This window comes from Streptomyces sp. NPDC107550, assembly GCF_055639095.1.
On sequence record NZ_JBVKBC010000007.1, the window covers coordinates 283,737 to 326,009 of the forward strand.

The window sequence follows — 42,273 nt, forward strand, 5'->3', positions numbered from 1 at the left end:
CACGTGCTCACCCTAAGGTCTTCCGCTGTTCCACAGGGGGCCGCCCGGACGATCCCCGCCCCTCGTAGACGTCGATCGCCGGGCCCTGGTTGCCCGGCGCGGGTCCGCCGTCCGGTTTGCGCGATGATGGACGAGGTGTCGCACCTCGTACGACCCCTGTTCACCGCGTACCCCCCGATCCCCCTGGAAGGTCCCGCTCATGGCACCGCGCATCCTGTTGGCCCGGCACGGGCAGACGGAATGGTCCCGACTCGGCCGCCACACCGGCCGTACGGACATCCCGCTCCTGGAGGAGGGCCGGCGCGGCGCGAAGCTGCTCGGCGAGCGGTTGCTTCGGGAGCCGTTCGACGGGCTGCCCGAGGCCGAGGTGCGGACCTCGCCGCTGGTGCGGGCCAGTGAGACGTGCGCGCTCGCCGGGTTCGGGGAGCGGGCGCGGGAGTGGGACGCGCTCATGGAGTGGGACTACGGCGACTACGAGGGGCTCACGCCGGCGCAGATCCAGGAGCTGCGGCCCGGGTGGCTCATCTGGCGCGACGGGGTTCCCGGCGGGGAGTCGCCGGCGGAGGTCACGGCTCGGGCGGACGAGGTCGTGGCGTGGGCGCGGGGCGCTGACCGCGATGTGCTGGTGTTCGCGCACGGGCACATTCTCCGGTCCATCGGGGCGCGGTGGCTCGGGTTGCCGCTCGATTTCGCCGCGCGGGTGCGGCTCAGTCCTACGTCGTTGTCTGTGCTGGGGTGGGCGTATGGGGAGCCGGTGATCGAGTCGTGGAACGAAACGGCCCACTTGCTCTGACCGCCAACTCACCCACGGGGGCCCCCGCACCCCCTGGGTGGGTGGGGCTGCCCGCAGTTCGTCGTCTACCGGCCGGTGGGGCTTCTCGCGCAGTTCCCCGCGCCCCTGAAGCATGCACTTCGTGCAGCTTCCCCTGAGGGAAGCGGGGCTTCGCCCCAGCTCCCCAGGGGAGGAGGGTGCGACGCAGTCGCCCCTCCAGGGGCGCGGGGAACTGCGCGATCAGCCACGACGAATGTTGAGGAAACCCGCCGGGCGGGACCGCCCACTCACCTAGGGGCGCGGGGAACTGCGCGATCAGCCACGACGAAAGTCGAGGAAGCCCACCGGCAGAGCCACCCACTGGAGAATTTTCGTTACGCCCGTTGGGTCAGGAACGTGGAGACCGGGGCTGAACGCTGGTGCGGAAGCAATACCCGCGCTGTCGCCGACAGCATGTTCTGGATGCGGGAGGAGCGGACCTCCCGTAGGAGCGCGACCGCCCGCACCCCCGCCGCCGCAGCCTCATCCGGCACCCCCGCCCGCGCGAGGTCATCCGCCAACTCCGCCGTGTACAAAGCCCGGTTCCGCGTGAAGTGCGGGTCCTGGAGGGCGACAGCCCGCCGCGCATGCCGCGCCGCCCGCCCCCACTCGCCGAGCGCCGACCAGCACTGCGCCTCAAGCCCCTCCAGCTCCCCCTCCCCGTAGAACGTCATCCACTCCGGATCCGCGTCACACGCGCCCCGCGCGAACAACGCCTGCGCCCGCGCCAGCGCCCGCTCGCACGCCCGCCGGTCACCGAGCCCCGCCCACCCGCCGGCCTCCCGCAGCGCCAGCAGCGACAGCAGCCGCGCCGAGCCGAGCGACGCGGCGACCCGGGACGCGGCCTGCGCCGCCCGTACCGCCTCCCGGGGGCGGCCCGCGTCGCGCGCGAGGAACGCCGTGTTGCAGAAGGCGTGCGCCTCAAGCGCCGCGTCCCCCGCCACCCGCGCCGTCGCCAGCGCCTCCGCGTAGTGTGAGCGGGCGTCCTCGAAACGTCCGGAGTCGTGCGCCAGCCAGCCCACCGAGATGGCCAGTTCCCCGGCGCCCGCCTGGAGCCGCGCGGTGTCGGAGCGGGCGGCGCCCCCCGCGTCGAGGAGTTCGAACGCCGACCGCAGCGGCCCCGCCGCCCGCCGGTACAGGCCGTCGGCGCCGTGCCGGTCGTCGAGGACGCGGATGCGCCGGATCGCCTCCTCGACCGCGCCGATCCCGGCCCGCGCCGGATGGCGGTCGAGCCCGGGGGCGGCGGCGCCGGGCACGCCGAAGGGGGTCAGGGTGGCGACGGCCACCGTGGCCGTCGAACCGGTCACGCCGGTCATGAACGCGCGACGCCGCACGTCGCTCTCCTCGTGGTGCGTGTACTCGTGGTGCGGGTACTCACTGGCAGGTACGGGTGGGGCGGGGCTCGGGCGCCCGCCCCGGCCGCGCACGGCGGACCGGGGCGTGAACCCGAGGTCGGTCAGGGTCCGGCCGGGGAACATGTGCAGGAACACGCGCTCGTACGCGTAGTTGGGGCAGCGGATCTCGCCGGCCTCGACCCGCCCGACGTAGCGCGCGTCGCAGCTCACGCGCTCGCCGATGTCCCGCGCGGCCCGCCGCACCAGCGCGGCGAACTCGCTCGGTGAGCGCGCCCCGCGCAGCGCGCGGAACGCGGTGTTGGGGCGCGCGGCGGGCTGACCCGCCGGGGCGCCCGGATGGTACGGAGACGACGTCATACGAGGGGCCTCCCGTGCGAACCGTGCCGCGGGCAGGGGCGGTTCGGCTCCGGCGCTCGCGGCGAGGCTCGAACGTACCGGCTGTGACGAGCCCGACACGCAGTGTTTGGCTACAAACCGGATATCTCACCCACGATCTGCCATGAACTGCCATCCTTTGCGGCGGCGTGCCGCCGTTGCCGTTGACGCCGCCGGGCGTTGAACCGTATGGCGAAACCCCATACGCGAGGAGGGGCCGACGTGAGGGACCCGGCACAGCCCATGGCGTCGACGGAGCGGCAGCGCCCGGCGCCGGAGCCCGGCGCCTGCGATCTGGTGACCGTGCCCGCCCGGCAGGGCCTGGAGGCGGTCGACATCCTGCGCCGGGGCCGCGCCGAGCCCGTCGGCCCGGTGCTGCACGACGGCGGCGCCACCCTCGGCTTCCTCGTCCCGCCCGGCACCGCCGACGGCTGGGACGTCCCCGGCAGCGCCTGTACGCACACGCGGACCGGCCGGGGCCCCTCCCCGGCACCGCCCGGCGAGGGCACCGGCTGGCTGCTGCCGCCCGACCCGGCGGGCGGCAGGGGTGCGGGCGGCCCGGTCACCGACCCGGTGGTGCTGCGGGCCGCGCTCGACGAGGCCGCGCGGCTCATCGCCGCCGCCGACAGCTGCCGCTGAGCCGTCCGGGTCCGCGGGCCCGATAATGGGCGAATGGCGAGGTCACGCGGGAGTCAGGGGCGCAAGGGCGGCGGCGCGGGGCGGGGGGCGCGGGAGCCGGTCGTCGAGAGCGTCGACGGGGGGCTCGCCGAGCTGATACCCGACCGGGAGCGGCCCGCGGGCTGGACGTTGCTCATCGACGGCGCCCCGCAGTCGTACGTCGACCTCGACGACCCCGCGCGGCTGGCCTTCGAGTACCAGCGCCGCATCGGGCACGTCCTCGACCTCGCCGCCGAACCCGGGCGGCCGGTGCACGCCGTGCACCTCGGCGGGGGCGCGTTCACCCTCGCGCGGTACGTCGCCGCCACCCGGCCGCGCTCCACCCAGCAGGTCGTCGAGAGGGACGGGGCGCTGGTCCAACTGGTGCGGCGGGAGCTTCCCCTGGACCCCGGGGCGCGGATCCGGGTGCGGACCGGGGACGCGCGGGAGACGCTGGCGAAGATGCCGGACGACTGGGCGGACGTCGTCGTCGCGGACGTGTTCAGCGGGGCGCGGACGCCGGCGCATCTGACCAGTACGGAGTTCTTGGGCGAGGTGCGGCGGGTGTTGCGGGCGGGCGGCACGTATGTCGCCAACCTCGCGGACGGGCCTCCGCTGGCCTATCTGCGGGGGCAGATCGCCACCGCGGGGGTCGTCTTTCCCGAGCTTGCGCTTGTGGCTGACGCGGCGGTTCTTCGGGGGAAGCGGTTCGGGAACGCGGTGCTTGTCGCTTCCGCGGGGGTGTTGGCTGTGCCGGAGTTGACGCGGCGGGCCGCCAGTGATCCTCATCCGGGGCGGGTGGAGCACGGGCGGGCCCTACGGGACTTCACAGCGGGCGCGCCCCCCACAACGGACCCCACGTCCAAACCCTCCCCACCCCCACCCCCTTCGGTCTTCCATTGACCCAACTCCCCTTACGGGGATGTCAGCGCCGGGTGCGTGATCGTTGTGCTTCGGGTGCAGCCCCGGTGGGGCTTCTCGCGCAGTTCCCCGCGCCCCTGACGGGGCTGATCTCAGCGCCCACTTCCGGCCTCCGGCCATGGGCGTTGGCCTCAGCCCCAAATTCCCAGCCCCTCCGGCGATTGAGGAGCGGGGCCTGGGGCAGCGCCCCAGAGTGCCGGGTGCGTCGTGGCTGAGCGCGCAGTTCCCCGCGCCCCCTCGCGGCGAGCTAGTAGCTGCCTACTTCTACCAGTGGGGGATGGTCGTGCCAGGAGCAGAAGACTGAGACCTTGTCCGCGCCGGAGGTGAACTCCACCCGGATCCAGGACGCCTGCTTCCACACCTGCACCGACCACCCCGCCTCCGGAGTGGCGGACACCAGCGTCGCTGAAGACGTCCCGATGTCGAACACCGCCTGCCCGCCCCGCGTGGAGTAGCTCTTGACCGACCCGGACCCGGACCCGGCCCCGGACCCGGCCCCGGACCCCGAAGAGGGACCCCGCGCCGAAGACCCCGGCGTGCTCGAAGGGGACCGGGAAGGCGGTGCCGTAGAGGCGGGCGGCGCCGGAGCGGAACGTACGGCCCGGGGCGGAGCCGACGACGCCGAGGGCGACGGCGACGGTTCGGGCCGGTGCGTGGAGGAGGCCTGCGGCGCCACGGCCTCGGCCCGCTCCCCGGTCACGGGCAACGCCTGCGGAGGGTCGTACGCCGTACCGGTCATCACCGTATGGACGCCCCACCAGGACAGCGTCACGGACGCCCCCGTCGCCAGCAGCCACGCCACCGCGTGCACGACACCGCGCCGCACGGGACGCACGGGGCGCGCGGGGGGCTGGGGTGACGACGGTGACGTAGGAGGCATCGCGGGCCATACTGCACCACGAGGCTCGCTGTTGTCCCACGGGACCAACGTCACCCGGCGAGGGGACCGGCTTCGCCCGGATGGCGTACGGTGCCGCCCATGGCAAGTGTGCTCGTGGTCGAGGACGACCAGTTCGTGCGCTCCGCCCTCATCCGGCACCTGACCGACGCGGCCCACACGGTCCGCAGCGTCGGCACGGCACTGGAGGCGTTGCGCGAGGTCGCCCATTTCCGGTTCGACGTAGTGATCCTGGACCTCGGTCTGCCCGATCTGGACGGGGCGGAGGCGCTCAAGATGCTGCGGGGCATCACCGATGTCCCCGTGATCATCGCGACGGCGCGGGACGACGAGTCGGAGATCGTACGGCTGCTGAACGACGGCGCCGACGACTACCTCACCAAGCCGTTCTCGCCCGAGCACCTGTCGGCCCGGATGGCGGCCGTGCTGCGCCGCTCGCGCGGCAGCGTCGCCGCCGAACCGCCCTCGCGCGTCATCCGCGTCGGCGGCCTGTCCGTGGACCCGCTGCGCCGCCAGGCCGAACTCGACGGCAGGCGCCTGGACCTGACGCGCCGCGAGTTCGACCTGCTCGCGTTCCTCGCCGGGCGGCCCGGCGTCGTCGTCGCCCGCAAGGAGCTGCTCGCCGAGGTGTGGCAGCAGTCGTACGGCGACGACCAGACCATCGACGTGCATCTGTCGTGGCTGCGCCGCAAGCTGGGCGAGACCGCCGCCCGCCCGCGCTATCTGCACACCCTGCGCGGCGTCGGCGTGAAGCTGGAGCCGCCCGTCGCCGAGACCCCGCAGGGCCCGCCGCGTCCGGAGGCCGCGCCGTGAGATGGGCGCTCGTGCGGGTGTGCCTGGCCGTGACGACGATGGTCGTGGTCGCCTTCGCCGTCCCGCTCGGGCTGGTCATCAAGGAGATGGCCCGCGACCGCGCGTTCTCCAACGCCGAGCGGACCGCCGCCGCGATCGGGCCGACCCTGTCCATCACCAGCGACCGCGACCAGTTGGCCCGCGCCCTCGCCACCGCCCAGCCCGGCGGCGAGGACCGGCTCTCCGTCCGCGTCCCGGCCGCCGGCGGCAACCCGGAGATCCGGCTCGGGCGGCAGCGCGTCGACGACGAGGACCTGCGCATCTCGCGGGCCACGGTCGTGGACGTGCCCGGCGGTTCCGTCTGGCTCCAGCCGATCGCGGTGAGCAGCGGCAAGATCGCCGTCGTCGAGGTGTACGTGCCCCAGGCCGAGGTCACCAACGGCGTGCGGACCGCCTGGCTGGTCCTCGCGGGCGTCGGCATCGCCCTCGTCATCGGCTCGGTGGCGGTCGCGGACCGGCTCGGCGTACGGATGGTGCAGCCCGCCCAGCGCCTGGTCGGCGCCGCCCACGAGCTGGGGGAGGGGCGGCTCGGGGCGCGGGTGCCCGAGGACGGGCCGACCGAACTGCGGCTCGCGGCCATCGCGTTCAACTCCATGGCCGACCAGGTCGTCCAGCTCCTCGCCAACGAGCGGGAGCTGGCCGCCGACCTCTCGCACCGGCTGCGCACCCCGCTGACCGTGCTGCGCCTGAACGCGGCCTCGCTCGGCGAGGGTCCCGCCGCCGAGCAGACCCGGGCGGCCGTCGCCCAGTTGGAGCGCGAGGTCGACACCATCATCAGGACCGCCCGCGAGGCCAAGCCGCAGACGGCGGCGGCCGGGCCCGGCACCGGCTGCGACGCCGCCGAGGTGATCCGCGAGCGCATGGACTTCTGGTCGGCGCTGGCCGAGGACGAGGGCCGCAAGGTGCGCGTCGCCGGGGTCGACAGGCCCGTACGGATTCCCGTGGCGCGCGGCGATCTCGTCGCCGCGCTCGACGCGCTCCTCGGCAACGTCTTCCGGCACACCTCCGAGGGCACGGCGTTCGCGGTGGACGTGCACAGCGCCGAGGACGCGGTGATCGTGCTGGTGTCCGACGCGGGCCCCGGCATCCGCGACCCCGAGGCGGCGATGGCGCGCGGCCGGGGCTCGGGCAGCGACGGTTCGACGGGCCTCGGCCTGGACATCGTGCGCCGCCTCGCCGAGTCGACGGGCGGTGACGTACGCATCGGGTCGTCCGTGCTGGGCGGCACCGAGGTGCGGATCTGGATCCAGCTCGACGGCCGTTCGGCGGCGCGCACCCGGCACGGACGCGGCCACCGGGGCAGGGACCGCAGATCACTGCTGCGCCCCCTGAACCGCACCCGTTCCTGAGAGCGGACCCGGCCCTTAATCGCTCCCGATGCCTTCCTTAAGCGCGTCCTAAGATCCTCAACGCCCTTCCGGCTTGCCCGAATTGACGGCCCTGTCCCCGCTAGCGTCTGCGTCGCCCCTCGGACCTGACCCCCCCGAGGGGCAACTCGCCCTTTCCCCCCAGGCAGACGTAAGGCAGGCACGCGATGAGCAGGACGCACCGGCGCAGGATCAGCGGCAGGAACAAGGCGATCGGCGCGGTCCTCGCGGCGGCCGTCGTGGGTGGCGGCGCGGTCCTGTTCGCGTCCAACGCGTCGGCGGCCTCGGTCGGCGCCGCCTACACCCGTACGAGCGGGTGGTCCGGCGGGTACACCGGCCAGTACGTCGTCACCAACTCCACCGGTACGGACCGCGCCGGCTGGAAGCTGGAGTTCGACCTGCCCGCCGGGAGCAGCCTCGGCTCGCTGTGGAACGCCGAGTCGAAGGTGTCCGGCTCGCACGTCACCGTCACGCCCGCCGCGTGGGACAAGGGCGGTCTGGCGGCGGGCCGTTCGGTCACCGTCGGCTTCGTCGTCACCGGCGCGGGTGACCCCACGGGCTGCCGCATCGACGGCGCCGCCTGCTCCGTGGACGCGGGCGCGACCCCGACGCCCTCGGGCCGCCCCAGCCGGACGGCGACCCCGGCGCCGAAGCCCACGGCGACGGCGACCGCCACGGCCAAGCCGACGGCGACCGCGAAGCCCTCGGCGACCGCGACCCCCACCGCCGCGCCGGGCACCGGGACGGCGGCGGGCGCCCGCTTCTCCCCGTACGTGGACACGTCCCTGTACCCGAAGTTCGACCTGGTCGCCGCCGCGAAGGCGACCGGCGTCAAGGAGTACACCCTCGCGTTCGTCACCTCCGGCGGGTCCTGCACGCCGAAGTGGGGCGGTGTCACGGACCTCGGCAGCGATGAAGTCGCCGCGCAGATCGGCGCGTTGCGGGCGGCGGGCGGTGATGTGCGGGTCTCCTTCGGCGGCGCGTCCGGCACGGAACTCGCGCAGTCCTGCTCCTCGGCGGCGTCGCTGGCGGCCGCGTACCAGAAGGCCGTCGACGCGTTCAAGCTGACGAAGGTCGACTTCGACGTCGAGGGCGGGGCGCTGCCCGACACCGCCGCCAACACCCGGCGGGCGCAGGCCATCGCCGTGCTGCGCAAGGACAACCCGAAGCTGAACGTGTCGTTCACGCTGCCCGTCATGCCCGAGGGGCTGACCTCGGACGGCGTCAACTTCCTCAAGAACGCCAAGGCCAACGGTGTCACCGCCGACCTCGTCAACATCATGGCGATGGACTACGGCGCGTCCTACGGCGGTGACATGGGCGACTACGCCGAGCAGGCGGCCACCGCGACGCAGGCCCAGTTGAAGGCGGCGCTGGGGCTGTCCGACGCGGCGGCGTGGAAGGCGGTGGGCATCACGCCGATGATCGGGGTCAACGACGTGTCCACGGAGACGTTCTCGGTGGCCGATGCGGCGCAGCTCGTGTCTTTTGCCAAGGCCAAGGGGGTCGGCGGGTTGTCGATGTGGTCGGCGAGCCGTGACCGGGCGTGCCCTGGGGGTGCGGGGGGCTCCGCGCAGCCGACGTGCAGCTCAGTCGCCCAGGCGCCGGCTGCCTTCCAAAAGGCGTTCGCCACGCTCAACTGACCGGACCATTTCCTGCGGGGGCTGGGGGCTGCGGGAGTTGGCCTCGCCGCCAACTCCCGGCCCCTCCGGCGGCCTCCGGCCCTGGGGCCCTGGGGGCTGGCCTCAGCCCCAACTCCCAGCCCCTCCGGCGATTGAGGAGCGGGGCCTGGGGCAGCGCCCCAGAGTGCCGGGTTCGTCGTGGCCGCTCGCGCAGTTCCCCGCGCCCCTTACGGGGCTGATCTCAGCGTCCCTTCTCAGCGGCAGCGTGCCCGCGCCCCTCAGGGAGTTGGCCTCAGCGCATACTCCCAGCCCCTCCGGCGATTGAGGAGCGGGGGGAGTTGGACTCAGGGTGTTTCAGGACTTGGCGGTGCGCCATTCTTCGGCGTAGTCGTTGAAGATGGCTCGGAGGTGGTGGCCGATCTTCAGGTAGTCGAGGTCGTCGAGGTTGGCGAGGGAGACCCGGACCGACCACTGAGGCCCCTCGAAACCCCCGCCGTTGAGCAGCACGACCCCCGTCTGCCGGGCAAGCCGGAACAGCGGGTCGATGGGCTCGTAGTTCTTCTCCAGGAACGCCGCGAACTCGTCCCCGTGCTCCAACTGCGCCTGCGCCATCAGATCCAGCTCGATGTAGTACGCGGCCCGCCGAGGATCATCCGCGATCTTCATCTGGGCGCCCTCAAGCAGCAGTTCGAGGCGCTGCCGCACGATCGCGCGGATGCGACGCTTGTACTCCTGGCCCTCCTCCAGCATGTCGAAGAGGGAGAACAGGGCGAGCATGACCTGCTGCGGCAGCGAGAGCCCGGCCGTGTGGTTGAGGGCGACCTGCCGCGAGTCGGCGACCATCCGGTCGATGAAGCGGATCTTCTCCGGCTCCAGCGTCAGCGTCCCGTACCGCTTGTTGAGCCGTTCCGTCTCGGCGGCCGGCAGCTTGGCGATCATCTCGTCGATGACGTTGTCGTCGTGCAGCCCGATCACGCCGAGCCGCCAGCCCGTGCAGCCGTAGTGCTTGGAGTACGAGTACACGAGCAGCGTGTTGCGGGGCAGGTCGGCGGCGATGGAGCGGAAGCCCTCGACGAACGTGCCGTACACGTCGTCGGTGACGACGATCAGGTTCGGGTTCTTCGTGGCCACGATGTCCTTGATCTGGTTCGTGACCCGCTGACTGAGCGCGAGGGAGGGCGGGTTGGAGGGGTTGACCAGGCAGACGAGCTTGATCTCGGGGTCCGCGAGCTTGGCCACCTCCTCCTCCGGGTAGCGCCACTCGCGCACGCCCGCCTCGGCGAACATGTTGGCCTCGACGTACGTGACGTCGAACTCGTACGTGTCCAGCTCGGGGATCTCGATGTACGGCGTGAACACCGGGACCATGAGGGCGATCTTGTCGCCCTTGTGCAGGATGCCGTTCTTCATCAGCGAGTCGAAGATGTAGCACATCGCGGCGGTGCCGCCCTCGGTGGCGAAGTACGAGAAGTCGCCGGCGGGCGCGTTCCCGGCGAACATCTCGTCGGCGATGTAGCCGCGCACGATCTCCTGCGTGTGGTGCAGGATGCGGTCCGGCATCGGGTAGTTGTCGCCGATCGAGCTGTCGGTCAGTTCGTGGACGAACGCGTCCTTGTCGAACCCGAACCGCTGGATGCCCTTCTGTACGCACTGCGCGAGCAGCTCGACGCCGGGCAGGTCCGGGTGGCGGCGCACGAACGTGTCGAAGCGCTCGTAGGCGCCCTTCACCTCGGGCATCCCGCCGAGGTTGTCGGCGGTCCACACGCGGCCCGACTCCTCGAGGGCGAAGTAGCCGAGCGCGTAGAACGCCTCGCGCGGGCCGGTCGCCACCCAGTTCGGGTTGCCGCGGCCCGCGTTGAGCATCTGGACGCTCGACTTCTCCTTCTGGCCGGGCTGGTCGGCCTGCGCCTCCTCGGCGAGCTTGATGAAGACGTTCTTCAGCTCGAACGGGGAGAGCTGGGCGTACTGCTTGATCTCTTCGCGGGACAGCGTGGACTTCGGCATGCTTCTTCCTTACGTACGGGCGGGGTTGCTCAGTGGTGGAGGAGGACGATCACGGCGCCCCAGATGGTCAGCAGCACGTTCCCGACGGCGTAGGGGATGGTGTAGCCGAGCGTGGGCACCTGGGAGCGGGACGACTCGTTGATCGCGCCGATGGCGGCCGTGGTGGTCTGGCCGCCCGCGAGGACGCCCATCAGGATCGGGAAGCGGATCTTCTGGATGTGGTGGCCGACGAGGAAGCCGACGATCAGCGGGATCACGGTGGCGACCGCGCCGAACACGAGCAGCCCCCAGCCGGCCGTGGACAGGCCCGAGGTGAAGCTCGGCCCGGCGTTGATGCCGACGACCGCGACGAACAGGCACAGCCCGAGGGTGTCCATGAACCACTGGGCGCCGGGCGGCACGTTCCCGTACGTCGGGTGCTTGCCGCGGATCCAGCCGAAGACCAGGCCCATGATCAGCGCGCCGCCCGACGTGGACAGCGAGATCGGCACACCGCCCGCGGTGAGCGCCGGGATGCCGATGCAGCCGCCGAGGAAGATGCCGAGCCCGACCCAGATCATGTCCGTGGCGAACGAGGTCGGCACCGGCTTGCCGAGCGCGGCGCCCGCCGGGTCCACGAGCCGCTTGGGCCCGGCGAGGACGAGGGTGTCGCCGCGCTCGACCTTGGTGGAGAGCCGGTAGGGGAACTCCGAGCCGGAGCGGTACACCTTGTCGACGTACACGCCGACCATGAACGGCTCGCGCCGCAGCTCGGAGATGGTCTGCCCCAGGTGGGCCTTCTCGGAGACGACGACGTGCAGCGTCTCGTTCTCGTACGCGAGCAGTTCCACGTCGTCGGACTCGGGGCCGATGTGGGCGCGGGCGTCGTAGTCGACGAGGGAGCCGCGCAGCGCGCTGACGGCGACCGTGTCGCCCTCGCGCAGCACGGTCTGCTGGTCGTGGTCGAGGATCTGCCCGTCGCGCCGCACCCGCGTGATGTAGATGCGGTTGCCGATCTCCTTCTGCTGGTTCTCGAAGTCGTCGATCGTGCGGCCGACGAGGTCGGGCCGCTGGATCGTGTAGGCCCGCAGCACGATCTCGTAGTAGGCGTCGCGCAGGTCGGGGTTGTCCTCGGGGGCGTCCAGCTCCTTGGCGAGCGCGGCGGACTCGGCGGCGAGGTCCTTGCGGTAGAGCTTGGGCAGGATGTTGGCGAGCAGCATCGCGCACAGGATCGTGCCGAGCGGATACGTGACCGCGTAGCCGATCGCCACGAGGTTGCCCTCGCTCTTGACCTGCGCCGAGGACAGGCCGGGCAGGTTGCCGATGGCGTCCTGCGCGACACCGATGACGGCGGACTGGGTGAGCGCCCCGCCCAGCAGCCCCGCCGACAGGCCGGGCCCGTAACCGAGCAGCGCGGCGAAGCCCCAGCACACGAGCAGGCCGGTGACGCAGACGACGATGGCGTTGACGACCTGCGGCAGCCCGTCCTTCTTCAGTCCGCGGAAGAACTGCGGGCCGACCTTGTAGCCGAGGGCGAAGAGGAACATCGTGAAGAAGAGGTTCTTCACGGTCCCGTCGATGGTGACCTTGAACTGCGCGCCGAGCAGCAGCCCCGCGACCAGGCAGCCGGTGACCGCGCCGAGCGCGATGGCCTTGTAGCGCAGCTTCCCGAAGAGGAAGCCGAGCGCCACGGTGATGAAGACCAGCAGCTCGGGGTGGGGCTGGAAGATGTTCCGGTTGAGGAAGTCGATCACGGCTGTCCTCTCAGTGTCCGAGCACGCCTACGAGCACCGGGCCCGTCAGCGGCAGCAGGAAATTCGACAGGGCGTACGTGATCGTGTAACCCAGCATCGGTACGGAGGACTGGGCCACCTGGGTGACGGCGGTGATCGCCGGCGTCGAACACTGCTGTCCCGCGATGGCGCCGATGAGCAGCGGCGGCTCGATCTTCAGCAGCCTGCGGCCGATCAGGAGCGAGATCGTCGCGGGGATCAGCACCATGGCGATCCCGGCGAACGGCAGCAGGGCCCCGTACTGCTTGAGCAGCGGCCACGCCTGCGGGCCCGAGATCAGGCCGGTGCAGGCGATGAAGACCGCGAGGCCCATGTCCTTGATGGTGTTCGCGGCCTGCGGCGGGAACGCGCCGAAGGTCTGTGACCGGGAGCGGAACCAGCCGAACAGCAGGCCCGAGATCAGGCAGCCGCCGCCGGTGCCCAGCGACATCGGCACGTCCCCGAACTTGACGACGACCTGCCCGAGCAGCGAGCCGGCGGCGATGCCGAGGCCCAGGTAGATGAAGTCGGTGGCGTCGTTCTTGACGGTCGAGCCGAGCTTGGCGACGAGCCGGTTCAGGCCCGCGCGGGCGCCGACCAGGGTCAGGACGTCACCGCGGTGCACGACCGTGTCACCGCTCGCGGGGAGGTCCTGGTCCGCGCGGGTGACGTCGGTGACGTAGACCCCGTCGGTCAGGAACTCGGGGTTCTCCCGCTGGATCTGGTCGATGGTCTTGCCGTCGTTGGCCCGGTCGGTGACGGCGACCTGGCGGGTGGCGAGCGGCGAGTCCATGCCCGGCACCCCGGCCGTCTCCGGGCCGATGAGACGGCCCGCGGTGATGGTCTCGGCCCGGCGCCCCACGACGAGCACGAGGTCGGAGAGGGTCAGCCGCAGGTCGGGCGCGGGGGTGAGGAATTTGCTGCCCCGCTTGACCGACTCGATCGTCACCCGTTCGCCCAGCTCCTGCTCCAGGTCGCCGACCGTGCGTCCGTCGGCCGTGGTCACGAGGTAGGTGCGGCCGACCATGGGGGGCAGCGAGGGCAGCTCGTCGGACTCCAGGCTGCCGCTGCTGCGCGTGCGCTCCCACAGGGCGCGGGCGGAGTCGCGCAGATTGATCCGCATCATCATCGGCATGATCTGGCTCGTGTAGAGCACGATCGTGATCAGGCCGAAGAGATAGCAGACGGTGTACGCGGTGGCCACGTTGCCCTGGTACTCGCTGATCTGGTGCGAGGTCAGACCGCTCAGCTTGCCGATGGACTCGGTGGCGGTGCCGACGACGGCGGACTCGGTGGCGGCCCCGGCGAGGATGCCGGAGGCGGTGCCGACGTCCAGGTCGAACCACTTGGCGAGGCCGAAGGCGATCCCCAGCACACACACCAGTTCGATGCCGCACAGGACGAAGAAGCGCAGCGACTTCTTGTTGAGGTTGCGGAAGAACTGCGGCCCGGCCATGTAGCCGAGCGCGAAGATGAACAGGGCGAAGAACACCGTCTTCACGTCCCCGTCGATCTCGGCCTTCGTCCAGGCGCCGAGCAGCAGGGAGACGATCAGGGTGCCGCAGATTCCGCCCAGGGTCAGCGGTCCCACGCGCAGCTTCCCGACGAGGTAGCCGAGCGCGAGACTGGCGAACAGGACGAGTTCGGGGTGGTCCTTGAGTACGCCCATGGCGGCTCAGTCGGTCTCAACAAAAGGCAATTCAGGCATATGCGCAAAATAAGGGCCGATGCGTCACCCCGCCAGACGAACGCACCGACCCCCGGACACCCCCCGGGCAGGCCTCCCCCGGCCCCGCCTACTCCTCGGCGGCCGGCAGCGCGCCCGCGCGGGCCACGCCCGCGTACCAGGACGCGCTGGTCTTCGGGATACGGGCCTGCGTCTCGTAGTCCACGTACACCGCGCCGAACCGCTTGCCGTACCCGTAGGACCACTCGAAGTTGTCCAGCAGCGACCACAGGAAATAGCCGCGCACGTCCGCGCCCCGGCGGATCGCCTCCTGCACGGCCGCCAGGTGCGCGTGCAGATAGCGCACCCGCTCCGGGTCGTGGACGCGGCCCTGCTCGTCGACCGTGTCCTCGTACGCGGCGCCGTTCTCCGTGACGTACAGCGGCACGCCCGGCGCCTGGGCCGTGTAGTCGAGCAGCAGGTCGGTCAGGCCCGTCGGGTCCACCGGCCAGTTCATCGCCGTCAGCTCGCCGGGCGCGTGGTGGAAGACGACGTCGTCGGAGCCCGGCCAGGGGGAGTGGTCGCTCGCGCCGTGCCCGTCCAGGCGCGGGCCCTCGCTGCCCGGGCGGGCGGCGGAGACGACGGCGGGCGTGTAGTAGTTCATGCCGAGGAAGTCCAGCGGCTGGTGCGCGGTCGCCGTGTCGCCGTCCTCGACGAACGCCCAGTCCGTCACCCCGGCCGTGTCCGCCAACAGGTCCTTCGGATATGCCCCCTTGAGCAGCGGGCCCGTGAACACCCGGTTGGCCAGCGCGTCGATACGGCGCCGGGCGTCCTGGTCGGCGGGGTCGTCGGTGAGCGCGCGGACCACGCTCGGGTTCAGGCTGATCCCGATCCGGGCGCGGGCCGGGAGCACCCCGCGCAGCGCCTGCGTGGCGAGACCGTGGCCCAGGTTCAGATGGTGGGCGGCGCGCAGCGCGGCGGCCGGGTCGGTGCGGCCGGGGGCGTGCACGCCGGAGCCGTACCCGAGGAAAGCGCTGCACCAGGGCTCGTTGAGCGTCACCCAGTTCTCCACCCGGTCGCCGAGCGCCTCGCCGACCAGGCCCGCGTACTCCGCGAACCGGTACGAGGTGTCACGGGCCGGCCAGCCGCCCGCGTTCTCCAGCTCCTGCGGCAGGTCCCAGTGATACAGCGTCACCATCGGCTCGATGCCCTGGGCGAGCAGCTCGTCGACCAGGCCCCGGTAGAAGTCCAGGCCGCGCTGGACGGCGGGGCCGCGCCCGGTGGGCTGCACGCGCGGCCAGGCCACGGAGAAGCGGTACGCGGTCAGGCCCAGGTCGGCCATGAGGCGGACGTCGTCGCGCCAGCGGTGGTAGTGGTCCACGGCGACGTCGCCGGTGTCGCCGTGGGCGACCTTGCCGGGGGTGTGGCTGAACGTGTCCCAGATCGAGGGCGTGCGGCCGTCCTCGCGGGCCGCGCCCTCGATCTGGTACGCGGCGGTCGCGGCGCCCCACAAAAACCCTCCGGGGAACGGGGGCCCAGGGTGGCCGGGGTGGGGGCGGGTGTTGTTCTCTACGGTGGTCATAGGAGCGCTCCCATTTTCGGTGCGGGTTGGGGGGTGGGGGTCGGGGTGGTGTGCCGGGTGCGGGTTCGTCGTGGCTGATCGCGCAGTTCCCCGCGCCCCTGGAGGCGGGGCTTCGCCCCTGCCTCCCCCGATAGAGGTGGCGCACGTAGTGCGCTCCGAAGGGGCGCGGGGAACTGCGCGGCCAGCCACCCACCGGGCGGTCAGCCGGAAGACAGGGACGGACGCGGGCCAGGCAGGGCAGAGAGGGTCAGCCCTTGACGGCGCCCTGCATGATGCCGCCCACGATCTGCTTCCCGAACAGCAAGAACGCCACAAGCAGCGGCAGCGTCCCCAGCAACGCCCCCGCCATGATCACGGAGTCGTCCGGGATGTACCCCGTGCCGAGCTGGTTGAGGGCGACCTGAACCGTCGGGTTCTCCCCGTTCAGCGCGATGATCGGCCACAGGAAGTCGTTCCAGGACATGACGAACGTCAGCAGCCCGAGCACCGCCATCGCCGGCCGCGCCGCGGGGAAGACGACATGCCACACGACCCGCAGACTGCTCGCGCCGTCCACCCGGGCCGCCTCGATGAGTTCGGAGGGCAACGCCTGCACCAGGTACTGCCGCATGAAGAACGTACCGAAGGCGCTCACCAGCGTCGGCAGGATCACGGTCTGGAGGTGGTTGGCCCAGCCCAGGTCCGTCATCCACAAGTAAAGCGGCACGACGGCCAGTTGGGGCGGCACCATCATCGTGCCGATGGTCAGCAGGAGCAGCGCCGACGAGAAGCGGAACTTCAGCTTGGCGAAAGCGAACCCGGCCAGCGTCGAGAACAGCACCGTGCCCACGGTGACCGTCCCGGCGACGAGGATCGTGTTCCACATGGCCGTGCCCATGCCGGCCTGCTCCCACGCCGTACGCAGGTTCTTGAAGAGGTTGCCGCCGAACCAGAACGGCGGCGGGGTCTGCGCGAGCCGCTGGTTGGTGCGGGAGGCGGCGATGGCGGTCCAGGCCAGCGGCGCCAGCGAGATCACGGCGAACAGCACGAGGACCGCGTACGTCACGGGACCCGCGTGCAGTTGCTTGCCCGCGCCCGTGATCCGCCGGCGTCCGCGCGGGCGCACTTCGCTCATGGTGGTCATCGGGACTTCCTCAGCCGTCGGGTGATCAGCAGGTTCGCCGCGGCGATCACGAGCAGGATCAGGAACATCGACCAGGCGATGGCGGACGCCTTGCCGAGATTGCCGACGATCCAGCCCTGGTCGTACATGTACAGGCCGAGCGTCTGGTACTGGTGCTCGGAGCCGCCCTTGGTGCCGCTGACCCCGCCGAACAGCAGCGGCTCACCGAAGAGCTGGGTCGCGCCGATGGTCGAGACGACGACCGTGAACAGGATCGTGGGCCGCAGCATCGGGATCGTCACATGCCGGAACTGCTGCCAGCGGTTCGCGCCGTCCAGCGCCGCCGACTCGTACAGGTCACCGGGGATGGCCTGCATCGCGGCGAGGTAGATCAGCGCGTTGTACCCGGTCCACCGCCAGATCACGATGGAGGAGACGGCGAGCTGTGAACCCCAGTTCGACTCCCGCCAGTTGACCGGGTCCGCGCCGAACAGGTGCAGCACCCAGTTGACCATGCCGTTGTCCGGCGAGAACAGCAGCACGAAGACGAGGGTCGCCGCCGCCACCGAGGTCGCGTACGGGGTGAGGACGACGACCCGCCACACGGTCGAGCCGCGCAGCCGGTAGTTGAGCATGTGCGCGAGCCAGAGCGCGGCCAGCAACTGCGGCACGGTCGACAGGACACCGATGCTGAACGTGTTCTTGAGCGCGTTCCAGAAGAAGTCCGACTGGAAGAGGTTCGTGTAGTTGTCGAGCCCCGCCCAGGTCTGCGTGTTGAGCGAGGACAACTGCACATGGTGCAGCGAGTACCACGCGGTGTAGAGCAGCGGCACCAGCGAGAAGGCGCCGAAGACGAGGAAGAACGGGGCGATGAACGCGTACGGCGACGCCTTCATGTCCCAGCGGTACAGGCGGCTGCGCCAGGAGCCGGAGCCCTGGGACGCCGTACCGCGACCGTGAGCGCCCCGGGCCGCGCCCGGCTCCTTCGAGCCGGGCGCGGCGTCGGCGCTCGACGCGGCGCGCGCGAGAGCCTGGTCGGAGCCGGTCACTGGCCGAGCACGTCCTTGACTTCCTTGGTGGCCGCGTCCCAGCCCTGCGCCGGGGACTTGCCCTTCTGCTCGACCTGGAGGATGCCGGTGTCGGTGATCGCCGTGTTGATCGGCTGGTCCTTGATGCCGAAGATCTGCACGGGGATCGTCTTGGCCGAGTCGGAGAAGATCTGCGTGATCGGCGCGTTCGAGAAGTAGGCGAGCGTGTCCGGCTTCGGCTTCAGCGACGCGTACGCGGACGGCGTCGAGGGGAAGCTCGCCTGCTTGGCGAAGACCTTCGCCTGCTGCTCGGGCGCGGTCAGCCACTTGGCGAGCGCGATGGCCTCCTTCTGGTGCTTGCCCGCCTTCGGTACGCCGATGAAGGAGCCGCCCCAGTTGGCCGCGGTCGGGGCCGCAGCCACGTCCCACTTGCCCTTGCCGGCGTCGCCGGACTTCTCCTGGATGTAGCCGATCATCCAGGCGGGGCAGGCGACGGTGGCGAAGGTGGCGTTGGCGTAGCCCTGGTCCCAGGGCTTGTCGAACTGCTTGAGCTTCGCCGACATGTCACTGGTCGCCACGGTCATCGCCGCGTCCCAGGCTTCCTTGACGCCCTTGGACTTGTCCCAGACGACGTTGCCGCCGTCGTCGTAGTAGCGCTCCTTGGCGCCGCCGAGCGCCGCGTTGTAGACGGAGGACGCGGAGTCGACGAACTTGGTGCCGCCCGGCGCCTTCTTCATGTAGTCCTTGCCGACGTCCACGTACTTGGCCCAACTGCCCTTCCACATCTGGGCGAGCTTCGTGCGGTCCGTGGGCAGGCCGGCCTTCTGGAAGAGGTCCTTGCGGTAGCAGATCGCCATCGGGCCGATGTCGGTGCCGAGCGCGATCGTGCGGCCGTCCTTGGTCGTGGCCTGGGCGGTCTTCCAGTCCAGCCACTGCGACTTGTCGACCTCCTTGCCGAGGTCCACGAACTTGTCGGCCTGCGTCTGCACGGCCTCCGTGATGTTGCCGATCTCGATGGCCTGCACGTCGTCGGTGCCCGAACCGGCCTGGAGCCGGGTCAGCGTCTTGGGCCAGTAGACGTCGGTGCGGGTGGTGACGTTCTCCTTGATCTTGATGTCCGGGTGCAGCTTCATGTAGTCGTCGTAGAGCCCGGCCTGCTTGTAGCCGAAGGTGCCGAACGTGCCGACCGTCAGCGTCGTGCCGCCCTTGCCCGCGCCGCCCCCGCCCGAGGAGCCGTCGGCGCTGTTGTCCTTGTCATCGCTGGCACACCCGGCGAGCAGCCCTGTGGCCAGGGCGGCGACGACCCCGAGGGTCATCACGCGTCGGGACGTACGAACAGTCGTGCGCATTTGCGTCCTCCAAGTGCTCAAGTGCTCTACGTGCCGATCCCGGCCAACTGCTGCACAGGGGCCCGTGCGTGGTACTGCGGCTCCGGCGGGGAACGTGCGGCTTCTTTAAGCGTCCACGAGGGTGGGAGCGCTCCCACCGGTGATGTGTTGAAGAGTCGCGGCTCGGCCCATGGGTGTCAAGAGAGTCGGCAGCGGCAACTTGCCGCGGTTATCGGGCTGTTAGATTCCGCCGTGAGACTTGGGAGGTAGCAGTCATGGCGGCTCGCGGCACGCACGGCAGGCGTCCGACCCTGGAAGAGGTCGCGGCCCGGGCGGGGGTGGGCCGCGGCACGGTCTCCCGGGTGATCAACGGCTCGCCCAGGGTCAGCGAGCGCACCCGCGCCGCCGTCGAGGAGGCCGTCGCCGAACTCGGGTACGTGCCCAACACCGCGGCCCGCGCCCTCGCCGCCAACCGCACGGACTCCATCGCCGTCATCGTGCCCGAGGCCGAGTCCCGGTTCTTCTCCGAGCCGTACTTCTCCGGCATGGTCGGCGGCGTCGGACTCGCCCTCGCCGAGACCAACCTCCAGCTCCTGCTCACCTTCGCCCGGGGCGAGCGCGAGCAGGACCGGCTCGCCTCCTACCTCGCCGCGCACCGGGTGGACGGCGTGCTCCTCGTCTCCGTGCACGCCGACGACCCGCTCGCGGACCGGCTCCTCCAGATGGACATCCCGACCGTGATCAGCGGCCCGCGCTCCGCCGACGAGCCGCTGCCCTCCGTCGACACGGACAACTACGCCGGGGCGCGCAGCGCCGTCGCCCACCTGCTGACGCGGGGCCGCCGCGCCGTCTCGATCATCACCGGCCCGATGGACGTGTACGGCGCGCGATGCCGCCTGTCGGGGTACGAGGACGAACTCGCCGCGCACGGCATGGCGTACGACGAGAAGCTGGTCTCGTACGGCGACTTCACCGAGGAGGCCGGCCGGCGCTGCATGACGGAACTCCTTGAGCGCCGCCCCGGCCTCGACGCGGTCTTCGCCTGCTCGGACCTGATGGCGTCCGGCGCGCGGCAGGTGCTGCGCGAGGCGGGGCGGCGCATCCCGGACGACGTGGCGCTCGTCGGCTTCGACGACTCGGTCATCGCGCGGCACATGGAGCCGGGGCTGACGAGTGTGCGGCAGCCGACGCGGGACATGGGGCGCGCCATGACGGAACTCCTCCTGGACGAGATCGCCCTCGCCGCCGAGGGCAAACGCTCCTCACCGCGCCGCCGCACGGAACGCCATTTGGTCCTCCCGACGGAACTGATCATCAGGGCGTCGTCCTAGGCGGCGGCCCCGGCGGGCTTTCCTGCGGCGCCGGGGCAGGGGTGCCGGGGCGGGGTGAGTGACGGGACTTGAACCCGCGGTCGGTCGGGGCGGAGCAGGGTGAGTGACGGGACGTGAACCCGCGGTCGGTCGGGGCGGAGCAGGGTGAGTGACGGGACTTGAACCCGCGGTCGGTCGGGGCGGGGTGAGTGACGGGACCTGAACCCGCGGTCGGGTGGGCGGAGCCGGGTGAGTGACGGGACGTGAACCCGCGGGCGGGCGGCGGGTCAGGGGTGGGGGTCGCCGAAGCCGGCCGGGGCGCGGTCCAGGGTGGTCTGGCGGTGCGGGCGGGGGACCGGGCACGTCTTGTGCAGGAGCACGGAGGCGCCGGGGCCGGAGGCGGCGAATACGGGGAGCAGTTCGGTGGCGTCCCCGGTACGGATCGCTTCGTCGCAGCGGGCGCAGACGCGGGCGCTCTCGTACGTCACGACGCTTCGCCCTCGCTTCCGCCCTCACCGGTGTCGTAGGCGTCGAGGATGTGCACGTGCCGGGCCAGTTCGGTCAGGGTGACGCACGCGGAGAGCGCCGAGGGGCTGAGCCCCGCCGCGAGGGCGCTCCGCGCGTCGCCGGCCGCCTTGTCCCGGGAGTACCAGGCGCGGGTGCCCTTGTCGAGGCGGGCGGTTCGTTCCTGTACGCGGGGGAGGAGCCGGCGCAGTTCGGTGCGCAGCCGGTGGTCCAACTCCGTACGCCGCTCGGCCGAGGGCCGCGTCCAGGGCGCCGCGCCCGCTTCGTCGAGCAGCTCCCGCAGGGCGTCCGGCCCCTCGTCCTCGGGCGCGGGGAATGTCGAAACGCAGGGCATGGCGCCTCCGGGCGGGGTGGGGGCCGCCCCCTTGCCGGGGCGGGATGGTTGCCGCTGGCAGGGAAGCTAGGCCGGGGGGTGGGCGCGGAGACCAGCGCTGTGCAGGACTGTGCAGGAACTGCGCTTGAGCCAGCAGTTTGGCGGAACTGCGGTCTTGACCGGACTGCCCTGCTACGCGACTGTGTTGCACACAACTGCACCCGAGTGCTGGGGAGTTCGTCATGGCATTACGGTTCATCGGGATCGATCCGAACACCGGGGAAAAACAAAGCCCGACGGTCTGGGTCGACGAGCGCAAGCAGGAGCTTGTGTTCCAGGGGTGGGTTCCGGGCCCCGAGCTGGAGGCGGAGTGCGCGGCGTTCGAGCTGCCGGGCCACGCGAAGGGAATCCCGGCGGGCGAGGCCGTGGTCCGCATCCCCGCCCGGATGATCGACATGGTGAGGGAGGCATGCAGTGCCCTTGAGCGCCCCGACGTTCGATGACCTGATGGCTCGCTGCCGTACGGCGGTGCATCTGGAGATGCGTGACAGCTACGCGGTCGACTACGAGGAAGGGCCCTTCGCCGACTGGCGGGCCGGATTCCGCCACGACCCGGACGACCGGGAGTCGTGGTGGCGGCCGTGGCTCGACCTGATCCAGGAGAACGTGCGGCGCGGCGCGGTCATCCGCCGCGCGCGGATCGTCTCGGAGCCTGTCAGCGAGTACACGCGGTTCCTGTACGACGGCACGTTCACGAACGTCGCCGCGGGCGAGCTGGTGCGCTGGCTGCCACGGCGCCGCGCCTCCGACCTCGCCCTGCCGGGGAACGACTTCTGGCTGTTCGACGACGAGTGGGTTCACTGGAACCACTTCGCCGGCGACGGGTCATGGACCGGAGAGGAGATGACGGACGATCCCGCCGCGGCGAAACTGTGCGCCGACGCGTTCGATGCCGTGTGGGAACGCGGCATACCCCACGGCCAGTACGAGATCCGCTGAACGCTCCTGGTAGACCAGTCCCATGCCCAAGTCACCGTCCTCGTCCGCGCAGGCCGCCCGCGAGGCGGTCGCGCTCAAGTTGCGCGAGCTGCGCCTGAGCGCCGGACTCACCGTGCAGGGACTGGCCTCCAGATGCGGATGGCACCACGCGAAGACGTCCCGGATCGAGAACGCCCGGACCGCCCCTTCCGTCCGGGACATCCGGGCGTGGACCGAGGCGTGCGGGGCGGCGGACCAGGCCGACGGACTCATCGCGCAGTCACTCCAGGCGGAAGCCATGTACCGGGAGTGGCGGCTGCAGGTCCGCTCGGGGATGAAGCATCTGCAGGACAGCGTCGTCGACTTCTTCCGGGCCACGAAGCTGTTCCGCGTGTACTCGTCCACGCTCGTCCCCGGCCTCTTGCAGACGGAGGGGTACGCATCGGCGCTGCTGACGAACATCGCGGACTTCCGGCAGGTTCCCGTGAACGACGGGCCCGAGGCCGCCGCGGCACGCGTGGAGCGCTCGCGCGTGATCCTCGAACCGGGGCACAGGTTCCTCCTGCTCGTGGAGGAGAGCGTGCTCCGGTTCCAGATCGGCGACGAGCAGGCGATGGCGGCGCAGCTCGGCTACCTGCTGACGGCGGGCGCGCTTCCTCAGGTGTCCCTCGGCGTCATCCCCGCGAGCACCCGGGACCGTGCCCACTGGCCGATCGAGACGTTCCACGTGTACGACGACCGACTGGTGTCGGTGGAGCTGACTTCAGCCGAGGTCAACATCACGGAGCCCGCCGAGATCGCGCTGTACCTGAAGGCGTTCGAACAGCTCCGCAGTATGGCCGTGTACGGGGCCGACGCGCGGGCGCTGATCACCAGGGCGATAGCGGCCCTGGACCGACCGCAGAACTGAGCGCCGCCGCCGGAACCGCGTGGCGGCGCAGACCACGAGGGAGGACCGCGATGCAGTCGAGCACGCCGCCGTTTCCTGAGTTCCTCGCCCAAGCGGAGCGTTCCGCCGTGCATCTGGAGATGCGGGACGCCTACGGGGTCGAGACCGAGGCCGAGGACTTCGCCCGCTGGCGGGCGACCGGAGAGGCGGACACCGATCCGCAGTCGGCGTACTGGGCCCCATGGACGGCCCTCATCGGAGCCACGGTCGCCCGGGGCGTGACCGTACGCCGGGCCCGCATCGTCTCCGAGCCGGTCAGCGACTACATCCGGTACGAACACGAGGGCACCGTCGTGAACGTCGCCGCCGGCGAACAGGTCCGCTGGTTGCCGCGGCGCCGCGCCGGCGACCTCGCCCTCCCGGGGAACGACTTCTGGCTGCTCGACGGACGTCTGATCCGCTGGAACCACTTCACGGGCGCCGGCGCCTCCGCCGGCCAGGAGGACAGCACGGACCCGGCCGCCGCCAAACTCTGCGCGGACGCCTTCGAGGCCGTATGGCAGCGGGCGGTACCGCATGAGACGTACGAGATCCGCTGACCCAAGCGATACGCGGTCCGCCGTCGGCGTCAGCGCAGTCAGCGAATGGTGATGGCCACGATCGAGAAGACAGGATCGCTGCTGACAGCACTAATTCTTCTCACCCCGCTGAACGCCATTGCGATGGAGGTGCCGACTCCGGAGATGCCCGGGCGCGCTCGCCGGGGCTGCGCAAGGTGAGACCGGAGCTACGGAGGCTAGGCAGTGCGCCTACCTGGCTCGGATGGAGGATGCCACCCGCTGCACGAGCAAGCACACGAAGGACTGCATCGACTACCGGGCGCCCGGCGACCACGACGGCCTCGACAGGGGGACGGCCCCGCCCGGCCCCCCCCAGGCGGGGCCGCCTGCCGCGGACTGAGCCGCTACCCCTGCTGGGCGACGTCGGTGATCTTCACTTTCACCTTCGTACTCGCGGACGCCGTGCTGATCAGCGTCGGCGTGTAGTTGAGGCTTGTCTGGTCCGACAGTTCGGCCGTCTCGATCACCGGCCCCGACGCGTCCCCGGAAACCTCGTACGTGATCTCGTAGACCGCTTCGGCGTCCAAGGCGTCGGTGAGCCCGTTGTATGTCAGGCGCGGCTCGACAGTCACGTTGCAGCCGGCCGAGCCGAAGCACTGCCGCTTCGTGGTCTTCAGCGTCATCGTGAAGTCGTCGGTCGTCGGCGCCTCGAACGTCGGCTCGTCGGTCATTTCTTTGCCGTCGTCGGCAGCCGCGGCCTTCGGGGTTGGGGTGGTGGACGCGGCGGCGGCGGGCTTGCTGGCGTCCTTGGACTGCACGACGTAGATGCCGGTGCCTACGATGGCGGCGGCTACCACTGCTGCTGCGCCGATGATGACTGCGTTGCTGGCGCGCTTCGTGGCAGGCGGCGTGGGCGGTGTGGTCGGCGGGAAATCGGGCTGCGGCGGTGTGGTGCTCATGGGTCCCCCCTGCGGTTGTGCTGTGTCTGCGCATGATGCGGCGCCATGTGGTCGCGGCGAAGGCGAAGTAGTCGATTCGTGACCCACGCGGAAGCCCCGCCACGGGTTGCCACAGATGCGACCGGCGGTCGGGTGCTCGCTGATGAGGCGAGCGGCGCGGCGCTGGCGTGTCAGCCGGGCGCAGGGGCTACGAGGTCGTGTCGGCGGGCTCCCAGGCTCCGGCGCCCGCCTCGCATCCGGCGGACTTGGTAGGTCGCGGAGCCGTCATTCTTCTCGCGCCTCCTGATGCTCGCGGAGGCCGAGCAGACGCGGTTTTGGGGGGTGGTGTGGCCACGGTTTGGCCATGGTTCCCGCACATGACGAAGGGCTGACCTGTTTTCACAGGTCAGCCCTTGATCATTCTAGGGTGAGTGACGGGACTTGAACCCGCGGCCACCTGGACCACAACCAGGTGCTCTACCAACTGAGCTACACCCACCATGTCCGGTCGTTTGTCGTTCTTCCGACCGGCCGAGAAAAAGTGTACAGGGTCCGAAGGGGTGCTCGCGCACACCTTTTCCGGGCCCCGTACACAGGGGGCGTGCGAGGGGGCGTACGGATGGCTAGTGGGGAGGTTCCGCAGGCAGGACGTGGCGCGCGGCGATCACCTTGGCCGTGTCGGAGTCCGGTCCTGGCTGCGGGACGAAGATCGCCTCGCGGTAGTAGCGCAGCTCGGCGATGGACTCGCGGATGTCGGCGAGCGCCCGGTGGTTGCCGTTCTTGTCCGGACTGTTGAAGTACGCCCTCGGGTACCAGCGGCGCGCCAGCTCCTTGACCGAGGACACATCGACGATCCGGTAGTGGAGGTAGTCCTCCAGCGTGGGCATGTCACGGAGCAGGAAGCCGCGGTCGGTGCCGACCGAGTTCCCGCACAGCGGGGCCTTGCCCGCGTCCTTGACGTGTTCACGTACGTAGGAGAGGACCTGCTCCTCGGCGTCGGCGAGGGTCGTGCCCCCGGCCAGTTCGTCGAGGAGCCCCGAGGCCGTGTGCATCGCGCGCACCACCTCGGGCATCTGCTCCAGGGCCTCGTCCGGCGGGCGGATCACGATGTCCACACCGTCGCCGAGTACGTTCAGCTCCGAATCGGTGACCAGGGCGGCCACCTCGATGAGCGCGTCGTTCGCCAGCGAGAGTCCGGTCATCTCGCAGTCGATCCACACCATGCGATCGTTCATGCGGACAACCCTACGGGCACGGCCCGCGCACCGGCAGACGCCGGACCCCGGCTCCGGCGCGCTGCCGGGCCGGGGCCGGGTGGATCTACGACGCCGAACGCGGCCCGGGCAGGCTCGCCCGGCCCTGCGCGTACGCCTCGGCGGGGCCGCGCCCGCCCTCCGCGTGGCCCGTCGGACCGGCCGGCGCGGACGCCGTCGCCGTACCGAGGGCGCTCGCGGCGGCCGTGCGCCGGGACTGTGAGGGCACCGGGCCGGGCCCGCCGGCCTGCTCCGCGGCGGCCGGCGCCATGGACTCGACGGGTCTCTCGGCCTTCAGGCCGCCGCCCCCGCCGCCGTGCGCCCCTGGCCCCTCGCCCGACTGCGGCCGGCGCGCCCGGTAGGCGGCCCGGTACGCGGCTGGGGACGAGCCGAGCTGGCGGCGGAAGTGCCCGCGCAGCGCGACGGGGGAGCGGAAGCCGCAGCGGCCCGCGACCTCGTCCACGGAGTAGTCGGACGTCTCCAGGAGCCGCTGCGCCTGGAGGACCCGCTGGGTGATCAGCCACTGGAGCGGCGCCGACCCGGTCAGCGAGCGGAAGCGCCGGTCGAACGTGCGGCGGCTCATATAGGCGCGGGCGGCCAGCGTCTCCACGTCGAACTGCTCGTGGAGGTGCTCAAGGGCCCAGGCGACGACCTCGGCCAGCGGGTCCGCGCCGATCTCCTCAGGTAAAGACCTGTCGAGATAGCGCTCCTGGCCGCCGCTGCGGCGCGGCGGGACCACCAGGCGCCGGGCGAGCGCGCCCGCCGCCTCGTTGCCGTGGTCCGTGCGCACGATGTGCAGGCACAGATCGATACCGGCCGCGGTGCCCGCGCTGGTGAGCACGTCGCCGTCGTCGACGAACAGCTCGCGCGGATCGACGTGGACCGACGGGTAGCGCTTGGCGAGCGTCGGCGCGTACATCCAGTGCGTGGTCGCGGGCCTGCCGTCCAGCAGACCGGCCGCCGCCAGCACGAACGCGCCCGTGCACAGCCCGACGATGCGGGCGCCCTCCTCGTGCGCGCGCCGGATCGCGTCGAGGGCCTCCTCCGGTGGCGGCGAGGTGATCGACCGCCAGGCCGGCACGACGACCGTGCCCGCCCGCGAGATCGCCTCAAGCCCGTGCGGGGCGCTGAGTTCGAGGCCGCCGGTGGTTCGCAGCGGCCCCTCTTCGCCCGCGCACACGAGCAACCGGTACCGCGGAACTCCCGCGTCCTGGCGGTCGATCCCGAACACGGAGAGCGGTATGGAACTTTCGAAGATGGGTCCGCCGCTGAACAGCAGCACGGCGACGATCTCTCGGCGCCTGCGCCCCGACAGCTTGCGAGCCGCCGCCTCCGGAGCAGTGGTGGAGTCGTGGCTCATCCTGCTAAGCCCCCCTCGGTGATCGCGGCTCCCTCAATACTTTGACGGGCTGTTCGCTCCTGCACGTTTCCCCTCGGTCCTGCACGAAGTCCCCCGCCGCCTACAGATCAGACAGTCATGATCGAATCTACTGTGTCGTGTGGTGCCGTCGTGACCAGTTAAAGACCTGGCAGATTGTCGACATGGCAACTTGGCGTGAAGCATTCGATCACGAAGCGTTGCACTCGCGGGCGTTGCTGGGAAGTACGCCTCAACTCCATGGCCGGTCCCCGTAGGGTGCACGCGGCATTTACGGTCCTTTCAGCCCTGGTGGGAGGGGGGTTGGAAGCCCCTTTCGGCAAGGAAAGGACCCCCGGCCGAAGTTGGCTGAAAATCTACGGGGTGGCGCATGGAATCCGGTCAGTCGACCGGCGCACTCCGGTCCGCCCCGCGTCCGCCCCCACGCGCCCCCCGGGCCCCTGGCCCGCCCGGTCCGCGCCGCCCGCCGCCCTGCCTCTCGGACAGTTCACTGTGCAACTGTGCGGCCTCCTGCGAATGTACGGGCCCCTGCGGCCGTACGGCACCACGCGCGCGTGCCGTTCCGTACGCGGGGGAGGGCGGCCGGCGTTCCGCGCGGCGCAGCAGGATGCGGCACGCCGCCGTCACGGCCGTCAGTCCGAGCGCCGCGCCCGTCGCGCCGGCCGCGGAGGTCCCGTACCCGACGAGCGCCAGCGGTACGAGGACGCCGCCGAACGCCGCCCAGCGCGCCACGACGCCCGCGCCCGCGCCTTCGCCCTCGCCCGGTCCGCCCGGTCCGGCCGACGCGGGTCCGGGTGGCGCGTCGTCGGCGTGAGCGGTCGGGCGGGTGTGCGACTGGGGCGCGCGGACGGGCGCCGGTACGCGCCGGCGCTGATCCCCGGCGCGCCGTGCGGCGCGGTACGCGGTGCTCGGTCCGGGCACGGACAGCTCCCTGGGGTCACTCGGGGCGACGGTTCAGGAGTTCAACGCGGCGCACCGGCGGCGGTCACTGGAGCGGCCCCGTTCAGGGCCCACACGGGTGCCGTAACCGCCTGTACGGGGCAGCAACCATTGCCAGACGGGCGGGGGCTCGTGCATGCTCCCCTGAACGCTGCGGAGCGGACCTGGTCGCGGCCTCGGATGGGGGCCGGAGTCTGGGCAGAGGAGGAGTGTCGCCGTACCCTTGGGGGTATGGGGTTGGGAAGATGATTCCCGGACACGGCTCCGCCGATCAGTTGTCGTCCCCTCCAACGAGGCCCACGAGGTACACGCCGAGACACTCATGGCCGGTCACGAACTCCCCGAACCCGAAGGCCGCAAGCGGCAGGTCGCCGACCCCGCGGCCGACTCCGCGGCCGTCCCGCAGGCGGCCGAGGAACTCCGTCACGCCTGTGATCCCGCGTTCAAGCACGGGGTCGTCGTCGGATTCGACGGCTCGACCTCCAGCGAGCGGGCCCTCGCCTACGCGATCGGCATGGCGCACCGGGCCGACTCCGGTCTGATCATCGTGCATGTCGCCAATCGGCTGCCGACGACTGTGTGGGCCGGGTGTGAGCCGCCCGTCTTCGTCGATGTGCCGGATCATCGGACCGAGGTGCTCGGGCTCGAACTGGCCTGTGCGGATTATCTCTCCGAGGTGCCGTGGATCTTGGTGGAGCGGGGTGGGGACATCTGCCATGAGTTGGAGGAGGTGGGGCGGGAGTATGCCGCCGACGCGATTGTCGTGGGTTCTACCCACGGTCTCGTCGGGCGGATCTTCGGCTCCGTCGCCGGGCGGCTCGCGCGCCGGGCCCGCCGCCCCGTCATCGTCATCCCCTGACGCGGGGGCCTCCGGCGCGGGCCCTTACCGGCCACCGTCCTGCGCAGTTCCCCGCGCCCCTATCGGGGCACTACGCGCGCGTGGTCTTCTGCGGGCCGGTGGGGCTTCTCGCGCAGTTCCCCGCGCCCCTGAGGAAGCGGGGCTTCGCCCCAGCTTCCCCAGGGGGGAGGTGGCGACGCAGTCGCCCCGACAGGGGCGCGGGGAACTGCGCGATCAGCCACGACGAAAGTCGAGGAAACCCACCGGCCGAAGCCACCCACTCACCCAGGGGCGCGGGGAACTGCGCGGCCAGCCACGGCGAGAGTCGAGGAATCCCACCGGCAGGGCGACCCACTCACCCAGGGGCGCGGGGAACTGCGCGGCCAGCCACGGCGAGAGTCGAGGAAACCCACCGGCCGTAGGGCCCCGGGCCTGAGACCCCGCCCCCCGAGGGCTACTCGACCGTTACGGACTTGGCCAGGTTGCGGGGCTTGTCGATGTCCCGGCCGAGGGCCAACGCCGTGTGGTAGGCCAGGAGTTGAAGGGGGATGCCCATCAGAATGGGGTCGAGTTCGTTCTCGTTCTTAGGGACGACGATCGTACGGTCCGCCTTCTCCTGCTCCTGATGCGCAACCGCCAGAATCCGCCCGGCCCGCGCCTTGATCTCCTCCATCGCGGCGCGGTTCTTCTCCAGCAGGTCATCGTCCGGCACGATCGCCACCGTGGGAAGCGCCGGCTCGATCAGCGCCAGCGGCCCGTGCTTCAGCTCGGACGCCGGGTACGCCTCGGCGTGGATGTACGAGACCTCCTTGAGCTTCAGGGACGCCTCACGGGCCACGGGGTAACCCCGTACACGCCCGACGAACATCATCGAGCGGGCGTCCGCGTACTCCTCGGCGATCTTCTTGATCTCCGCTTCCTGGTCGAGGATCTCCTGGATCTGCGCGGGCAGCTTGCGCAGGCCCTCGATGATCCGCTTGCCGTCCGCGACGGACAGGTCACGGATGCGGCCCAGATGCAGCGCGAGCAGCGCGAACGCGACCGTCGTGTTGGTGAAGCACTTCGTGGAGACGACACAGACCTCGGGGCCGGCGTGGACGTAGACGCCCGCGTCGGACTCCCGGGCGATGGCCGAGCCGACGACGTTGACGACGCCGAAGACGCGGGCGCCCTTGCGCTTGAGCTCCTGGACGGCGGCGAGCACGTCGTACGTCTCGCCGGACTGCGAGACCGCGATGTACAGGGTGTCGGGGTCGACGACCGGGTCGCGGTAGCGGAACTCGGAGGCGGGCTCGGCGTCCGCGGGGATGCGGGCCAGCTCCTCGATCATCTGCGCGCCGATGAGACCGGCGTGGTACGACGTGCCGCAGCCGAGGATCTTCACGCGGCGCACGGTGCGGGCCTCACGGGCGTCCAGGTTCAGGCCGCCCAGGTGGACGGTGGAGAACCGGTCGTCGATCCGGCCGCGCAGCACCCGGTCCACGGCGTCGGGCTGCTCGCAGATCTCCTTGTGCATGTACGTGTCGTGGCCGCCCATGTCGTAGGAGGCGGCCTCCCACTCGACGGTGGTGGGGGAAGCGGTGGTGCGGGTGCCCTCGGTCGTGTACGTACGGAAGTCGTCCGCCTTGAGGGTCGCCATCTCGCCGTCGTCGAGGGTGACGATCTGGCGGGTGTGGGAGACGAGCGCGGCGATGTCGGAGGCGACGAACATCTCCTTGTCGCCGATGCCGAGGACGACCGGCGAGCCGTTGCGGGCGACGACGATGCGGTCCGGGAAGTCGGCGTGCAGCACGGCGATCCCGTATGTGCCCTCGACCAGGCGCAGCGCCTCGCGGACCTTGTCCTCCAGGTCACCGGCCGCGGAGCGGGCGATGAGGTGGGTGAGGACCTCGGTGTCGGTCTCGGAGAGGAACGTGACGCCCTCGGCGGCCAGCTTCGCGCGCAGCTCGGAGGCGTTGTCGATGATGCCGTTGTGGACGACTGCGACCTTGTCGTCGCCGGACATGTGCGGGTGCGCGTTCTCGTCGGAGGGGGCGCCGTGCGTGGCCCAGCGGGTGTGGGCGATGCCGGTGGTGCCCTTGAAGCGGGCCGGGACCTTGGCCTCCAGGTCGCGCACGCGGCCCTTGGCCTTGACCATCTTCAGGCCCGTGGACTTCGGGCTGGTGATCACGACGCCCGCGGAGTCGTAGCCGCGGTACTCCAGACGCTGCAGCCCCTCCAGGAGGAGCGGGGCGACGTCACGCTTGCCGATGTAGCCGACAATTCCGCACATATGTGGTGGTAATCCCCTCTGATGGTGAGCCGGGCCGGGGCCCTCGGTCAGCCGTAGACGATCCGGCGCAACTGCCGGAGCGACAGTTCGGGCGGTGCGACCGCCCGGTACCGCAGCTCCGCCGTGATCTGTTCGAAGATCGCCGCGTTCACCAGGCCCTGACCCTGGAGCTCGCGGTGGCGGCGGCGGACGAAGTCCTCCGCCGGCTCGTCGAACCAGGCGAGCACGTCCTGGATCACCCGCAGCGCCTCGCCCCGGTTCAGGGGCGTGCTGCGCGTCAGATGATCGACCAGTTCCTCGTGCACCCGGTAGATCCTGGGGGACGCCACGGGGTTTCGCAAGAAATCTGCCCGATATCGGGCAAGGATCACGGGGTGGGGCCGGATTCCGCCCGTCTTGAGGAGGGGGAGGAGAAGGTTTGGGGTGTGCCATGCCGCTTGTTCGGTCCGCGTTCACCCCTCGTACCCGGCGCGGACGGTCGCCCCCGGCAACTTTCGCGCCATGGACATTCCTCGCATGGGCGTGCCCGACGCCCTCGCCGGCCGGAGCCTCGCCGAGCAGCACGAGTACCTGCGCAGCACCTTCTCCCGCCGCACCATGATCCGCGGCGGCGCCGTCACCCTCGGCGCGGTCGCGGGCGGCGTCTTCGTCTCCGGCGCCACCGCCTCCGCCGCCCCCGCCGGGCACCGCGCCCCGGCCGGCGGCGCCGCCGAGCACGTGGACGGCGCCCTCGTCGCCCCCTTCGGCCGGCACCTCTCGTACGGCGACGACGCGCGCACCGAGATGACCGTGTCCTGGCAGGTCCCGGTCGCCGTGAAGGACCCGTTCATCCGCGTCGGCGCGCACCCGGGCGAGCTGTCGCGGAAGATACCGGCCGAGATCCGCGCCCTGTACACCCCGGCCGGCGTCGGCACCAGCGCCGACCACACCCAGTACTACGTGCACGCCAAGCTGACCCGCCTCAGGCCCGGCCGCACCTACTACTACGGCGTCGGCCACCAGGGCTTCGACCCGGCCGCCCCGCGCTTCGCCGGCACGATCGGCACCTTCACCACCGCCCCGGCCCGCTCGGAGCCGTTCACCTTCACGGCCTTCGGCGACCAGGGCGTCAGCTATCACGCCCTCGCCAACGACAGCCTGATCCTCGCCCAGGGCCCCTCCTTCCATCTGCACGCGGGCGACATCGCCTACGCCGACCCGTCCGGGCAGGGGCAGACCAAGGACACCTTCGACGCGCGCACCTGGGACCAGTTCCTCGCCCAGACCGAGTCCGTCGCCAAGTCCGTTCCGTGGATGGTCAGTTACGGCAACCACGACATGGAAGCCTGGTACTCGCCCAACGGCTACGGCAGCCAGCAGGCCCGCTTCGCGCCGCCCGCCAACGGGCCCGACGCGAAGAACCTGCCCGGCGTCTACACCTTCGTCCACGGCAACACCGCGGTCATCTCGCTCGACGCGAACGACATCTCGTACGAGATCCCCGCGAACCTCGGGATCTCCGGCGGGACGCAGACCACGTGGTTCGAGAGCCAGTTGAAGAAGTTCCGCGCGCCGGGCTCCGGGATCGACTTCGTCGTCGTCTTCTTCCACCACTGCGCCTACTGCACCGCGACCGCGCACGCCTCCGAGGGCGGGGTGCGCGAGGAGTGGGTGCCGCTGTTCGAGAAGTACACCGTGGACCTCGTCATCAACGGCCACAACCACGTCTACGAGCGCTCCGACGTGCTCAAGGGCGACAAGGTCGCCAAGGAGCTGCCCATCGGCGGCACCGCCTACCCGGAGAGCGACGGCGTCGTCTACGTCACGGCCGGCGCGGCGGGCAAGAGCCTGTACGCGTTCCCCGTCGCCGACAGCTACCAGGGCCACGAGAAGGACATCGACCCGTTCGCCTCGTACGTCGTCGAGCAGGGCGGCGCCAAGCGCGCGGTCACCGTCGACTGGTCGCGGGTGCGGTACACCAACTACTCGTTCCTGCGCGTGGACGTGGAACCGGCGCCGGTGGGCCGCACCGCCACGCTGACCGTGCGCGGGCTCGCCGAGACGGGCGAGGAGATCGACAAGTTCGTCGTGGCCCGCAAGGTCAGGCGCTGACCCGCCGCCTCACATCCGGCTGAGGACGGCCTGCTTGGCGGCGGCGAACTCCTCGTCGGTCAGCACGCCCGTCCGGTGCAGCTCGCCCAGCTCCCGAAGCCGCCGCAGCAGCGCGTCATGGTCGTCCCCGCCTGCCGCCGCCCCGGGCGCCGGGGCGGCGGGCTCAGGGGCGGGCGCGGGCACGGCCACCGCGGGCTGACCGCCGGGGCCGGAGCCGGGACCGGGGCCGAGCGCGGGCGCCGGGGCGGGGCGGGCCGCCGGGTGCGGCAGGCGGGCCTGCACCGCGGCGGCGACCAGCGCCATCAGCGGGTCCTTCTTGAACCCCCACAGCTCGACCGAGTTCCGGTCGTACTTCGCCGGGGCCTCGGTGGGGCCGGAGCGCACGGTGAAGCGCAGCGCCCCGTTCTCCAGGCCGGCCGCGGGCTGCCAGCGCACCGCCGTGATGTCGGCGAGGTCGAGGACGCACGGCCCGGACGCCGCCTTCGCTTCGTCCGTCTTCCAGTTCCACTCCAGACGCACCCGCTCCCCGTCGAAGCTCACCGTGCCGTCGCCCGCCGCCACGGTCAGCGGCAGCGCGGGCCCCGCCAGCAGAAACTCCGTACAAGCGGTGGCCGGGACCTGGGCGAGCAGCAGCGCGTCGCGCACCTCGTCCACGAGGTACTCGGCCACACCGAAGCGGTCCGGCTCGACGGTCAGCCGGTACGGGTCCGAGGCGTCCGCCAGTTGACCGCCCGCCGCCAGCAGCAGCGGATCGGCGCCGTCCCGCAGCCGCAGTCGCAGCCGCCCGGTCCTGCGGCCCTGCTCGAAGGAGATCCCGGCGAGCGCGGCCAGCGGCACGACCCGCTCACCCAGCGCCCGGCGCAGCACTCCGACGGACTTGTCCCGCCCCGGCACCAGCCGCAGCGATTCCCCGTCGAAGGTCCATGTCCCGTCCCGCTGGATGATTTCCGCCATGCCGCAATTCTGGCCTACGCGATCGGGTTCTCCAGTTCGCCGACCAGTTGGAGGGCGCCCGAGGGGTCGGCGAGGTCCACCATCTGCTGGTTGTCGCGCAATTGGAGCCGGTTCAGGGCCGACAGCGCGAAGGCGGGCGCGAACATGTCGTAGCGGGCGAACTTGTCGGCCAGGTGCGGCACCGACTCCTGGTACTCCCGTACGCACGTGGCGACCGCCGCCCAGAACGTGTCCTCGTCCAGCACGCCGTCCTCGACGAGGTTCGCCGCGAGGAAGCGGAAGAAGCAGTCGAAGACGTCCGTGAAGATCGACAGCAGCTTCATGTCCTCGGGCACGTCCGCGCGCACCCGCTCCACCTTCGGCGGCAGCACCGCGTCCGGGTCCATGACGGCGATCTCCTCGGCGAGGTCCTTGAAGATCGCCCGCCGCACCACGCCCCGCTCGTCGAGCACGAGGATCGTGTTCTCGCCATGCGGCATGAACACGAGGTCGTACGCGTAGAAGCAGTGCAGCAGCGGCGTCAGATACGCCCGCAGATACGGCTTCAGCCACGCGCTCGGCGTGAGCCCCGAGCCCTCGATGAGCGCCCCGGCGAACGAGCGTCCCGCGCGGTCCGTGTGCAGCAGCGAAGCCATCGTGGCGAGCCGCTCACCCTCCCCGAGCAGGGGCAGCGGCGACTCGCGCCACAGCGCGGCGAGCATCTTGCGGTAGGGGGAGTAGCGGTCGGTGGCGGCCTCGTACTCCAGGTGCCGGTAGCCGACGGCGGCGCGCTCGCGGATCAGCGTCAGACCGGTCGCCTTCAGCGTCTCGTCACCGTCGACGATCCCGGCGAGCCAGTCGTTGATCGCGGGCGTCGCCTCCATGTACGCGGCCGAGAGTCCGCGCATGAAGCCCATGTTGACGACCGACAGGGCCGTCTTGACGTAGTGCTTCTCGGGGGACGTCGTGTTGAAGAACGTACGGATCGACTGCTGCGCCAGATACTCGTCGTCGCCCTCGCCGAGGCAGACCAGGCGCTGCTGCGCGACCTCGGCGGCGAAGGTGACGGACAGCTTGTTGAACCACTGCCAGGGGTGGACCGGGATGAGCAGGTAGTCGTCGGGGTCGAGGCCCCGCTCGCGCAGCGTCGCCGCGAACCGGGCGAGGGTCGCCTCGCCCAGCTCCGCGCGGTACAGCGACTCGTGGTCGAGGCCGGCGCCGCAGGTGAACGCGGCCCGCTCGCGCGTCGCCGCAAGCCAGATCAGCCGTACGGGGTGCGCGGCCTCCGGGGCGTACGCGTGGTACTCGCGGATGCCGAAGCCGAGCCGCCCGTTGTTGGCGACGAAGCAGGGGTGGCCCTCGGTCATGCCCGTCTCGATGTCCTGGAAGGACCCGGATGCGGCCAGCTCGGCGGCGCTCACGTCGGGCTTGGTCAGCTTGTGGCAGATACTGGCGAGCGTCGAGGAGATCTCCTCCAGGTACACCGGCAGGATCGCGTCGGAGAGCCCCAGGGAGTCCTTCATCTCCACGAAGAACTGGAGGGCGTCCAGGGGCAGTTCGGTGCCGTCGCGGTGGCGGGTGATCGTGTCGGCCCGCACCTGCCAGTGGTCCAGGCGCAGACGGCGGGCGCGGAAGCGGTAGCGGGTGAGGCCGTCGTCGCTGCGTACGAGGTAGTGGTCCCCGGCGCCCGGCACGTCCCCATCGCCCGGCGCGTCCCCGGGGCCGGCCGGGACGGGCTCCGGGGTCAGCAGGCGCTCGTGGGCGAACTCGGCGAGCGCCTTGCGGATCAGCAGCCGGGCCGCCTGCGCCCAGTGCTCGGGGGTGAGGTGGGCGACGGGGGCGGCGGGACCGGCCGGGGCGGTGGTCGTGGGGGCGGTGGTGTTCGTGGGGTCGGGGGTGGTCGCGGGGCTGCTCATGCCTGGGCGTCCCTTCCGGTGGCGCGGGTGAACCGCTCGCGGGTGCAGAAGCTGAGCAGGGCGCGCTTCTCCGGCTTGTCGATCTCGCGGGCGGGGACGAAGCCGACCGCCTCGTTCAGCGCGTGCACGGCCTTGTTGCGGACGTCGGGCTCGACGACGACGCGGCGCACGGCCGGGTCGGTGAACAGGAACTCCATGACGGCGGTGATGACCGCGCGGGTGAAGCCGGGGACGCGTATGTCGGAGGGCGCGGTGAGGAAGTGCATGCCGATGTCGCCGGGCTCGGGCTCGTACAGGCCGACGAGTTCGACGTGGCGCGGGTCGTAGCGCTCCATGAGGAACGCGGGCTCGCCGTCGTGCAGACCGAGGAACGCGTCATGGTGTGCGTGCGCCGCTATCGCCTCGTACTCGCGCCGCACGTCCTCCCGCGAGGCGTCCTGCATCAGCCAGAACGCGGCCTTCGGGTCGGTGACCCAGCGGTGCAGCAGCTCGGCGTCGGCGGCCGGGTCGAGCGGGCGCAGGGTGAGGGAGCCGAGAGGGGCGGTGCCTGCGGTGCCTGTGGTGCTCATACGGAGAACTCCTGGAACGCGATGGTCTTCTCGACGGGGTAGTACTCGGTGCCGAGCAGCTCGCCGATGATGTAGCTGTTGCGGTAGGGGCCCATGCCCAGGTCGGGGCTGGTGATGCTGTGGGTGTGCACACCGGCGTTCTGGAGGAAGATCCCGCGGCCGGTGACGTCGACGGCGTAGTTGCGGGCCACGTCGAAGCGGCCTCTGCTGTCGAAGCGCAGCCGGTCGCGGATCGGCTCCAGGAAGGAGGGCGGCTCGTAGCGGTAACCGGTGGCGAGGATCAGGGCCTCGCTGCGCAGCTCGTACGTCTTGTCCTGCTCCTCCTGGTGCAGCCCGAGCGTGTACGCGCCGTCCTCGTGACGGGCGCTGGTGAGCGCGGAGTTGGTGAGCAGCCGCGTCGGCACGGGCCCGTCCAGGTTCTTCTGGTACAGCAGGTCGAAGATGGCGTTGACGAGGTCGCCGTCGATGCCCTTGAACAGGCCCTTCTGGCGCTCCTCCAGGGAGTAGCGGGTGGCCTCGGGCAGCGCGTGGAAGTAGTCGATGTAGTCCGGGGACGTCATCTCCAGCGTCAGCTTGGTGTACTCCAGCGGGAAGAAGCGCGGGGAGCGGGTGACCCAGTTGAGCCGGTAGCCGTGGACGTCGATCTCGCTGAGCAGGTCGTAGTAGATCTCCGCGGCGGACTGCCCGCTGCCGACGAGCGTGATGGACTCGCGGCTCTGGAGCTCCTTCTTGTGCTGCACGTAACGGGAGTTGTGGATGACGCCGTCGCCGCCGAGCCCGCGTACCGCCTCGGGCACATGCGGGGTGGTGCCGGTGCCGAGGACGAGATGGGGGGCGCGGTAGGTCTCGCCGGTGTCGGTGCGGGCCGTGTACAGGCCGGTCCCCTCGTCGTACGTGACGTCGGTGACCGTCGTCGAGAAGCGCACGGAGGTCAGGCGGGCGGCGGCCCAGCGGCAGTAGTCGTTGTACTCGACGCGCAGCGGATAGAAGTTCTCGCGGATGTAGAACGAGTACAACCGCCCTGATTCCTTCAGGTAGTTGAGGAAGGAGTAGGGCGAGGTCGGGTCGGCGAGGGTGACGAGGTCCGACATGAACGGGGTCTGGAGGTGGGCGCCGTCGAGGAACATGCCCGCGTGCCACTCGAAGTCGGGCTTGGACTCCAGGAAGACGCCGTTCAGTTCGGCGATCGGTTCGGTCAGGCAGGCGAGCCCGAGGTTGAACGGGCCGAGGCCGATACCGATGAAATCAACTGGCGCGGTCAAGGGTGTCTCCCAGGTACTGCTCGGCGTGGCCGGCGATGAGGTCGAGGACGGCCGCGATGTCGGCGAGGGTCGTCTCGGGGTTGAGGAGGGTGAACTTCAGGTACTGGCGCTCGCCGACCTTGGTGCCCGCGACGACCGCGTCCCCGGAGGCGAACAGGGCTTTGCGGGCATGGAGGTTGGCGCGGTCCACGGCGGCCGGGTCGGTGGTTGCGGCCGGGACGTAGCGGTAGACGAGGGTGGACAGGCTCGGCTCGACGACGACCTCGAAGCGCGGGTCGGCGGCGAGCAGTTCCCAGCCCTGGCGGGCGAGGTCGCAGACGTCGTCGAAGAGGGAGCCGATGCCGTCGGCGCCCATCACGCGCAGCGTCATCCACAGCTTGAGCGCGTCGAAGCGACGGGTGGTCTGGAGGGACTTGTCGACCTGGTTGGGGATGCGTTCGGCCACCGTACGGCGGGGATTGAGGTACTCGGCGTGGTACGTGGCGTGCCGCAGCGTCGCCGCGTCGCGGACCAGGACGGCGCTCGAACTGACCGGCTGGAAGAAGGACTTGTGGTAGTCGACGGTCACCGAGTCGGCGCGTTCGATGCCGGTGATGCGGTCGCGGTGGCGCGGTGAGGCGAGCAGCCCGCAGCCGTAGGCCGCGTCCACGTGCATCCATGTGCCGTACTGGGCGCAGAGTTCGGCGATCTCGGGGAGCGGGTCGATGGAGCCGAAGTCGGTGGTGCCGGCGGTGGCGACGACGGCCATGGGGACGAGCCCTTCGGCGCGGCAGCGCTCCAGCTCGGCGGCGAGCGCGAGGGTCCGCATCCGCCGGTCCTTGTCGACGGGGACGCTGACGGCGGCCGCTTCCCCGAGGCCGAGCAGGGACGCGGACTTCTTGATGCTGAAGTGGCTCGCCTCGGAGGTGAAGACGCGCAGTTTCTCCAGCGCGTCGGTCTTGGCCTCCTGGCGGGCGAGGAGCAGCGCCTGGAGGTTGGACTGGGAGCCGCCGGAGGTGAACACGCCGTCGGCGGCGGCCCCGAGACCGATGCGGGCGGCGGTCCAGTCGATGAGCTTGCGCTCGATGAGGGTGCCGCCGGCGGACTGGTCCCAGGTGTCGAGCGAGGAGTTGACGGCGGACAGGACGGCCTCGCCGATCAACGCCGGGATGACGACAGGGCAGTTGAGGTGGGCGAGATAGCGGGGGTGGTGGAAGTAGACGGCGTCGCGCAGGTACAGCTCCTCCAGCTCGTCGAGCGCGGCGACGGGGTCGTGCAGCGGCGCGTCGAGATCGACGGCGTCGATGGCGGGGGCGAGGGCGTCGGGGCTGACGCCCGTGAACGGCCGTGTGGTGGTGGCGAGTCTGGCCGCCACCCGCTCGACTCCCTCGGTCACGGAGCTGCGGTACAGCTCCGCGGTCGTGTCATTGAGCAGGTGCGAGCGCATGAACGGTTCCTCCGGGTGGGGGGTGCGGGTGTTCGCGGGTGTTCCCGGGCGGGGCAGGAAAAGGCGAGGTCGCGGACCTGGGCTTAGGTTAGCCTAACCTAAGTTAAGTCCGCGACCTCGCCTCGGGGTTATGGCCGGATCACGTATATGTGACTGAAATGCGGGGATGGCGGGACGTGCGGGGAGGGTGGGGCATCTGCGCACGCCGGAGATGCGCGTACCGGACATGCGCGTACCCGGCATACGCGTACGGCGGGCCCGAGGGGGCCCGCCGTATGTCTCGCGTCAGCAGTCGGCCGGCTGGGCGCGCAGCGCGTCCTCGCTGAGCCCGCGCCGCCAGTACCCGACGAACGTCACCGCCCGCTTGTCCCAGCCGCGTTCGCGCACGAGGTGCCGGCGCAGTTCCTTCACGCTGCCGGACTCGCCGGCCAGCCAGGCGTACGGGCGTTCCGCGTCGGGCAGTTGGGCCGCGCGCACGGCGTCCACGGCGCGCGGGGCGCCCTCGTCCCGTACGAGCCAGGTCACCGTGACGTCGGCGACGGTGACGAGGGGCTGGATGTCGGCGCGGTGCGGCACCTCCAGCCAGACGTGCCCGGGGGTGCCGGCGGGCAGCCAGGCCAGCACGCCGAGCGTGGCCGGCAACGCGGTCTCGTCGCCCCACAGCAGGACGTGGTCGAAGTCGTCGTGCGGGCGGCAGCGCACCGCCGCGTTGTCGGCGACGGCCGGGCCGAGCACCGCGACGCGGTCACCGGGGCGGGCGGAGCGGGCCCAGCGGCAGGCGGGCCCGCTGGTCGCCGGGTCGTCGTCGTGCAGGACGAAGTCGATGTCGATCTCGTCGACGCCCTCGACCGCGTACCGGCGCTGCCCGCTGAGCGTGTACGAGCGCATCACCGCGCGCACGTCGTCGGGCAGGGCGCGGTAGGCGGCGTGCCAGGCGCGGCCGTCGTCGCCGGGGGTCGCGGGCGGCAGGACGGGGGCGTCCTGGCCGGGGTGCGGCAGGAACAGGGAGAGCGACTGGTCCCGGCCGCCGCCGTGGAAGGCGTGCAGTTCGGGGCCGGTGAACGTGACCCGGAGCAGCGACGGGCCGAGCCGCCGCGTGCGGGCCACTTGCAGATCGAAGAATCGGAAGGGGGCTACAGCGGGGGCTTCGGCCGTCGTCGTCATGGGGTCAGGACACCTTCTTCGCTGTCTCGATGGCCTTGGCGAGGTTCTCCAGGAGCGGCGCGCACTTGTCGTACGAGAGGATCGGCTCGGGGGAGCGGGCGATGACCTGGCCGGCCTTCACGGCGGGCAGCTTCTTCCAGGTCGGCTTGGCGATGTCGGCCGGCTGCATGGCCTGGGCGCGGTCGTCCATCATGATGATGTCGGCCTTGTACTTGTCGACGTTCTCCCAGCTCAGGTTCTCGAACCAGCCGCCGGACGCCTTCTTCGCGGCCTCGGAGGGCTCGATGAAGTTCACGCCGAGGGACTTGAAGTACTCCAGGTCGATGGAGAGGTTCGTGCCCGACACGTAGAAGATGTCGGGGCTCGCGGAACCGGCGAGGACCTTGATGTCGGGGTGGGCCTTCGCGGCCTTGCGCAGCCGGGCGGCGGCCGTCTCGAACCGCTTCTTCGCCTCGACGACCTTGTCGGCCTTCAGGTCGGCGCCGAGCGAGCCGGCCAGGGCGTACATCCGCTCCAGCGGCTGGGTCAGCTTGCGGTCGTAGACGGAGACGCCGACGCTCGGGGCGAGCTTGGCGATCTTCTTCGCGGACTCCTCCGGGACGTACCAGAGGGTGCCGGCGGCGTCGAACATCGTGCTGATCAGCACGTCGGGGGCGAGGCCCGCGTACTTCTCGATGTTGAACTGGCCCCACTCGTTGCCGATGACCGTCAGCTTCGAGACGTCCATGTCGCCGGCCTGCACGTCGGGCTTGCCGCCCTTGGTGGTGGTCGGGCCGAAGACGCCCTTGACCTGGACGCCGTAGTCGTAGAGGGCGGCGCCCACGCCGGTGAACGCGACGATGTTCGCCGGGGCCTTGTCCAGCTTCACGGTCGTGCCGCGGTCGTCCTTGAACGACCAGGGGCCGGACTTCGCCTTCGTGCCGGCGCCCGAGCCGCTGTCTTTCGCGCCTCCGTCACCGCCGCCGCAGGCGACGAGCGCGGCGCCGAGGCCGAGGGCGCCGGTTGCGGCGAGGATGCCGCGGCGGGTGGGGAGGGTGAGGGGGGCGTTGGGCATCACGGGCTGCTTTCGGACGTGCCGGAACCGAGTCCGGGCCGGGCTCGAACAACTGAGGGTAGGTTAACCTAACTTCCCTCACTGTCCAGAGGGGGCCGCCGTCCGGCGCGGGGAGGGGGCGGTGCCCCTGGTCGCGGTTCTTCGTCTTTCGCCGGGTGGGCGGCTGGTCGCGCAGTTCCCCGCGCCCCTGACGGGGCGCTGCCCCTTGGGGTGCGTGGTCATCTTTCGCCCGGTGGGTGGCTGGTCGCGCAGTTCCCCGCGCCCCTTCGGTGCGCACTGCGTGCGCTACCTCTATCGGGGGAGGCTGGGGCGAAGCCCCGCCTCCAGGGGCGCGGGGAACTGCGCG

The 42,273-nt window shown here is 71.1% G+C and carries 37 protein-coding genes and 1 tRNA gene; 13 read left to right on the forward strand and 25 right to left on the reverse strand.

Annotated elements, in window-relative coordinates:
- Positions 1 to 199 precede the first annotated feature (199 nt).
- A complete protein-coding gene (locus ACZ7LY_RS13345) occupies positions 200 to 793 on the forward strand; it encodes a histidine phosphatase family protein (RefSeq protein WP_471624670.1) in 594 nt (197 codons plus the stop codon).
- 353 nt (positions 794 to 1,146) lie between these two features.
- Here the strand turns inward: ACZ7LY_RS13345 and ACZ7LY_RS13350 are convergent, their stop codons facing one another.
- Positions 1,147 to 2,523 carry a tetratricopeptide repeat protein gene (locus tag ACZ7LY_RS13350; RefSeq protein WP_471624671.1) on the reverse strand — a complete coding sequence of 459 codons (1,377 nt, stop codon included), beginning with the start codon at positions 2,521 to 2,523 and terminating at the stop codon, positions 1,147 to 1,149.
- Positions 2,524 to 2,784: 261 nt separating this feature from the next.
- On the opposite strand from ACZ7LY_RS13350, the gene ACZ7LY_RS13355 reads away from it, so the two are divergent.
- A complete protein-coding gene (locus ACZ7LY_RS13355) occupies positions 2,785 to 3,180 on the forward strand; it encodes a hypothetical protein (protein ID WP_471624720.1) in 396 nt (131 codons plus the stop codon).
- Between the two features lie 33 nt (positions 3,181 to 3,213).
- Positions 3,214 to 4,101: a spermidine synthase gene (locus tag ACZ7LY_RS13360; protein WP_471624672.1), complete on the forward strand. Its 888-nt coding sequence runs from the start codon at positions 3,214 to 3,216 to the stop codon at positions 4,099 to 4,101.
- Positions 4,102 to 4,366: 265 nt separating this feature from the next.
- On the opposite strand, the gene ACZ7LY_RS13365 is transcribed toward ACZ7LY_RS13360, so the two are convergent.
- Positions 4,367 to 4,945 (reverse strand): hypothetical protein, encoded by a 579-nt coding sequence (locus ACZ7LY_RS13365; RefSeq protein WP_471624673.1) that lies wholly within the window; start codon positions 4,943 to 4,945, stop codon positions 4,367 to 4,369.
- A gap of 153 nt (positions 4,946 to 5,098) precedes the next feature.
- On the opposite strand from ACZ7LY_RS13365, the gene ACZ7LY_RS13370 reads away from it, so the two are divergent.
- The 3 genes from ACZ7LY_RS13370 to ACZ7LY_RS13380 all read left to right on the forward strand — a co-directional run bounded on the left by ACZ7LY_RS13370 (position 5,099) and on the right by ACZ7LY_RS13380 (position 8,879).
- Positions 5,099 to 5,830, forward strand: a complete 732-nt coding sequence (locus ACZ7LY_RS13370; protein WP_471624674.1) for a response regulator transcription factor — start codon at positions 5,099 to 5,101, stop codon at positions 5,828 to 5,830.
- Entirely contained in the window at positions 5,827 to 7,218 is a 1,392-nt protein-coding gene (locus tag ACZ7LY_RS13375) for a sensor histidine kinase (RefSeq protein WP_471624675.1), read from the forward strand. Before ACZ7LY_RS13370 ends, ACZ7LY_RS13375 begins: the two co-directional genes overlap by 4 nt.
- 185 nt (positions 7,219 to 7,403) lie before the next feature.
- Complete coding sequence (locus tag ACZ7LY_RS13380) at positions 7,404 to 8,879, forward strand: glycoside hydrolase family 18 protein (protein ID WP_471624676.1); 1,476 nt, start codon at positions 7,404 to 7,406, stop codon at positions 8,877 to 8,879.
- 333 nt (positions 8,880 to 9,212) lie between these two features.
- On the opposite strand, the gene ACZ7LY_RS13385 is transcribed toward ACZ7LY_RS13380, so the two are convergent.
- The 7 genes from ACZ7LY_RS13385 to ACZ7LY_RS13415 form a co-directional block, all read right to left on the reverse strand.
- Positions 9,213 to 10,862, reverse strand: coding sequence for a bifunctional aspartate transaminase/aspartate 4-decarboxylase (locus ACZ7LY_RS13385; RefSeq protein WP_471624677.1), 1,650 nt, complete (start codon positions 10,860 to 10,862; stop codon positions 9,213 to 9,215).
- A gap of 29 nt (positions 10,863 to 10,891) precedes the next feature.
- The gene (gene aspT / locus ACZ7LY_RS13390) at positions 10,892 to 12,595 is read right to left on the reverse strand and encodes an aspartate-alanine antiporter (RefSeq protein ID WP_471624678.1); all 1,704 of its coding nucleotides are present in this window, start codon (positions 12,593 to 12,595) and stop codon (positions 10,892 to 10,894) included.
- A gap of 10 nt (positions 12,596 to 12,605) precedes the next feature.
- Positions 12,606 to 14,282, reverse strand: a complete 1,677-nt coding sequence (aspT, locus tag ACZ7LY_RS13395; RefSeq protein ID WP_471624679.1) for an aspartate-alanine antiporter — start codon at positions 14,280 to 14,282, stop codon at positions 12,606 to 12,608.
- A gap of 127 nt (positions 14,283 to 14,409) precedes the next feature.
- A complete protein-coding gene (locus ACZ7LY_RS13400) occupies positions 14,410 to 15,861 on the reverse strand; it encodes a GH1 family beta-glucosidase (protein WP_471624680.1) in 1,452 nt (483 codons plus the stop codon).
- A gap of 247 nt (positions 15,862 to 16,108) precedes the next feature.
- Positions 16,109 to 16,984, reverse strand: a complete 876-nt coding sequence (locus ACZ7LY_RS13405) for a carbohydrate ABC transporter permease (RefSeq protein ID WP_471624681.1) — start codon at positions 16,982 to 16,984, stop codon at positions 16,109 to 16,111.
- Positions 16,981 to 18,012 carry a carbohydrate ABC transporter permease gene (locus ACZ7LY_RS13410; protein ID WP_471624682.1) on the reverse strand — a complete coding sequence of 344 codons (1,032 nt, stop codon included), beginning with the start codon at positions 18,010 to 18,012 and terminating at the stop codon, positions 16,981 to 16,983. Before ACZ7LY_RS13410 ends, ACZ7LY_RS13405 begins: the two co-directional genes overlap by 4 nt.
- On the reverse strand, positions 18,009 to 19,340 hold the full coding sequence (locus tag ACZ7LY_RS13415; RefSeq protein ID WP_471624683.1) for an ABC transporter substrate-binding protein: 1,332 nt from the start codon (positions 19,338 to 19,340) through the stop codon (positions 18,009 to 18,011). Before ACZ7LY_RS13415 ends, ACZ7LY_RS13410 begins: the two co-directional genes overlap by 4 nt.
- 254 nt (positions 19,341 to 19,594) lie before the next feature.
- Here ACZ7LY_RS13415 and ACZ7LY_RS13420 point away from each other — a divergent pair, with 254 nt between their 5' ends.
- Positions 19,595 to 20,650, forward strand: coding sequence for a LacI family DNA-binding transcriptional regulator (locus ACZ7LY_RS13420; protein WP_471624684.1), 1,056 nt, complete (start codon positions 19,595 to 19,597; stop codon positions 20,648 to 20,650).
- A gap of 266 nt (positions 20,651 to 20,916) precedes the next feature.
- Here ACZ7LY_RS13420 and ACZ7LY_RS13425 read toward each other — a convergent pair whose 3' ends face one another.
- The gene (locus tag ACZ7LY_RS13425) at positions 20,917 to 21,117 is read right to left on the reverse strand and encodes a hypothetical protein (protein WP_471624685.1); all 201 of its coding nucleotides are present in this window, start codon (positions 21,115 to 21,117) and stop codon (positions 20,917 to 20,919) included.
- Positions 21,114 to 21,488: a DUF6415 family natural product biosynthesis protein gene (locus tag ACZ7LY_RS13430; RefSeq protein WP_471624686.1), complete on the reverse strand. Its 375-nt coding sequence runs from the start codon at positions 21,486 to 21,488 to the stop codon at positions 21,114 to 21,116. The genes ACZ7LY_RS13425 and ACZ7LY_RS13430 overlap by 4 nt, the downstream gene beginning before the upstream one ends.
- A 221-nt stretch (positions 21,489 to 21,709) precedes the next feature.
- Here ACZ7LY_RS13430 and ACZ7LY_RS13435 point away from each other — a divergent pair, with 221 nt between their 5' ends.
- From ACZ7LY_RS13435 to ACZ7LY_RS13450, 4 genes are read left to right on the forward strand one after another with little or no spacing between them, the layout of a single operon-like run.
- A complete protein-coding gene (locus ACZ7LY_RS13435) occupies positions 21,710 to 21,970 on the forward strand; it encodes a hypothetical protein (RefSeq protein ID WP_471624687.1) in 261 nt (86 codons plus the stop codon).
- Complete coding sequence (locus ACZ7LY_RS13440; RefSeq protein WP_471624688.1) at positions 21,942 to 22,466, forward strand: DUF6879 family protein; 525 nt, start codon at positions 21,942 to 21,944, stop codon at positions 22,464 to 22,466. The genes ACZ7LY_RS13435 and ACZ7LY_RS13440 overlap by 29 nt, the downstream gene beginning before the upstream one ends.
- A 22-nt stretch (positions 22,467 to 22,488) precedes the next feature.
- Positions 22,489 to 23,355 (forward strand): helix-turn-helix domain-containing protein, encoded by an 867-nt coding sequence (locus ACZ7LY_RS13445; protein WP_471624689.1) that lies wholly within the window; start codon positions 22,489 to 22,491, stop codon positions 23,353 to 23,355.
- A gap of 50 nt (positions 23,356 to 23,405) precedes the next feature.
- Entirely contained in the window at positions 23,406 to 23,933 is a 528-nt protein-coding gene (locus ACZ7LY_RS13450; protein ID WP_471624690.1) for a DUF6879 family protein, read from the forward strand.
- Positions 23,934 to 24,298: 365 nt separating this feature from the next.
- On the opposite strand, the gene ACZ7LY_RS13455 is transcribed toward ACZ7LY_RS13450, so the two are convergent.
- From ACZ7LY_RS13455 to ACZ7LY_RS13475, 5 genes are all read right to left on the reverse strand, one after another.
- The gene (locus tag ACZ7LY_RS13455) at positions 24,299 to 24,853 is read right to left on the reverse strand and encodes a hypothetical protein (protein WP_471624691.1); all 555 of its coding nucleotides are present in this window, start codon (positions 24,851 to 24,853) and stop codon (positions 24,299 to 24,301) included.
- A 405-nt stretch (positions 24,854 to 25,258) separates the two neighbouring features.
- Positions 25,259 to 25,331: transfer RNA gene (locus ACZ7LY_RS13460), tRNA-His, on the reverse strand.
- A gap of 124 nt (positions 25,332 to 25,455) precedes the next feature.
- Positions 25,456 to 26,067 (reverse strand): oligoribonuclease, encoded by a 612-nt coding sequence (gene orn, locus ACZ7LY_RS13465; protein WP_471624692.1) that lies wholly within the window; start codon positions 26,065 to 26,067, stop codon positions 25,456 to 25,458.
- An 85-nt stretch (positions 26,068 to 26,152) separates the two neighbouring features.
- Complete coding sequence (locus ACZ7LY_RS13470) at positions 26,153 to 27,445, reverse strand: helix-turn-helix domain-containing protein (protein WP_471624693.1); 1,293 nt, start codon at positions 27,443 to 27,445, stop codon at positions 26,153 to 26,155.
- A gap of 399 nt (positions 27,446 to 27,844) precedes the next feature.
- A complete protein-coding gene (locus tag ACZ7LY_RS13475) occupies positions 27,845 to 28,384 on the reverse strand; it encodes a hypothetical protein (RefSeq protein ID WP_471624694.1) in 540 nt (179 codons plus the stop codon).
- A 340-nt stretch (positions 28,385 to 28,724) separates the two neighbouring features.
- On the opposite strand from ACZ7LY_RS13475, the gene ACZ7LY_RS13480 reads away from it, so the two are divergent.
- The gene (locus tag ACZ7LY_RS13480) at positions 28,725 to 29,261 is read left to right on the forward strand and encodes a universal stress protein (protein ID WP_471624695.1); all 537 of its coding nucleotides are present in this window, start codon (positions 28,725 to 28,727) and stop codon (positions 29,259 to 29,261) included.
- Between the two features lie 433 nt (positions 29,262 to 29,694).
- Here the strand turns inward: ACZ7LY_RS13480 and glmS are convergent, their stop codons facing one another.
- Together glmS and ACZ7LY_RS13490 are read right to left on the reverse strand one after the other, a co-directional pair.
- The gene (gene glmS / locus ACZ7LY_RS13485; RefSeq protein ID WP_471624696.1) at positions 29,695 to 31,512 is read right to left on the reverse strand and encodes a glutamine--fructose-6-phosphate transaminase (isomerizing); all 1,818 of its coding nucleotides are present in this window, start codon (positions 31,510 to 31,512) and stop codon (positions 29,695 to 29,697) included.
- A 47-nt stretch (positions 31,513 to 31,559) separates the two neighbouring features.
- The gene (locus ACZ7LY_RS13490) at positions 31,560 to 31,817 is read right to left on the reverse strand and encodes a hypothetical protein (RefSeq protein WP_471624721.1); all 258 of its coding nucleotides are present in this window, start codon (positions 31,815 to 31,817) and stop codon (positions 31,560 to 31,562) included.
- Between the two features lie 196 nt (positions 31,818 to 32,013).
- Here ACZ7LY_RS13490 and ACZ7LY_RS13495 point away from each other — a divergent pair, with 196 nt between their 5' ends.
- Entirely contained in the window at positions 32,014 to 33,603 is a 1,590-nt protein-coding gene (locus ACZ7LY_RS13495) for a purple acid phosphatase family protein (RefSeq protein ID WP_471624697.1), read from the forward strand.
- A gap of 9 nt (positions 33,604 to 33,612) precedes the next feature.
- Here the strand turns inward: ACZ7LY_RS13495 and ACZ7LY_RS13500 are convergent, their stop codons facing one another.
- The 7 genes from ACZ7LY_RS13500 to ACZ7LY_RS13530 all read right to left on the reverse strand — a co-directional run bounded on the left by ACZ7LY_RS13500 (position 33,613) and on the right by ACZ7LY_RS13530 (position 41,927).
- Positions 33,613 to 34,557 carry a DUF4429 domain-containing protein gene (locus ACZ7LY_RS13500; protein WP_471624698.1) on the reverse strand — a complete coding sequence of 315 codons (945 nt, stop codon included), beginning with the start codon at positions 34,555 to 34,557 and terminating at the stop codon, positions 33,613 to 33,615.
- Between the two features lie 14 nt (positions 34,558 to 34,571).
- Entirely contained in the window at positions 34,572 to 36,452 is a 1,881-nt protein-coding gene (locus ACZ7LY_RS13505) for an IucA/IucC family protein (protein WP_471624699.1), read from the reverse strand.
- On the reverse strand, positions 36,449 to 37,021 hold the full coding sequence (locus ACZ7LY_RS13510) for a GNAT family N-acetyltransferase (protein WP_471624700.1): 573 nt from the start codon (positions 37,019 to 37,021) through the stop codon (positions 36,449 to 36,451). Before ACZ7LY_RS13510 ends, ACZ7LY_RS13505 begins: the two co-directional genes overlap by 4 nt.
- The gene (locus ACZ7LY_RS13515; RefSeq protein ID WP_471624701.1) at positions 37,018 to 38,283 is read right to left on the reverse strand and encodes a lysine N(6)-hydroxylase/L-ornithine N(5)-oxygenase family protein; all 1,266 of its coding nucleotides are present in this window, start codon (positions 38,281 to 38,283) and stop codon (positions 37,018 to 37,020) included. Before ACZ7LY_RS13515 ends, ACZ7LY_RS13510 begins: the two co-directional genes overlap by 4 nt.
- The gene (locus ACZ7LY_RS13520) at positions 38,267 to 39,709 is read right to left on the reverse strand and encodes a pyridoxal phosphate-dependent decarboxylase family protein (RefSeq protein ID WP_471624702.1); all 1,443 of its coding nucleotides are present in this window, start codon (positions 39,707 to 39,709) and stop codon (positions 38,267 to 38,269) included. The genes ACZ7LY_RS13515 and ACZ7LY_RS13520 overlap by 17 nt, the downstream gene beginning before the upstream one ends.
- A gap of 285 nt (positions 39,710 to 39,994) precedes the next feature.
- A complete protein-coding gene (locus ACZ7LY_RS13525) occupies positions 39,995 to 40,873 on the reverse strand; it encodes a siderophore-interacting protein (RefSeq protein ID WP_471624703.1) in 879 nt (292 codons plus the stop codon).
- Between the two features lie 4 nt (positions 40,874 to 40,877).
- On the reverse strand, positions 40,878 to 41,927 hold the full coding sequence (locus ACZ7LY_RS13530; RefSeq protein ID WP_471624704.1) for an ABC transporter substrate-binding protein: 1,050 nt from the start codon (positions 41,925 to 41,927) through the stop codon (positions 40,878 to 40,880).
- Positions 41,928 to 42,273 lie beyond the last annotated feature (346 nt).

Excerpts from the sequence above, each read along its gene's own strand:
- ACZ7LY_RS13420 (WP_471624684.1), top strand. The coding sequence starts at position 19,595 with ATGGCGGCTCGCGGCACGCACGGCAGGCGTCCGACCCTGGAAGAGGTC.
- ACZ7LY_RS13455 (WP_471624691.1), bottom strand. The coding sequence starts at position 24,853 with ATGAGCACCACACCGCCGCAGCCCGATTTCCCGCCGACCACACCGCCC.
- ACZ7LY_RS13380 (WP_471624676.1), top strand. The coding sequence starts at position 7,404 with ATGAGCAGGACGCACCGGCGCAGGATCAGCGGCAGGAACAAGGCGATC.
- ACZ7LY_RS13345 (WP_471624670.1), top strand. The coding sequence starts at position 200 with ATGGCACCGCGCATCCTGTTGGCCCGGCACGGGCAGACGGAATGGTCC.
- orn (WP_471624692.1), bottom strand. The coding sequence starts at position 26,067 with ATGAACGATCGCATGGTGTGGATCGACTGCGAGATGACCGGACTCTCG.
- glmS (WP_471624696.1), bottom strand. The coding sequence starts at position 31,512 with ATGTGCGGAATTGTCGGCTACATCGGCAAGCGTGACGTCGCCCCGCTC.
- ACZ7LY_RS13530 (WP_471624704.1), bottom strand. The coding sequence starts at position 41,927 with ATGCCCAACGCCCCCCTCACCCTCCCCACCCGCCGCGGCATCCTCGCC.
- ACZ7LY_RS13350 (WP_471624671.1), bottom strand. The coding sequence starts at position 2,523 with ATGACGTCGTCTCCGTACCATCCGGGCGCCCCGGCGGGTCAGCCCGCC.
- ACZ7LY_RS13525 (WP_471624703.1), bottom strand. The coding sequence starts at position 40,873 with ATGACGACGACGGCCGAAGCCCCCGCTGTAGCCCCCTTCCGATTCTTC.
- ACZ7LY_RS13435 (WP_471624687.1), top strand. The coding sequence starts at position 21,710 with ATGGCATTACGGTTCATCGGGATCGATCCGAACACCGGGGAAAAACAA.
- ACZ7LY_RS13480 (WP_471624695.1), top strand. The coding sequence starts at position 28,725 with ATGGCCGGTCACGAACTCCCCGAACCCGAAGGCCGCAAGCGGCAGGTC.
- ACZ7LY_RS13415 (WP_471624683.1), bottom strand. The coding sequence starts at position 19,340 with ATGCGCACGACTGTTCGTACGTCCCGACGCGTGATGACCCTCGGGGTC.
- ACZ7LY_RS13405 (WP_471624681.1), bottom strand. The coding sequence starts at position 16,984 with ATGACCACCATGAGCGAAGTGCGCCCGCGCGGACGCCGGCGGATCACG.
- ACZ7LY_RS13510 (WP_471624700.1), bottom strand. The coding sequence starts at position 37,021 with ATGAGCACCACAGGCACCGCAGGCACCGCCCCTCTCGGCTCCCTCACC.
- ACZ7LY_RS13445 (WP_471624689.1), top strand. The coding sequence starts at position 22,489 with ATGCCCAAGTCACCGTCCTCGTCCGCGCAGGCCGCCCGCGAGGCGGTC.
- ACZ7LY_RS13360 (WP_471624672.1), top strand. The coding sequence starts at position 3,214 with ATGGCGAGGTCACGCGGGAGTCAGGGGCGCAAGGGCGGCGGCGCGGGG.
- ACZ7LY_RS13385 (WP_471624677.1), bottom strand. The coding sequence starts at position 10,862 with ATGCCGAAGTCCACGCTGTCCCGCGAAGAGATCAAGCAGTACGCCCAG.
- ACZ7LY_RS13370 (WP_471624674.1), top strand. The coding sequence starts at position 5,099 with ATGGCAAGTGTGCTCGTGGTCGAGGACGACCAGTTCGTGCGCTCCGCC.
- ACZ7LY_RS13470 (WP_471624693.1), bottom strand. The coding sequence starts at position 27,445 with ATGAGCCACGACTCCACCACTGCTCCGGAGGCGGCGGCTCGCAAGCTG.
- ACZ7LY_RS13450 (WP_471624690.1), top strand. The coding sequence starts at position 23,406 with ATGCAGTCGAGCACGCCGCCGTTTCCTGAGTTCCTCGCCCAAGCGGAG.
- ACZ7LY_RS13505 (WP_471624699.1), bottom strand. The coding sequence starts at position 36,452 with ATGAGCAGCCCCGCGACCACCCCCGACCCCACGAACACCACCGCCCCC.
- ACZ7LY_RS13355 (WP_471624720.1), top strand. The coding sequence starts at position 2,785 with ATGGCGTCGACGGAGCGGCAGCGCCCGGCGCCGGAGCCCGGCGCCTGC.
- ACZ7LY_RS13520 (WP_471624702.1), bottom strand. The coding sequence starts at position 39,709 with ATGCGCTCGCACCTGCTCAATGACACGACCGCGGAGCTGTACCGCAGC.
- ACZ7LY_RS13400 (WP_471624680.1), bottom strand. The coding sequence starts at position 15,861 with ATGACCACCGTAGAGAACAACACCCGCCCCCACCCCGGCCACCCTGGG.
- aspT (WP_471624679.1), bottom strand. The coding sequence starts at position 14,282 with ATGGGCGTACTCAAGGACCACCCCGAACTCGTCCTGTTCGCCAGTCTC.
- ACZ7LY_RS13430 (WP_471624686.1), bottom strand. The coding sequence starts at position 21,488 with ATGCCCTGCGTTTCGACATTCCCCGCGCCCGAGGACGAGGGGCCGGAC.
- ACZ7LY_RS13500 (WP_471624698.1), bottom strand. The coding sequence starts at position 34,557 with ATGGCGGAAATCATCCAGCGGGACGGGACATGGACCTTCGACGGGGAA.
- ACZ7LY_RS13495 (WP_471624697.1), top strand. The coding sequence starts at position 32,014 with ATGGACATTCCTCGCATGGGCGTGCCCGACGCCCTCGCCGGCCGGAGC.